Raw genomic sequence first — 57,671 nt, forward strand, 5'->3', positions numbered from 1 at the left:
AATGTAGTGCTGGGTATTCTGATTGCCTACTTGTCGAACTTCCTGTTGCAGGGCCTTGGCGACGATTCGTGGCGGTGGATGCTTGGTATTCAGGCCCTTCCCTCGCTTATTTTCCTGATTGCCGTATTGAATATTCCAGAAAGTCCACGCTGGTTGCTGCTCGTTAAGGGTAAAACTGCCGAGGCACTAGAGGTGTTGAACATGATTGATCCGGCCACCGCCGATCAAACACTGGTTGCTATTCAGCAAAGCAATTCTCACTCACAGGCATCGACCCGGTTGTTTTCGGGGCAATATAATACGCCCGTCATGCTGGCTGTTTTGTTTGCGGTTTTCAATCAGGTGTCGGGCATTAACGCTATTATTTATTACGCTCCCCGAATTTTTGAAATGACGGGCCTGGGCAAAAGTTCGGCTCTTCTCTCATCGGCGGGTATTGGGTTGGTAAACCTCATTTTTACCATGATCTCCATGAACCTCATTGACCGGTATGGCCGCCGTACGTTAATGAAAATTGGCTCGGTGGGGCTTATCCTTACGCTGGCGCTGGTGGCACGGGCATTTTATGTAGAAGATTTTAGCGGAATGACAGTACCACTCTTGCTGTTTGGTTATATTGCCTTCTTTGGCTTCTCGCAGGGAGCGGTTATCTGGGTATTTATTTCCGAAATTTTTCCGAATGAAGTTCGTTCCAGTGGTCAGGCGCTGGGGAGCTTTACACACTGGTTAATGGCTGCTATTATCACCTTCTCGTTTCCCTATTTTGCCGAACACTTTGGCGGGGGCAACACCTTCCTTTTCTTTACCATTATGATGGTATTGCAGTTACTCTTCGTTGTGCGACTCATGCCCGAAACAAAAGGCACCAGCCTGGAGCAAATTGAAAAAACATTTGTTGTCCACTAACTCTTTTCTGACCATGAACTCGATCATAACCTGTTTCGGAGAAACACTTTGGGATGTGTTACCCACCAGCAAACAGCCCGGCGGAGCACCCATGAACGTTGCAGCTGATCTACGTAATTTCGGCCTGGATGCCCGGATGATAACACGCGTTGGCAACGATGATCTTGGTCGCGAACTTCTCGACTTTATTGAACACAAAGGGCTTCCGCTCGATCTGGTTCAGACGGGACAAACGCACCTGACGGGCGTAGCTAAGGCCAATATCTCAGATACAAACGAGGTTACCTACAAGATTGTCCAACCGGTGGCCTGGGATTATATTCAGCTGGAGCCTAACCTGCTCGATGTTGTTAAACAAAGTGATTTCTTCGTGTATGGAAGCCTGGCTGCCCGTAGTCCTCAAACGCGCGAAACATTGCTGGCCCTGCTGGAAGTGGCTCCCAAAAAAGTTTTTGACGTAAACATTCGCGCTCCGCATTACGAACGGGCAACAGTTGAGGCACTTCTCCACCAGGCCGATATCGTGAAGTTAAATGAACATGAACTGGTGGAATTGTCGGGGTGGTATGGCGAAGAAAATGATCTACACCGGGCAATGCATCAGTTACGCGGTCATTTTAAACTCGAAAAATTAATCGTGACACTAGGTGAGCATGGCGCCGTACTGCTGGATAACGCCGGATTACATAGCCAACTGGGTTTCCCTGTTGAGGTAGCCGATACGATTGGTAGTGGCGATGCCTTTCTGGCGGCATTTCTTTACAAAACGCTGCAGGGTGAATCGCCGAAAAAGATACTGGAATTTGCCTGTGCTACGGGAGCCTTTGTGGCTACCCAACAGGGGGCAACACCAGCTTTTACTGAGGATACTATTGTGCGTCAAATCATTGGGATTGGTTAATTGGTGGAGTAATTGATTGGTTATTGGTGAAGTGGAGTTTTTAGTTTTTGTGTCATTAACCAATTAACTGATCAACCACTCCACCAATAATTAAAAATAATACAAGTAGAGTACCGGGCTCTTATCGGCCCTATTAGGTTGGTAATATAGTTTACTGTGGGGGGCGGCCATCCGTGGCTGACTCCCCACTGTACCTTCCCGATCTCATCATTTACAATCGATTCATTGTGCAAAAAATAGTCAGAATTATTGCCCTGCTGGCCTTGATAGCGTGTCATGCGCATGGTCAATCAACGAAAGCCGGCATCAAGCCGGAGTTGTATCGCCCCCTGTATCACTTCACACCTAAGGCCCATTGGATGAACGACCCCAATGGCATGGTGTACTACAAGGGGACCTATCATCTGTTTTTTCAATATTACCCAGATGCTACCGTCTGGGGACCTATGCACTGGGGACATGCTACCAGCAAAGATATGGTGCGCTGGCAGGAGCAACCCATTGCTTTATACCCTGATAGTTTAGGCTGGATTTTCTCGGGTAGTGCCGTTGTTGATGTTAACAACACCAGTGGTTTTGGTAAGAATGGGCAAACACCATTGGTCGCCATTTTTACGCACCACAATTCAACATTAGAAAAAGCAAAATCAGATAAGTTTCAATACCAAAGTCTGGCGTATAGCCTTGACGAAGGTAAAACCTGGACGAAATATGCCGGGAATCCGGTTCTGCAAAACCCCGGCATTACTGATTTTCGGGACCCTAAAGTGCGTTGGTTTGAACCGCAGAAAAAGTGGATTATGACCCTTGCCACTAAAGACCGTATCACGTTTTACTCCTCGCCAAACCTGAAGAACTGGACACGCGAAAGTGATTTTGGCAGTAACCTGGGGGCTCACGGGGGTGTGTGGGAGTGCCCTGATTTGTTCCCATTGACGTATAACGGGAGACAGGCATGGGTGTTACTCGTTAGTATTAATCCCGGTGGCCCCAACGGAGGCTCGGCTACTCAATACTTTGTGGGCGATTTTGATGGTAAAAACTTCAAGCCGTATTCTACTAAAACCAAATGGATGGATTATGGAACAGACAATTACGCGGGTGTAACATTTGCCAATACAGGCAACCGGACTATTCTGATGGGATGGATGAGCAACTGGCAGTATGCACGCGATGTGCCTACAGTTGCCTGGCGCAGTGCCACGACTGTACCACGCGAACTTGGCCTCGCAGAGGTCAATAAAGAACTGTTGCTCACATCCAAACCAATAAAAGAACTGGATGTTCTGGATGGTCAGGGCTTCTCGTTGAAAAACCTGCCCGTTAAAGGTCAGTATGATTTGACCGCCAAAACTAAAAATGAAACAGGCTTATTCAAGCTTGACCTGTCGACTCAAAATACGAATGATTTTTCAATCGTGCTGGCCAACGACAAGGGCAACGAATTGGTAGTCGGCTACGACAAAAGCGCAAACGTATTTTATATAGATCGCAGCCGTTCTGGAAAAACTGACTTTGAGAAAGGATTTGCCGGTCGTCACACGGCTCCGCGATCGGCTGTAGCTACCAAAATTTCGCTCACACTTCTTGTTGATGCAGCCTCTGTCGAGTTATTCGCCGACAATGGACTTAGCGTCATGACCGATATATTTTTTCCGGAAAAGGATATGACCCGGCTGTCTGTTAAGTCGGCAAAAGGCGTAACTATTTCCAGTATGAACTACACAAAGATAACAGCCGGAAGTAAGGCCGGTCAGTAAAGAGTTTACCTATGATAAACGTGATGAGTACCGGTGCTGGCTTGTGTTGACATAAAGCCAGGTCGGATGTAAACAAAAACGGTGTCGAGAAATCTCGACACCGTTTTTGTTTTTAAATGCTTATATAAACAGGCTGAGGAACAACAACGATTTCCACCTGATCCAGTTCGTTTTGTTGGCGTAAGTCCTGCGCGATTTTAGTGATCTGATTGCCAAGTTTACCCTGGTCTTCTATACTGGACCGATTGTATATATTCTGTCGAACAGACTCCCAATAGAAAAGCTCTGTCTTAGCATCATAAATGCCAATTGGTGTGTGTTTTTCCAGAGTAAAGAGGTGTTCCAGAACCGAATCGGCTTCGTGGTGTGTCTTACAATGGATATGTTGATACTGCTCTGAAAGCAGATAGATTACAGAAAAACGATTCATGATCTGTTTTAGATTAAGTTACGGAAATGTTGTTTAAGGTTACTAAAGATTTTCTTTCTTTCTGTATATGTCGGTTTCATAAATTATCTGACCAATTTATAGTATTAATGAACGAAGGATAATTTTAGTAGTTTCGTTACTATTCATGTAACGACTTATATAGACTTAATTGTTTGACTGTACAAATAGGATTAAAGCAGTTTTTCTCCCTCTATTCTATCAATATTTATTGAAAGGTTATTTTTATAGTTGCTTTCGAAGAGACACAAATAAATAGAATACATAGTATTACCAACTTATGGGTAAGTATTCTTCAACTAGAGCGTATCTGTTAATTGCAAACATGTGCAGTCGTAATTATTTGCCTAAGTTACTATAATTATATTATATATATAAATAGTTTATGAATTGTTATTTTAGTTAACTATGCATTGAGCTATTTAGTAGACCACATATTCATTTAAATAAAATTAACACAGGTTATCGACGGAGAAGTATTGATAAATTGATTTAAAAGAAAGTATAAACATATATTTGAATAATTATTAATCTTTGGTTTTAAGGTCTTCTTAAAATACTATTTTTTGCCAACTGGTGGGAATCCCAGCCCATGTATCAAGTACTATGGCATGAAAATATACCAGATTATATGTACTCTTCTTTTATCGATTAGTATGCACTGGGCTGTCTTTGCGCAGCCTGATGCCGACTTTTATAAATCAACAGCCCGGCAACCCACCAGCGGAGTAGGGTTTAGAGTTGGGCTTAACTATTCAAAGCCAGCCGTTACGTCTGCAGTAGTAGTGGCCAGTCCTTCGACAGCAACTTCATATCTGGGTGGGGTTGAGCCTCAATTCGGGTATTATATTGGTGCGTACTTGTACCATGATTTGAGACCAAATCAGTTTACTTTTCGCTTGGATGCGACCGTGCAGGCACAAGTTGCCAGAGCAGCCTATAACGGCAAAACAGTAGCCAATCCCAGTTATTATTATCTTGGTATGACGCCACTTGTGGGGTTACACTTAACCAATAATTTAACGATTTATACGGGTCCTGAAGTAAATTTACAGGTAGCCAGACGAGGTTCCTGGGGCAAGGGGTATCCTCTGGAAGTAGGTGTAAATATGCGCTTTACGTACTCGTTTGGCCGATTTGGGGCTGAAGTAGGATACTTCAGAGGGTTCACCAAAATTGATCGCTTTGAACTATATAATCTACCCGGCGGTCCTGCCATCAATGATATTTACAATCAAAATATGCAGGCAGGGATATTGTATAAGCTGGGCCGATAAACAAGTGTAGTATGTTTCGATTTTTAGCAGGCATCGCTCTGTCACTAGTACCACAATTGGTACAAGCTCAGGAAACAGTTTATAGCTTGATACCTGACTCCACCCAGGCACGTGTTGCGCCTGTTTCGCGGGCCAGACAACTCGTTAAAGCAGGTATTGGCCTGCCCCTTTTCCGACAAAGTTCGGTTTCTCCTCCTTTTAAAACGCTGGGGCTCGATGTGACGCTGGAGCGTAAAATCGCCAGTGGCTTAGCCGTCGTTGTCGGTCTGGAAACTCAATATAGCTTTAGTCAATATGCCCAGCTCTACACTGTGGAGTTGCCTATAGGTCTACGCTATTATTTTTCGGTTGGGAAAAAGATGAAGCAACGCAATGACCCACACGGATTTTTCAGTTATTATGTGTCCCTGCAAACGCACAACGCCTTGTTTTCGAGCTTGTTTTATGACACACCTAATCCAAATGTTCAGCGGTATCATAGAGGTCAGATTTTGGATCACGACACCAATGTTGGCAAGTATGACGAGGCTTTCAATATGATGCAACATGCCTATTTCCAGATAGGCTCACAATTTAAATTGTCTGGAAATGCTTATCTGGATATAAACGCTGCCCTTCCAATTCGTAAACTGGTCTATACTAAATCAGACTACACGCTGGCAACTCCTGCGTACATCAACATCAAATACGGCATTGCCTGGCCAAAATAAAAGGCAAACTCGTAGCTACCGGCAAATCTGTAACCCTCAGTTAGCTGCTTTTCCTGACCAGCGGAAAATGTATGTAGAAATAATTTAGTGCAAGGTGATCACTTCATTACAGCCAGTTCTTTCCTGACCACCGGGGCTACCTTCGTACCGAACAGTTCAATGGCATGCAACACTTTGTGGTGTGGTAAATCGTGCCCGCCAATCAATTGAGCCAGATAACGGGTATTCTGGAACAACTCATGGAAATGCAGAATCTTGTCGATCATCTGTTGCGGACTACCCACCAGCAAAGGCCCATACTGGCGCATTGCCTCGAACTGCGCCCTGTCTAACGGAGCCCATCCCCGCTCCCGACCAACCCGATTCATCATAGCCTGGTAGGTCGGAAAAAGATCATCTGCTGCCTGTTGCGACTGGTCGGCCACAAAAAAATGGGAGTTGATCGCCAAGGGTAATTGACTGACATCGTGCCCGGCATCCTGAGCCGCCTGTCGATATAGATTAACGAAAGGGACAAACCGTTCAGGGCTTCCGCCAAGCAAGGCCAGTGTCATGGGAATATTCATTTTCCCCGCCCGAACCGCCGAGGCTGGTGTGCCGCCAACAGCCAGCCAGATGGGGATCTGAGGCTGTAATGGGCGAGGATACACACCTAAATTGGCTATGGAGGCCCGATGTTTTCCCTGCCAGCTTACCAGTTCCTGTTGGTTGATCTTAAGCAGCAAATCCAGCTTCTCGGTGAATAACTCATTATAATCGTCCAAGTCATAGCCAAACAACGGAAACGATTCGATGAAAGACCCACGGCCAGCCATAATTTCGGCCCGCCCATTGGAGATTAAGTCCAGAGAGGCAAAGTTTTGAAACACACGTACCGGATCAGCCGAACTAAGTACCGTTACGGAGCTGGACAACCGTATGTTTTTGGTCAGGGGGGCTGCTGCGGCCAGGATAATTTCGGGAGCAGAGACCACATAATCGGGCCTATGGTGCTCGCCAAGAGCATATACGTCCAGCCCCACCTCGTCGGCCAGTTTTATTTCTTCCAGCAGTTGCTGCACCCGCTTATGCGCATTGATAGCCTTCCCGGCTACGCCATCGGGCTGGACTTCGCCAAAGCTACTGATTCCTAATTCCATGCTTACTCGATGCTAAAGAATTGATGCTGATATTGAGTACTTTAAGCCTTTCCCACAAAAAAATAAAGCACACGGATGACACAGATTAAACGGATTTTCACAGAAAAAATCTGTAAACGGGAGGGTTTTTGTGGAAATCCATTCAATCTGTGTCATCCGTGTGCCATTTTTAGTCATTACTGGCTGAATCCAGTTTTTATAAGAAAGACCTCTCAGCCTACTATAATACCTAGAATTTTATTTTAATGGATCAGATACTTTGGGTTAAAACTTATAAATCTTCCGAAAAACTAATCACGTAGCGTCTTCGGTTTTATTAACTTTATGCCTAAGAAAGTTTAGAAGATAAGGTATTGACAAACGATTTAGTAACAATCGGCGAGTTATTCGAATTGCTTGCTAAAGCCACTCGTGATGCTGTTTGGCATTGGGATCTGGAAGCTAATACGGTATGGTGGAATGAAGGGTTTACGACGCTGTTTGGCTACGAAATTCTGACCAACGAAAGTGATCCTGCATCCTGGTATGACAACATCCACCCTGATGATAAAGAACGAACACTTGCCAGCATCCATACTGTTATAGATGGAGGTGGAAAAAACTGGTCGGCAGAGTACCGGTTTCGTCGGGCAGATGGCACCTTTGCTACCGTTTATGACCGGGGCTATATTTTACACCGGGAAAGCCAGGCTATCCGAATGGTTGGTGCCATGCAGGATGTAACCGAGCGGGTAGCTTTGCAGCAGGCACGGGATGAAAGCGAAGAGCGACTACGGTTTGCGCTGGAATCGGCCCAAATGGGTACCTGGGAATTTGATCCTGTCCAGAATGTTGCCCGATGGGATGAGCGAAGCGAAAAGTTGCTGGGCTGGGTTAAAGGCGATTTAAGTTATGAGGATTCATTAAAAAATATCCATCCCGATGATCGGGAACGGGTCAATGCGGCTGTGCAATGGGCGTTGAATCCAAAATCGGGCGGCAGGTATAACACAAGTTTCAGAACCATTGGAGCCGACGATGGAAAACTGCGTTGGGTGCGCTTTATTGGTCAGACATACTTTACGGAAGCGGGAGTGGCTTATCGTTTTTCCGGCGTAGCGCAGGAAATTACGGCTGAAGTAGTTGCTCGCGAGAAAGCAAGTTTAGCGGAGCAACAGGCTCGAATAGCCATTGAAGGCTCTGGCTCTGGCTCGTTTTCCATCGATATTGATTCCAACGAGATGCTGTACTCACCATCTCTTGCCCGAATCTTTACGGGCGACGAAACGCGCGGTGTAACCCGTGATGTATTTGTCGAGCACCTTCATCCCGACGATCGTTCTGCTCGGGAACAGGCCTATGTCAATGCCGCTACAACAAACACGATAAATTATGAAGCTCGCTTTATCTGGTCGGATAACTCGGTGCATTGGGTTAAAGTAATTGGGCAATACTTGTTCAATTCAGACGGTAAACCCACAACATTATCGGGGATTGCGCTGGATATTACCGAGCAGAAAGAACAGAAAAAGGCCCTCTCAGAGAGTGATGCTTTGTTTCGCAACATCACCAATGCATCAACGGCGGCTTTGTGGATTACCAACGAAGATTCGGCAGTTACCTATGTCAGTCAGAAATGGATTGAGTGGACCGGGGCCCCGCTCGAAAAGCACCTCGGAAACGGTTGGTTACACTATGTTACGGCTTCTGACAGACAACGGGCTTCTGAAAGTTTGCTAGCCGATTTTCGCGCGTTTCGCTATCATGAAAGCCAGTTCCGGGTGGAGCATATAAACGGTACCAAGCGCTGGGTGGTTTGTACGGGTACACCACAATATACTGCTGATGGTGAATTTTCCGGCTACGTTGGTGCTATTCTGGACATTAGTGACCGGGTTGAAGCAGAAGAGAGACTACGTACTAGTGAGGAGCGATTTCGGAATATGATCAACCAGGCTCCTGTGGCCATTGGTATTCTGAACGGTCGGAACATGCGAGTTGAAACGGCTAATCTCCCCATGCTGGAAATTTGGGGGAAAAGTGCGTCGATTATTGGGCTTCCATTGTTAAAAGCCCTTCCGGAAATAGAAGACCAGGGGTTTATGGAGCTACTTGAGCATGTCTATGACTCGGGCAACGCCCACTATGGATTTGAAACCCTGGCGCGGCTTCATCGAAAAGGAAAGCTGGAAGAAGCTTATTTTAACTTTGTCTATGCACCTGTACGTGACGATTCCGATACAATTAGTGGTGTTATTGTCGTGGCTACGGAAGTGAGCCAACAGGTAAAAGCTAAAATTGCCCTTCAGGAAAGCGAACAACGGTTTCGTAATCTGATTGAAGAGGCTCCCGTAGCTACAAGCCTGTTTGTGGGTCGTGACCTGATCATCGACATGCCAAACGAAGCTATTATCAAGTTTTGGGGTAAGGGCAATGGGGTTATTGGTAAACCGCTTCGCGAGGCTCTTCCCGAATTACAGGGGCAGTCATTTCTCGAAATTCTCGATGACATATATACGACGGGCAATGAATATAGTGCCCAGGAAGCCAGAGCCGATCTGGTTGTAGACGGGCAGTTGAGAACATTCTATTTTAACTTTACGTATAAGCCGCTACGAAATGCCGCCGGGGAGATATACGCCATTCTTGATATGGCAATTGATGTTACAGATCAGGTTGTAGCTCGCCGTGCTATCGAGGAAAGTGAATTGCGTTTCCGTACCCTGATGGAAGCTATTGCCCAGATGACCTGGACAAATACCCCCCAGGGTGATATGAATTTTTATAATCAACGCTGGTACAAGTATACCGGGCTTGATTTTGACCAAAGCAAAGGCTTCGGCTGGCAGGATGTTGTACATCCCGACGACCTCCCGATTACGCTGGAAGCCTATAAACGGTCACTCACAAGCGGCAGTGTTTTCGTAGTTGAAAATAGGTATCGTCGTGGGTCAGATGGGATGTATCGCTGGCATTTGAATCGAGCCATCCCTATTCGGGATGAAGCGGGTGAGATTACTTTATGGGTAGGTTCAGCCACCGATATTCATGAACAAAAACTACTGGCCGCGAACCTGGAAGAGCAGGTTTTGGCTCGTACCAAAGAGCTAGAGGCTTCAAACTATGACCTGCGTCGTTCAAATGAGAACCTGGAAAAGTTCGCGTATATCGCTAGCCACGATTTGCAGGAACCACTACGAAAAATACAGTCATTTGGCGATATTCTGAAAAGTCAGCATGCCAGTCAATTGGGTGAGGGTGTAAACTACCTGGAGCGGATGCAGATTGCAGCCGGGCGTATGTCATTGCTAATCAAAGATTTACTTGCATTCTCTCGTATTTCTACCCGGCAGGAAACAGCTGCTCCGGTAGCGTTGAATAACATCGTGAACGAAGTGCTGGACGATCTGGAAGTTGCTATACAACAGGCCGCCGGACAGGTTGTTGTCGAGGAATTACCTACCATTTTAGGCGATGAATCACAATTGCGGCAACTATTTCAAAACCTGCTAAGTAATGCGTTGAAATTTAAAAGGGAGGGAGTTACGCCATATATTCAGGTTCATAGCGAGCGTATTGCGGCTAACGATTTACCACCCTCTGTGCGGCCACCCCGTTCAGCAGCGGCTTATTACTGTATCCGTGTTATTGATAATGGCATTGGTTTCGACGAAAAATACATTGATCGTATTTTTCAGGTTTTCCAACGACTACATAGCCGCAATGAATATGCCGGGACGGGCATTGGACTGGCCGTTTGTGAGAAAGTAGTTGCCAATCACGGGGGAACCATAACGGCTGTTAGTCAGCCGGGACAGGGAGCTACATTTTTGATCTACTTCCCTGTGAATGAGTAGTATTTACTCAAGTAGGCAAAGGATTGGAGCATACCTTATAGATGGGTATCATTGGTAATCAAAAAGGATTATAACCACAGAGACGGTCCGCCGTTGCGGCACAGAGGTTAAATGGGGCTTTTTTTACCCTTCCAAACCTCTGTGCCGAAACGGCGGACCGTCTCTGTGGTTATAATCCTTTTGTTAAATGCCGAAAATGAATGACACTAACTGAATCATAGTTTGTAGCTAATAACTAGTCAACGTTAACTGGCCAGAAAATTAACAGCCTGTTTCAAGGTTCGCTCGTTATGGCTTTCGGGGTCCGTGTAGGAGCGTTCGCCAACTTCAATAGTAAGTTCTTTACCAACAAGTTGTTTCGTATCGAGGTCTTTACCTTCCTGAGCCGTTACACCCACCTGATCGAACAAGCTGATGATAGCGGGCATACCTGCTGGTGACTGATAAAATCGGTGCGATACATACCCTTCATCGTTCTCGAATCGGACAGCAAAAAAAGGAATACCTTTATACTCACTGGACCCTTCGTCGATATGAGTAATGGTAACCTGCTGCTGTCCATCAGGCAATAATGCCTTATCCTGTCCTTTTTCTACTGCGATTTTCATAGTGTTGAGATTGTGTTTTATTTATATTATAAACAGCTTGTTAATTGATTTGTTTATAAAAATAGTTTGTTTCGATGAAGAATAGCGGTGAAGATGAATGAAGTTCAGCGTACTATTTTGATTTTATATATTTTAGTTGTATTATATTGCTTGTGTTGCATCGCAGCTTTAGTGATATCCGGGTAAATTGAAAACAGGAATCACACATGTTGCAAGGCATTTTCTGGCGCTTGGATGCCGATGGATTCTTTCTAAATTAGCGTTGTTTAAACGGATACAGAAACTTTAGCGGTCTCGGGACGTTAACGAATTGAAGCGGTAAAATTTATGAAGTCAATTGTTGCACTACTACTGGCCGGTCTGATGTTGGGAAGCAGCTTGCTCCCCGGTTTCAGTATTGACCAATCGGCCAAGTGGGTCGAGCTGGTGCAGCATTACGACCAACACCGCCGGGCCGATACGCATCTGGGCTTCCTGGATTTTCTGGCTATGCATTACGGGGCCAATTCTGAGCATCAGAAACACCCCAATCACAGCCATCAGAACTTACCGACGAGCGGGCATGTCGTGCCTGTATTCTCACCCAACGTTGTTCGCCTTCATTTTTCCTCGGCTATCAGCACTATTTTGCTCAGCAAGGCCGATTTTTTCAGCAAGGCCGATCTGTATTCCTTTTTAGGGGTATTCTCCCTCATTAATCCGCCCCGACGGTAAGACTCCGGCTTTTGTAAGCCTCTTTGCGCCCGTTCGGCTGCATTATTCGCCCTGATTGGGCCAGTTTCTCTATTTCATATCTCCAGAAATAAACTGACGCTCAGGCGTTAGCGGTCCGTATTTCGTATGCATCTGTACGCCCGACAGATAGCTGCTATCTGACTATTATCCTATCTTATGTTAAACGCAATCATTCAATTCTCCATCCGCAACAAGCTGATTATCGGCCTGTTTTCTATAGCCCTGGTGCTTTGGGGCGGCTGGTCGGCTACGCAGCTACCTATTGATGCCGTTCCCGACATCACCAATAATCAGGTACAGGTCATTACCAGTAGCCCGTCATTGGCTGCCGAAGATATCGAACGTCTGGTGACGTTTCCCGTTGAAGTAAGCTTGTCAAATATTCCCGATCTGGTCGAAATTCGCTCGTTTTCACGCTTTGGATTGTCAATTGTTACGGTGGTTTTTACCGATGCTACCGACGTTTACTGGGCCAGACAACAAATTGCTGAGCGACTACAGAATGTAGTCAATCAGATTCCGCCGGGTGTGGGTGTGCCGGTAATGGCACCCGTAACAACGGGACTGGGCGAGATTTTCCAATATACAGTTGCTCCAAAGAAAGGTTATGAATCGAAATACTCATTAACTGATCTGCGCACGATTCAGGATTGGACCATTCGGCGCGGGCTGTTGGGTACGCCCGGTGTGGCCGATGTGAGCGGTTTCGGGGGGCTGATGAAACAGTACGAAATTGCGGTTGACCCCGACCGGCTGCGTAGTCTCGGGATCACTATTACCGAAATTTTTACGGCCTTACAGCAGAACAACCAGAATACGGGCGGTGCGTACATCGACAAAAAACCGAATGCTTACTTTATCCGCTCCGATGGCCTGATCAGTTCGACCAACGACATAGCCGACATCGTCATTCATTTGAATGCACAAGGATTACCCGTACGGGTTCGCGATGTGGCCGGGGTGACAATGGGCTCGGCGGTTCGTTACGGGGCTGTTACCCGAAATGGCACAGGCGAAACCGTTGGTGCCGTTGTGATGATGATCAAAGGCGAAAATTCGTCGGCAGTGATCAAGCGAGTCAAAACCAAAATTGCCGAGATTCAGAAAACTCTGCCCGAGGGCGTTCAGATTGTGCCGTTTCTGGACCGCACAAAAATGGTGGATAGTGCCATTGGTACTGTTGAACGCAATTTGCTGGAGGGTGCCGCCATTGTCATTTTTGTGCTTGTTTTGCTGCTGGGAAATTTCAGGGCTGGTTTTGTCGTGGCCTCGGTAATTCCACTGGCGTTGCTGTTTGCCATTTCGATGATGAATCTGTTTGGCGTATCGGGCAATCTCATGAGTCTGGGGGCTATTGACTTCGGCCTCATTGTGGATGGGGCCGTTATTATTGTTGAAGCAACCCTGCACCACATTACTCTTCGAAACAAGGATAAGACCCTCACGCAGGATGAAATGGATGACGAGGTGTTCCTCTCGGCGGCTCGGATACGCTCTTCGGCGGCTTTTGGGGAGATCATTATCCTGATTGTGTACCTGCCAATTCTGGCATTGTCGGGCATTGAAGGCAAGATGTTCCGGCCAATGGCGCTGACAGTGGCTTTCGCTATTCTGGGCGCGTTTATTCTGTCGATTACCTATGTGCCCATGATTTCGGCCCTGATGCTGGACAAGAAAATCGTTCATAAAGAAACGTTTTCGGATAAGATCATGAAACGCCTGTATCGCTTTTATGAGCCAGTGCTCTTACGCGCCTTAAAGCATCGGCTACTGATTTTGCTGAGTGCAGTAGCTATGTTAGGGCTGGCGGTTTTTCTTTTCAGCCGGATGGGGGGTGAATTTATTCCGCAACTGGATGAGGGCGATTTTGCCGTTGACACCCGAACGCTAACCGGTAGCTCCCTGTCTGAAACGGTCGATGCGACTCTGAAAGCCGAACGGATTTTGCTCAACCAATTCCCCGAAGTGGAACAGGTAGTGGCCAAAATTGGCTCCGGCGAGATACCAACCGACCCGATGGCCATCGAAGCCGCCGATCAGATGGTTATTTTGAAGCCTAAAGATGAATGGACATCGGCAACCACGCGCGACGAACTGGCCGAAAAAATGGCCAAAGCCCTGTCGGTTATTCCGGGCGTGACCTTTGGTTTTCAGCAGCCGGTGCAAATGCGGTTTAACGAGTTGATGACAGGAGCGCGTCAGGATGTGGCGCTGAAAATATATGGCGACGACCTAACGCAACTGACAAAACTGGCCGCCGAAGTGGGACGGCTGATTCCCACCATCAGCGGAGCGCAGGATTTATATGTGGAACAGGTTGGGGGATTGTCGCAGATTCTGATCAAACTCGACCGGGCGCAGATTGCCAAATTCGGCTTAAACGTGTCTGATGTGAACCGGATTATCAATACAGCATTTGCGGGCCAGTCGGCGGGGCTGGTTTTCGAAGGTGAAAAACGGTTTGATCTGGTTGTTCGACTTGCCGCCGACAAACGGCAGAGTGTGGATGATATTCGGAATATGTACATCGCCACGCCAGCCGGACCAATGGGTCCAGCCGGTCAGATTCCGCTCAGTCAGGTAGCCACAGTCACGATGGAGCAGGCACCCAATCAAATTCAGCGCGACAACACGCACCGGCGCATTACGCTGGGGTTCAACGTGCGCGGTCGTGATGTAGAAAGTATAGTGGCTGAATTACAGCAAAAGGTGGGGCAGAAAATCAAGTTTCCACCCGGCTATTACATTACCTACGGAGGGCAATTTCAAAATCTGGTCGATGCCAAAAAACGCCTGACTATTGCCGTTCCAATTGCCCTGGCCCTGATTTTCGCGTTACTCTTTTTTACGTTCAACTCAATTCGGCAGAGCTTACTGATTTTCATGGCCATTCCGATGGCGGCCATTGGCGGGGTCTTTGCCTTGCTTCTGCGCGATATGCCTTTCAGTATCTCGGCGGGTGTGGGTTTCATCGCTTTGTTTGGTGTTTCGGTACTCAACGGCATTGTCCTGATCGCCGAATTCAACCGACTTCGTCACGAGGAAGGGCTTACCGACATGGTTGAAATTATACGACAGGGGGCTGAGGTTCGATTACGTCCCGTAATCATGACTGCACTGGTGGCTTCCTTTGGGTTTATTCCGATGGCTATCTCTAATTCGGCAGGGGCGGAGGTGCAGAAACCACTGGCCACTGTGGTTATCGGCGGCTTGCTTACAGCTACACTGCTCACACTCATTGTATTACCTATTCTGTATTCGCTGATGGAAAAGAAAGCGGTTGAAAAAGAAGCGAAAGCTGCCACTAAGAAATCGCCAGTTGTTACGACAATTGTCCTGTTAACTCTTCTGGCAATAGGTGTTAAGTCGCAGGCGCAAGGTGTGCAGATGCAAACCATCACCCTCGATCAGGCACTTCAACAGGCTGGTAGCCGAAACACACAGCTACAGATTGCGGGTCTGGGGGTAAACCAGCAACAAGCGTTGCGCAGAACGGCTTATGATGCCGGTCGACTATCGGCAACGGCCATGCTGGGTCAATACAATAGTCGCCGGTTTGATAATAACCTGACCGTTACGCAATCCATTCCGAATCCAACACTGATGCGCCGACTGGCCAGTTTGAATGACGAGACGGTAGCCGGTCGGGAAGCGGGCGTGCTGGTGACGCGCAATGATGTACAGTATCAGGTTAAGTCGGCCTATTACGATCTGACTTACCTTTACCAGAAAAGCCAACTTTTTCGGCAGCAGGATACCGTTCTGACCGAATTCGTTCAGGCGGCCAATCTCCGCTTCAAAACCGGCGAAACAGGCAGTCTGGAGAAAGCGACCGCCGAAAGCCAACTGGCCGACCAGCGGGTACGATTGGCGCAGAATGAGGCCAGTCGGGTGGGGGCCCGTACCCGGTTACAGACGCTACTCAACAGCCAAACGCCTATAGACGCATCCGATCAGGCACCGGTGAAGTTGTCGCTTCAGGTTCCTACGGATACGGCCAGCCTCAGACAAAATCCGCTTTTGCGTCAGTTAACCCAGCAAATCAGGGTGGCTCAGCAAACCCGACTGGTTGAACAGGCTCGGTTAAAACCCGATTTTCTGGTCGGGCTGTTTTCGCAAACGCTTGTTGGTAATCAATTGATTGACGGGCAGGAGTTATATTTTGGGCCGGGCTACCGGTTCAATGGGGGGCAGGTTGGTATTTCGTTGCCCTTGCTGGGACAGGCGCAAAAAGCCCGGATAAATGCCGCCCGTATTGGTGAGCAAATCGCCCAGACTGAGTTGCAGCAGCAGCAATTTGCCCTAAGTCAGCAGGTAACGCAGGCAGTGCAGCAATATGAAGCCTATCGCAATGCGCTCACCTATTATGAACAGAACGGCCTAAATCAGGCCAGTCTGATTCAAAACAACGCCCGACGTGCGTTTAGCAGTGGCGATATTGGCTATGTGGAGTTCTCACTGGCGCTTCAGCAAGCCCTTACCATCCGGTCAAACTACCTTGATCTGCTTAACCAATACAACCAATCAGTTCTTTACATCAACTACCTGATGGGCAACTCCTAAGCCCATCGCCATTCATTCGCACTCCTATGAATTCTCCAATAGTAATACGTTATTCCGTTCGCGTTGCCGTTTTGTTCGTCAGCGTGGTAGTCAGTTTGTCGGCTTGTAAATCGGGCAACTCGCCGGAAGATGGCGGGCAAACCACGGCCGAGGCAAAATCGCCAACGACGACTAAAGATTCCAGTCAGAAAGAGACTCCCAACGGGCCGGTCGTGGTTTCGTTGAGTAAGGCTCAGTACGACATGGCCGCTATTCAGTTAGGGCAACCTAGCCTGAAACCGCTTAGTGCTACGCTAAAAGTTAACGGAGTTTTGGATGTACCCGCCCAGAATCTGGTGTCGGTATCAGTGCCTGTGGGGGGCTATGTCCGTCAAATTCAGCTTGAGCCGGGCATGCGGGTACGCAAAGGGCAAACGCTGGTCGTTCTCGAAAACCCTGAATATATCCAGCTCCAGCAGGATTATCTGGATACCAAAGCCAAACTGGAATTTGCCGACCTTGAGTTTGCCCGTCAGCAGGAATTAAGCCGGGATAATGTCAATGCGCTGAAGATATTCCAGCAGGTTCGGTCTAACCGGCAAAGCCTGCAGGCGCAACTGGCTGGCATGGCCCAGCGACTAACCATTTTGCACATCAACCCCGCCACATTGACTCCCGAACGCCTGACACGTACCATTACAGTGCCCTCGCCCGTGTCGGGATACATTACCGATGTGCCTACAAACAATGGTCGCTTTGTGAATCCGTCTGATGTGGTGGCGCAGATTACCAACGTTGATCACCTTCACGTTCGATTGAGCATATTTGAAAAAGACATAACCCGTATTCATACTGGTCAGGTAGTTCGCTTTGGCATGGGGGGCGACGTAACGCTGGAACATCAGGGCACGATTTTTCTGATCGGCAAATCCATTGCTGCCGATCGCACCATTTCGGTGCTGGCTCACCCGGAGGGCGATGCCACTCATTACATTCCGGGGGGCTATATAACCGGTCAGGTCGACATAAAAACGCAGCCATTGCCCGCTTTGCCCGAATCGGCCATTATTGGATATGGCGGTAAGTCATATGTGTACGTGCTTGAACGCAGGGATACAAAAACAGGCGAGTATCATTTTCGACAGGTGGAGGTGAAAACAGGTGTTCGTGAGAACGGTTATATCGCTGTCACGTTACCCAGTGATATTGACCCGCAAAAAACGCCAATCGTCATTAACGGCGGTTACGGGTTGCTGTCAAAATTGAATAATAGCGAAGAGGAGGAATAGGGAGATGCCGGACGTTTTTTTGACAGTATTAACAGGATGGGCAAGATTTTTGGTTAATAAAAACCCTGTCCATTTTGTCAAAAAAACGTCTGGACATTACTGAATTTTTGAGCATCACAGCGCAGCCAGTCACAGCGGTGAACGGTTGACAGCTCGAAAAAAATAATCACATCGGCACTACGTGCATAACGGTTCCCATTGAGCCTTTATGTATTTAGTGCCGATGTGGTTATTTTTTTTTGTTTGAATTAGTGATTGACTATCAGCGATTTGTGTTAAAGCGCTTTAGGAGAATAGCGTCCTGAAAAGATTTTTTTTAGCCCTCATGCAACCTCAATACAGCCTTCTTACATCTTCCTGTCAACTAACACAAAGAATACAACCACAAGAATAGACAACGTCAATTTTCCTAAACCCTTACTTTGATTACAGCCATGAAAACGGTCAAACACCTCCTCACCACAGCTCTTATCGCTGCTTCTGTCGCTTCATTTGCTCAAACGACTACGGTTACCATTACTACCGATTCAACTGTGTCAACGACTCGCCCTCGTAAAACAATTGAGCGTGTTACCTCCGATTTTAGTGTCTATGTCGGTCTGAACAATTTCGCCGGATCGCTGCCAACGGGCTACGATTTCAACCCGATCGGTTCGCGCTTTGTCGCCCTGTCCTGGCAGAAACGCATTCCGCTTCTGGTGAAAGGCGCTACTAAACTTCGGCTGGTGGCTGGTCCCGAAGTGGCCTGGAACAACTTTATGTTCGAGCGCTCTTCCGAAGCAGGACGTAACATGCTGGTCGAGCGTAACAACCAGCTCAGTATCGAACAGGCTGATGTTGACCTGCACAAATCGAAACTCGTAACGGCTCAACTCAATTTGCCCGTCATGGTCAATGTAGCGTTTCGGTCGGGCCTGACACTGGGCGTAGGTGCTTACGCTGGTATCCGGTTGGACAGTTATACGAAGGTGAGACCCGAAGGTGGCTCAACAGTACGCACGCATGGTTCCTACAACCTGAATCCTGTTCGCTGGGGCCTGACAACCGAACTGGGTTTCCGGGGCACCTCTAAGTTATTCTTTCGTTACGAACCCAGCAGCGCATTCCGCTCAGGTCAAGGTCCAGATGCAAGCGTGTGGGCAGTGGGGGTGAAACTATGACCGGGATTTTAACAAGATTTAAACGATTTTTCAAGATTACTGGCAAGATTTAAAATCTTGTAAGTCTTGTCGATCCGGCAGGAGTTCTACGAAGCCGCCCAGTGGTTCAGACATTGACCGGAGCAATCTGACAGCAAAGCGATAATCTTGAAAAATCTTTTGAATCTTGTTAAAATCCCGGTTCGGATATGCAACGGTTCCCCATTCTCTTGTGTCTTTCTCCTGAATTCCCTTCACAATTACTAATTCCCCGTTAAAATCCGCTTATCCTGCCGTTCAGACCGCTTGTGTAAGAACAGGTACTTTGTGATGCCCACTACCTACCTTTACATTGTACTTCTGAACGGAAGAACAGCAACCTCCTGAAAAGTCTATTATTATGAAAACTTTTTTATCCTTTTCTATTTTAATTCTACTTGCTCTATCTACTGCATTCGGACAAGTTCTGACACGGGGTACAGTAAATGGGCAAGTGGGCTCTGTGGCAGGCAAACCACTTGAGTTTACAACGATGATGCTTTTGAAAGCCAATGATTCCACCCTGGTGAAAGGAGCCATTAGCGATGTAGACGGAAAATATACATTTGAAAACGTAGGTGCCGGAAACTACTTGATAGCCGCGCAACAAATAGGATATCGCAAAACGTATAGTGCCCCGTTCGCTGTCGATGAGACTCATCCGGCGGTTTTCATGCCAGCGATTACGATGAGTGACGAAACCAAAAATCTGACCGAAGTGAAGGTGATAGCAACCAAGCCTTTCATCGAGCAACAGGTAGATAGGACCGTCATGAATGTTGAAAATAGCATTGTATCCAGCGGAAACACGGCGCTGGAAGTGCTGGAAAAAGCCCCCGGCGTAACCATCGACCGCCAGAATGACCAGATTCAGCTGAAGGGTAAAGCAGGTGTTATCGTTTATATTGACGGTAAACAGACTTATCTCTCGCAGCAGGAAGTGTCGAACCTGCTCAAAAATACACCCAGCGACAATATTGCGACGATTGAGATCATCACTAATCCAGGCTCCAAATATGACGCGGCCGGTAACTCGGGGATCATCAATATTAAGATGAAGAAGAATAAGAATTTTGGTACCAATGGCACGTTCATTATCGGTACAGGGTATGGCTGGGTGAAGAGCCTGACAGGTGCCCGCGACGACCTGCCGAAATTCAATACCTCACTAAATCTCAATCACCGGGAAGGTAAACTTAATGTGTTTGGTAACTACAGCTACGTGAATCGGCAAAGTGCCCAGAGCAACGAAATCAACCGGGCGATTCCATTCAATGGCAAGACGACGTACTTCGATCAGTACTCGTTCCGGCCCAACCAGTTTGCCGGGCATTCCTACAAAGGTGGTCTTGACTACTTTATCAACCAGAAAAGTACGATTGGCGTACTGGTCAACGGATTCTCGAACGACTGGCGGTCGGCAGGGCAGAACAACACGTTCATCAGCGACCAGAATCGGGTGCTGACCAGCAGACCAACAACCAAAACCGACGCTCGGGAATTTATGTCGAACCTGACGGGAAACATCAACTACAAGTACGATTTTGACGGAAAAGGGCACGAGTGGACGGTAGACGCCGACTATGTTCACTACGGTGGTAAAAACAGCAACAACCTGAGCACGATCTACTATAATCCAGACAATACCCTGAACCGCCCGAATCAGGATGTGCGCAACAACATGCCATCTACGATCAATATCATGGCGTTCAAAACGGATTATGTACGCCCATTGAAAAATGGCAGCAAGCTGGAAACGGGTCTGAAAAGCAGTTTTGTCAACGCCGACAACAACACGATTTACGATACACTTCAACAGGAAAACCGGACATGGTTGTTTGATGTCAGCCGCTCGAACCAGTTCAAATACACCGAGAATATTAACGCGGCCTACATTAATTACGCGGGTAAGTTCGGTAAGTTGAAAGTGCAAACGGGCCTTCGGGCAGAGCATACACACTCAACGGGAACATCGGTAACGCTGAACCAAACGGTCGACCGTAACTACCTGAATCTATTTCCAACGGTTTTCCTGTCCCGTCAGCTTGATACAAATAGTGTGCTGAACCTGTCGTATAGCCGCCGGATCGACCGTCCTGATTACCAGAACCTGAATCCATTCGTATTCTATCTGGACCCGTACACGTATCAAAAGGGAAACCCGTTTCTTCGGCCACAGTACACCAATTCGGTTGAGCTGACCCACGTTTATAAAGGTGCTATTTCAACAACGCTTGGGTTCAGCCGCACAACGGACTTTATCAATCAGGAAACACCCCGGCAAATTGCGGCCCAGAATATTACCTATGTAACGCCCGAAAACCTGGGTCACATGGACAATCTGAGCCTGAACGTCAGCTTTCCGGTGCCCATCACGAAATGGTGGCGGATGCAGAACAACATAAATTCGTATTATCAGAACTACCAGACGGTATACTCAGAAACCCCGTATCAGGTGAAACTGGTGGCTTTCAATCTATACTCGTCCAACAATTTCACCCTGAGTAAAACCCTGTCGGCTGAGGTATCGGGCTGGTACAACTCGGCTTCACAATACGGTTTCTACCGGGCGCGTCCCATGGGGGCCTTCAGCGTAGGGGTGCAGAAAAAAGTAATGGATGGTAAAGGCAACATTAAACTGAATGTAAATGACCCCTTCTGGCTGAACCATTTCAGTGGTCGGGCTGCTGTTCAGGATATTGATTTTCGGGTTGCATCGCGCTGGGAGAGCCGTCGGATTATGCTGACGTTCACCTATCGCTTCGGAAATCAGAACGTAAAAGGTGCTCGCGATCGTAATTCAGCCACATCTGCCGAACAAAACCGGGTGAAAGGCGGGAATTAGAAAGATGTATATTTTGTGCCAAATAGCCTCTGGCTGTTTAAGTTGAAGACTAGTAGATAGCCAACTGATTAGCCGAAAGTCGGCTCAAACAGCCAGAGGCTGTTTGGTACAAAAAGCTTATAAATAACGGACTTAGTTTAGGTTAAGAAAATGGGAAAGCCGCCCTCGGATTGAGGGGCGGCTTTTTTGTGCCCTAACTTTTTGACCTGTCTGGCACATCAAAGGGCTCAATTCATCATTTGGGGCGTCTCAAATCTTTTTTGGGGCGAAGCCATGGGTATAACCCGCCACCTTTGAATCGTCAATCTCAACCGATTCAATAGTATGGCACGCTTCTTTACACTTCTTTTCCTGATACTGACGATCGGCTCGACAATCGCTCAATCGCTGACGGGTTTTGTACTTGAGTCAGCCAATCGACCGGCTTCATTTGCCGCAGTCAAACTTCTCCGGGCTGGCGACTCCACGCTCGTAACAGGGGCCATTACGAACGAAGCCGGTCAGTACACGTTTACGAATATCGCCGAGGGTCGTTACTACGTGAAGGCATCTCTTGTGGGGATGACCAGTATAAAAAGCCAGGTAATTGCTATTCGTGTTGGTCAGTCGGTAGCGATGGAACCGCTTACACTCGCGATTGTTGACCAGCAACTGACTGGCGTAGAGGTGCGAGCGAAACGGGCACTTGTTGAGCAGCAGGTTGACAAAACAGTGCTGAACGTAGCTGCCGATGCCACGGCTCAGGGCAAAACCGCCTATGAACTATTGCAGCAGGCTCCCGGTGTTGTCATTGACCCGAATGACAACATTCGGATGGCTGGTAAGCAGGGTGTCAATGTATTTATCGACGGCAAGCCAACCAATCTGTCAGCCGCCGATCTGGCTAACCTGCTCCGGGCCACACCCGCAGCCAGCATCGACAAAGTAGACCTGATCACAAACCCCTCAGCCCGCTTCGATGCGCAGGGTGGAGCCGGTATAATTAACCTCCGGTTCCGGCGCGACAAAAGGCTGGGCGTAAATGGCAACGCATCCGCTGGATATGGCCAGAGCGATCATCATCGTGCCAATGCTGCCCTCGACTTGAACTACCGGGCCAAACGCGTTAATCTATTCGGCAATGTGGCGGTAAGTGACAACTTTCAGATCACCAACGTACGGTTGGATAGACGAACGGGTGGTTCGCAATTCCTCCAGCGTGGCTACGATTCCGACGGCACCAGGGCGATTGTTTATAAGGCCGGAATCGACTACGCCATTAGCAATCAGCGCTCCGCAGTTCAGCAAACTATTGGCTTTATCGTATCGGGTAATACAGCTGCCAACCGGTTCGGTACGTTCACCACTACGAATCTTGTAGATAGTCAGAACAGACTGGATTCGAGCATCGCGAACCAGGCAACAAACGGCACAACGGCCCAGCCTGCCCGCAACAATCGGACTAATGCCGCTCTGAATTACCGCTATACGGATACATTGGGACTGGAACTGGCGCTGGATGCGGACTTAACCCACTTTTCTACTACCTCGCCCAACCGGATCACGAGTGCCTATAGCGATGGAACCGGCCAGCCGCTGTTTAGTCGGCAGCGACGGTTCGACGCCAGTACAACCATTACCATACTTACTTTGAAAGGAGATTTTGTGAAGGAATGGAAAGCGCGTCACCTGAAACTCGAAACGGGGCTTAAACACACGGATGTATCTACTAATAATGACCTGCTTGCGTTCATTGGCACAGAGCCTGAGCGCCCCGATATAGCTCGCACGAATCGGTTTACCTATCGGGAAATTGTAAACGCCGGGTACATATCGCTGAACCGGACAATGGGTAAGTGGTCGGTTCAGGGTGGTTTACGGGCCGAACATACCTCCGTAAAGGGTCGATCTACAGATTTGCTCCAGCAAACGATTCAGCGTCCTGATACCGCCTACCTGAACCTGTTTCCAACAGCCTTTGTGCAGTATAGGGCTACCGATAACAGCCAGTTTGGTGTCAATTATGGCCGTCGCATCGGGCGACCTAACTATCAGGATATGAACCCGTTCATCTATCAGATTGACCCGTATACCAGTCAGCGGGGTAACCCATATCTGCGGCCTACATACACCCACACCCTCGAAGCCAGCTACACCTATAAGTGGGCGTCGACGCTTAAGCTGGCCTACAGCCGTACCCAGGGATTTACGACCGATGTAATCAGGCAGGAGGGACTTACCGCCTACCAGACGGTTGCCAACGTAGGCCGGGTCGATGCCCTGAATGTATCCGTTAGTTCGCCTTACCAATTTACAAAATGGTGGAATACCTATGTGTATGCCGGGGCCACCTGGAACCGGTTTACGGGGAATCTGTCGCCATCAGAATCCTTCGATCAACGGGCGTTTGCTTTCGAAGCTTATATGCAGCACTCGTTTACTCTATCGAAACGCTGGTCGGCACAGGCGTCGGGATTCTGGAGTGCGCCAACAACGCAAACGATCTACCGGGTGGGTGGCCTGGGTGCGGTAAACCTGAGTGTACAGAAGAAAATAATGCAGGAGCGCGGCAAACTTACACTCGGGGTCGATGATCTTCTGAATACCATGCGCTGGAGGCAATCGGCTGATTTTCAGACACAGCAATTTAACATCGACCGTAAATGGGAAAGCCGCCGAATTACGATCCGGTTTACCTATCAATTTGGCAGCCGTGATATTAAGGCCGCTCGTGAACGTGAAGCTAATAGCGATGCCAGCCGCATTAAAGTGAAAGGAAATTTATAACCAGATCATAAATATAGTGTCATGAAAATCATCCCCTTAGTTCTATCGCTGTTGCTCGTAATGAGCCTTTCTTCGGCTAGCTTCGCTCAACAAACGGCTACTGCTGCCGTTGCCCGTGTGGCTTTTACACTTCGAAATAATCTTGGCTATCACCGGATGTTTCGGGCAGAAGGGCCGGGTATGGCATACGGGTTTACCATGAACCGTAATGAATCGACGCCCAAAAATTGGCCCGTCGGCAGCAAGTTGTATTACAGCAAAGACGGCGAGACGACCGAAGAACTGATTCTGTCTGTAACCGCTGATGATGCGGGCAAAACACTGCTGACAGACCCCAAAACGACGGGCCATTCGCCGGTCAACACTGTGACGGTACGCTTTCGGAATAACAGCTTGCTACCCCATAAAGTAATGATTATCACGTATCGGCCCGACGAAACGGGCAACGGCACGCAAGGCATCATGTTAATGTCTTATAGTAGTACGTCACAATCCCTGCCAGTAGGAACTAAAGTGTACTTTGCTGATAATAAGCAGGTCGATGTAGTAATGAGTGGAAAGCGAATCGACGACGAAAAGCCTTTTTTGACTGTTCGAAAGGCCGATGCCGGAAAGACGTTTGATATTTTTCAGTAGAGAAACAGGCTGTATCTTGCTCCTAAATACACTGACTAATGACGTTTGACTTCAATCTCTACTCATCCCCCTTATTATTTGGTTTTGTACAGGGCTGGATCTATGCCGCTCTGTTATGGATACGGGCCCGGCGCGAAGAGCGACTGTCTGACTGGTTGCTAGGCTGGGTACTCGTGGGCTTGAGTTTGAATATTTGGGAGTATATGCTGGGATTTGGAGGTATTGAAATCCTCTGGCGTGAACTGGAGTTTTTTCCCCGGACGCTGGGGTATCTTTTTCCCGCTTTATGCTATTTCTATCTCAAAAGTCAGGTTAACGCCGACTTTCGGTTTACGCGACAGGAGGCCTGGCATGCCCTTCCGTTTCTTATTCAGGTTACCTACCACATCGGTATTTTCTCGATGGGGCACGAATTCGTAGAACGCTGGAAAACGACGGTGCAGTACCCGTATCATCTGGATGATCTGGAGTTTATAGTGGGTATTGGGTTAGATGTATATTACCTGATTTTGTCTTTGCGGCTATACCGACACTATCGGGCCTGGATCAAGACGCAATTTTCCGAAACCGAAACCATAAGTTTTCTCTGGTTTCGAAACTTCCTGATTACCCTTACGGCCACCATGCTGTTCAGCCTGTTCATGACGTTCCTGAGTCTACTAATAGGCCTTGATTTCTGGCAAAACTGGTGGGACGAACTGGCGGGTGTAGCCCTGATTTATTACGTAAGTATCCACGGCTACGCACAGGCACAACCCGGTCGGCGATTAACGTTTGAGCCTGTCCCAGTGGAGCAAGTCTTGATTGCCGAACCCTTTTCAGACCCAGTACGGGTACTAGAAAGAGAGTCTGTGCAGATCAATGGTCGTGTTGAAGGGCAATCGACAAAATCACTAACCGGACTGCCAACGGATCTGGTACCGTGGCGTGATACGTTACTTACCTACATGGACAATGAACGTCCTTACCTGGACCCTGACTTATCGCTTATTGATCTGGCTCGGCGACTCAAAACCAACGCGTCAATTCTGTCGCCGGTCATCAATGCCGGAACGGGAAAAAACTTCAATGATTTTGTGAATCAGTACCGTGTCGATGCTTTTAAACGACAGGTTCTCGATCCCGCCAATAGTCACTTGAGCTTGCTGGGTATTGCCCTTGATTGCGGCTTTAACTCAAAAGCTACCTTCAACCGGGCCTTCAAGAAACTGACCAGCCAATCGCCAAGGGAGTTTGTCGAGTCTAGGGACCAATGAGTTGTAGTTGGTTTATGAGGTGAATGACGTATTTAGCTAGAGCATGTTTGGGACAAGCTCCAGCTTGGCCATTTGAACTTCATTTGATCACGGCCAAGCTGGAGCTTGGCCCAAACAACCAGACTACTCTTTCACATACTTGTTCAGCGGGCAGGTTTTCAATTGTTTCAAGCCCTCGATCACAGAGCCCGCATTAACTTTTGCCCCGGCTGCATTCGTGTGCGTATGATCTTTCACGAAGTAAGTAGCCTGTAGCAGTGTCGAGTCACCAACAACATCATATTTGCGGGCAACCAGTTCATTCAGGTCAATAAAGTAAGCTCCATTTTTACCTCCCGATTCGGTTTTAGCCACCTCGGCGGCCCATTTGCCGTAATCGTCGGTACCGCGAATTACTTTGCTGTCTTTCCATTGATTGCGCGGCACCAAGGACAATACAATGGGTGTGGCTCCTTTTGCTTTCGTATCGGTTACATATTTGCGAATGTACCAGCCGTAGCTGTGAACTACCTCGTGTTTTTTCGTGATCAGGTTGTCAATTTCCTGGGTCTCATCGCCAATACCTTTGATTGTTCCGCGAGCGCGTAGGGTGTCATTAATAGGGCCTGCATCGTTATGACCAAACTGCATCATCACGAAATCGCCCGGTTTCAGGACCGTCCTGATTTTCTCCCAGCGCCCTTCTGACAAAAACGTACGGCTGCTACGACCGCCAATCGCGTGATTCTCGATATGGATGCGAGTTGTGTCGAAATAGGCATCCATGAAGTGGCCCCAACCCCACATGCCGCCATCGCCTTTGTCGGTGGAGTTCTTCACGGTCGAGTCACCAATCAGGTAAAGGGTTGGACGTTGGGGGAGGTTAAGGGCAACCAAAAGAACAGCCATAATGGCAATCAGTGCGGTGGGTATGGTATTTCTCATAAATTGATTTGGCTGCATTCCCGTCAAAAAAATGAATTTTAACGCTGTTGATCTGTTAACCCGATAGTTTCGGTTAAGTTTGTAAATCGGCTATTTGACGTAGCAGTCTGATAAAATCTACATTGAATAGCTTCTTTTCGTTCGACTAAACTTGTTCCGATCTACTATGCAGTCTGATCTTGCCTCCCCCGAAAAAGCCTTTGCCGAAACCGGCCTTTCTCTACCACCCGCCCCACAACCGATGGGCGTTTACAAGCCGTATCTTATTGATGGAAAGTACCTGTACATATCGGGTCATGGCCCTGTGCAGGATGATAAAAGCCTGATTAAAGGCCGTGTGGGAGCCGATCTGGACATTGAGCAGGCTAAGCTGGCTGCTCGGCAGGTGGGCCTAACAATCCTATCGACCATCCGAACAAACCTGGGTAGCCTCGACCGGGTGAAGCGTGTTATTAAAGTATTGGGCATGGTAGGCTGTACCCCCGATTTTGAGCAACACCCCTACGTGATCAACGGTTGCAGCGAACTTTTTTCGGCCGTTTGGGGGCCCGATAATGGCGTTGGCGTTCGGTCGGCGGTGGGGATGGGCTCCCTGCCCGGCAACATCCCGGTTGAAATAGAAGCCTTATTTGAGCTGGTTTAACTGATGGAGCAAGCACCCTGGTATACGATTAATGACATTGCCCAACTCGATACACCTGCATTGGTGATCTATACGGATCGGGTAAAACAGAATATTGCTTTCCTGATCAAGGCAGTCGACAAACTGAGTCGACTACGGCCACACGTAAAAACGAATAAGTCGCGGGAAGCCTGCCAGTTGATGCTGGATGCCGGTATCACCAAATTCAAGTGCGCCACTATTGCCGAGGCCGAAATGCTGGCAATGCTCGGTGCTCCCGATGTGCTGCTGGCCTACCAGCCAAACGAGGCTAAAATGCATCGACTGGTAAGCCTGATGAAGACCTACCCGGAAACGAAATTTTCCTGTCTGGTCGATAACAGCACAACAGCCAATCAACTGTCGGCAGTGGCCGTACTGGCTGATCTGGTCGTACCGGTGTACATTGACTTAAATGTGGGCATGAACCGGACGGGTGTTGCGCCCGGTGGGGCTGTACTGACGCTATATGCAGAACTGGATACATTGCCGGGTGTTCAGCCGGTGGGGCTGCATGCCTACGATGGACACCTGCGTGATCCGGATATCACGGTTCGAACCGCTCAATGCGATGCGGCTTTCTGGCCCGTTCAACTGCTGCACGATACGCTCGTGTCGCACGGATTTGCCTCGCCGGTTTTAGTGGTAGGAGGGAGTCCAACGTTCCCGATTCATGCCAAACGACCAACTGTAGAGTGTAGTCCCGGTACGTTTATATATTGGGATAAAGGCTATCAGAGCATCCTGACCGAGCAACCGTTTTTAACGGCCGCTCTGGTAGTTTCGCGGGTAATCTCCCTGCCCGATTCGACAAAAATTTGTCTGGACCTGGGTCATAAATCAGTGGCCGCCGAAGGCGAATTGGTTCAGCGGGTTACCTTCCTGAATGCACCGGAGTTAAAAGCCATTGGCCAAAGTGAGGAGCATCTGGTTGTCGAAGCGGGCGAAGGACATGCGTATAAAGTTGGCGATATTTTGTACGGATTACCCAACCACATTTGCCCAACTGTAGCCTTGTATGAACGGGCTTATGCGATCGAAAATGGTAATGTGACAGGAGAGTGGCTAACCGTTAGCCGTGATCGGATGATTTTGGTGTGAGTCAACTCGTTGACTTTAATTTTCTGAAGGAGGGATTATGGGGATTGTTAATGAGTAAGACCTTGTAGTCAGATAAATAGTATCGGCATTTTTTTGTCATGGCTCCGGCCACCCGGCCCGACGGCAGGAGGGATCTTCGATAAGCCGGAAAGCTTCTTTTCTACCGAAGATCCCTCCTGCCGTCGGGCCAGGTGGCCGGAGCCATGACAAAAAAATGCCTTACTTTTTGAGATAAGTTTCGTGACTTATAACAGCATCATACCGCTTGTTGCCCCTCAACGGCCAGCAAGTATACCGTCATCGACTCACCAACGGTGGCAATCCAGTTATCATATTCAATGATAGCTTGTAAACGGAGATCTTCGCTAATATACCCGGCATTTACCAATTGCGGGCCACGCAACTCGGCGACTTCAGCCCATAATCGGCTGGCAACGGCAAAATTCGGGTTGCTTCGGTGGGCAATTTCAAACTGTTCTTCTACCTGTACCAACTCAAAGCCAATATGGTGCATCATCACCTGTAGGTGATCGGCGATGGCGTTGTCGAAGCCTGCGTCCTGACGCCATTTCAGAAAAGCGTCGTAAAAGGTTCGCATAGTTTCGGGCGGCTCAGGTGTCCAGATTATTTTCTCGTGATTGAAATCAAGGATAGCCAGGTAGCCACCCGGTTTTACGAAACGCTTCATGTTTTGTAAGGCGGCTTCGGGATTAGCCAGCCATTGCAGCGTTCGGGCGCAGGTAACCAGATCGAAGCGTTCGTCTGTGTCGAATGAATAGACATCGGCTTGTTCAAAAGCGAGTCCTGCGGTGTTTCCTGCCTGCTGGTTGGCCTGTTCAATTAAACTCTCGTTTGGATCAATGCCCAGCACACGGCCTGTGGGGCCTGTTTTGTCGGCAATACTGCGTGTAATAGCCCCGGTGCCGCAACCAAAATCGAGTACTGATAGGCCCGGTCGCAAATACTTGATCAGGTTGCGATTCGCGTTCTCGACGGTTCGTCGTTCCAACACGGGATTGTAACCTTTGGGCATTTTTGCCCGCTCAGTACTTTGTTGATCAGCCATAAAAGAAATTAAAATAGGTCGCGTCCTCAGAGTGATGACACGACCTAAGAATGATGAAAAAAGTATATTAACCACAGAGGTACAGAGAGCACAGAGGACTGCCGAAGTGAAATTCTCTGTGCTCACTGGGCCTCTGTGGTTAATAAATTATTATTTACTTTTTCGTTGAAAACTGATAGATAGTCGTGCTTTTGTACGTTTGACCGGGTTTTAACTCCGTTGTTGGGAAAGCCGGGTGGTTCGGCGAATCGGGATAATGTTCGGTTTCCAGACAGATAGCGTACCGTTTTTTATACGGAAATCCTTCGCGCCCTGTTACTGAACCGTCCAGAAAATTGCCGGTATAAAACTGTATGGCGGGTTCGGTTGTGCGAACTTCCATAACCCGGCCCGACGTAGGTTCATAGACTGTAGCGGCCAGTTTCAGCGAATCACCGGAGCCGTTCAGCACCCAGCCATGATCATATCCACCGCCGTATTTGATCTGGGTGTCTGTCGAGTCGTTGATGCGTAAACCAACAACCGTTGGCTTAAGAAAGTCAAACGGGGTGCCTGCAACTGGTTTCAGTTCGCCCGTTGGGATCAGCGTTTTGTCGACTGCGATAAGTTTATCGGCGTTGAGCGTTACAACATGGTCGAGAACGTCACGCTTGGCACCGCCTGTCAGGTTGAAGTAAGTGTGATTGGTCAGGTTCACAACGGTCGCTTTGTCGGTCGTGGCTTTATAATCAATCTTGAGCGCGTTGTCTTTTTGCAACGTATACGTTACTTCTACCGACAGATTGCCGGGGTAGCCTTCTTCGCCATCTTTAGCCGTGTAGGCTAGTTTGAGGGCAGGTTCGTCACCATCAACGGGGGTAGCTGTCCAGAGAACTTTGTCGAAGCCGACTTTGCCGCCGTGCAGGTGGTTGCCCATGTTGTTAATAAACAGGTTATAGGTTTTGCCTTCGAGCGTAAATTTTCCTTTGGCAATGCGGTTGCCATACCGGCCAATCAAGGCCCCGAAATAGGGATTGTTTTTTACGTAATTCGACAATGAATCCTGCCCGAGTGTTACATCGGCAAATTTGCCGTCTTTATCGGGCGTTTCCAATGCTACGATGATACCACCATAGTTGGTGATTTTGGCGGTCATGCCCGATGCATTTCGCAGGGTAAACAGGTCGGCCGTTTGTCCATCGGGAAGTGTGCCGTAAGTGGTTTTTTCGATACCCGGCTTTTGCTCGCCAGATGAATCGTTTTCTTTCTTTGAGGAACAGGAGGTCATAGTTAAGCAACCAGTTAACAGAGCCAGCGATAAGAGTTGAGGCAAAAACTTCATGAACAATTGAGGGTTAAGGTTTTGACACAGAGATTCACAGAGTCAAACGGAGATACACAGAGAATTTTTTGTGTTCACTCTGGTGTGAGCTCTATTTATAAAGGGTAATGAGTCATATTCATACTTTTTTCAATACAACCAGACAAATGAATGAACCGGGGAATAACATCACATAGTAAATTGTTGTTTTCTTTTAATCAATGGTCGTGTAAATGAAAACTGTTTATGAAACCAAAGGTGAAACATTTATTTCATTCAGTTTTATTATTCACCAACTTGATGATTGGGTGTGTCCCACCTTCTATTCCGAATTACGACATCGGGACAGGTAAACTGATTTTCAAGGACACTTGCCAAGGGCAGACTGTATACTTGATGGATATTGCAATTCTGAATGCCTATAAGAGTGGATATAGCTATTCAGATACATTGACCGTTGGTGATACGACCTATTTTCATGTGGTTAGACTAGACGCAAGGCAGTTTGATATTTTGTCCAAAAAGAGTGTTTATGACAAAATAAATATTGAGTTTGACCGGGGTATACGAAATACGCTTCCCAAATGTAATGGCTTTCCAGTTGGTAGTGTTGAAACGGTCAATGTGTTTTCCATTCGATCTGTCGATTACTAGTAAGCGCAAAAAATATTCGTTATAATAACACTAACAGCCCTGCCCGTAGTAAGCGTTTTTGCCGTGTTTGCGCTCGTAATGTTTCAGCCGTAGGGTGTCTTTGATGCGGGGCGTGTTTGGGTTTATTTGGAGCGTTAGGTAGGCCATTCGAGCTAGTTCCTCCAGCACGGCGGAGTTATAAACGGCTTTTTCTGCCGATTTTCCCCAGGTAAATGGGCCGTGATTCTGCAAAAGAACCATCTCCATTTCGCTGTTTGCCAACCCCTTTTCGGCGAAGCAGTTGAAAATCTGATGGCCCGTTTCGTGCTCGTAATCACCTTGTATCATCTCGTCGGTCAACGCCGGAGCGCAGGGAATATCCTTGTGTGTATGGTCGGCGTGGGTTGTTCCGAAAATGGGAATGTCCATACCCGCCTGTGCCCAGGCCACCGCATGGGTGCTGTGGGTGTGCGCGATACCGCCAATGTTCTCCCAGGTTTTGTAGAGCAACGCATGGGTTTTGGTATCCGACGATGGGCGCAACTTGCCTTCGACCACAAGCCCGTCGTAGTCACAAATTACGATGTCATCAACCGCTAGTTTTTCGTAAGGCACCCCGCTGGGTTTGATGGCAAATACCGCCCGGTCACGGTCGACCGCGCTCACATTGCCGAAGGTAAACAGCACCAGCCCCAGTTTGGGAAGCTGCATATTTGCCTCGTAACATTCTTCTTTTAGGGATGTGTACATGATTAATGTTGAATGAGAGAATGACAGAATGAGTGAATACTAGAACAACTCACAGTCATTCTAGTATTCATTCATTCTATCATTCAAAATTAAAGTTCCAATACTACTACCGATACGGGTGGCAGGCTTACTGTCAGGTTGTCGCCGGTTAGTTTGGCACCTGTGAAAGCTACCGGTTTGATTTTAGTCAGATTCTCAAACGTGTTGTGGTCGTGCACATTGGCAGAGGTCAGGATGCGCCCTGTTACACCAGCGGCTTTTAGTCCTTTCAAATCCACCAAAATTTCCTGTGGTTTTGTTGGGTCGATGTTGACCAGCGATACGTGAACCTTACCCGCTTTATCACGGGAAGCCGATACAGATACGGCAGGTAACTTCTCCTTCTCGAACGTGAAATCTTCCGACTTGACACTAACCGGCAACATTGTTGCGTCCTGATGTACATTGTACATTTCCAGTACGTGATAGGTGGGTGTCAGTAGAATTTTATCGCCTTTGGTCAGGATAACGGCTTGCAGTACATTGATCGCCTGGGCCAGATTCGCCATACGCACGCGTTCAGCATGTTTGTGGAAAATGTTGAGCGTTGAACCAGCCAGCACTGCATCACGCATGGTATTTTGCTGATACAAAAAGCCCGGATTCGTACCCGGCTCGACATTGTACCAACCGCCCCACTCATCCACGATCAGCGCAATTTTTTTCTCCGGGTCATACTTGTCCATAATGGCCGAATGCTTCTCGATCAGTTCGTCCATCAACAGCGCTTGCTGCATCGTTTTGAAGTACTCCTGATCGGAAAACTGCGTGGCTGAGGATTTTTTGCCTTCGCCCCACGACAGCACGGAGTAGTGGTGCATGGCCAACCCTTCCATCATAGTCGATGGAATATTTTTCATGAGCGTTTCCGTCCAGGTATAATCGTTGTCGCTGGCTCCCGACGCAATTCGGAAAATCTTCTCTTTGCCCACGATGGGGTTCATGAAGGTACTGTACTGACGGTATAGATTGGCGTAGAAATCCGGTTTCATATTGCCCCCGCAACCCCAAGCTTCGTTGGCTACGCCCCAATAACGTACATTCCAGGGCGCCTGACGGCCATTCTGCTGGCGCAGTGCCGACATAGGGCTGTTTTTTGCACCCATTCTGACAATTCCTGTACGGTGCCGCTACCCACATTGCCCGCCAGATAAGGCTCTGTACCCAGCAGTTCGCACATGTTCAGGAAGTCGTGGGAACCGAAACTATTGTCTTCCGTAACGCCACCCCACCAGGTATTGACGATTTTGGGCCGTTTTGATTTTGGTCCGATACCATCTTTCCAGTGGTAAGTGTCGGCAAAGCAGCCGCCCGGCCAGCGAAGGTTCGGTATTTTAAGCTTTTTCAGGGCGCTCACAACATCGAGCCGAACCCCGTTTTTGTTCGGGATTTTGGTGTTGCCCTCGCCCACATAAAAGCCGTCATAAATACTACGGCCCAGGTGTTCGGCGAAGTGGCCATAAATATGGCGGCTGATGATGGTTTTGCCTTCATCACCATTGATCGTCACCTTATTCTGCGCCGACGCTAGGAGCGTGAGGGAGGCAAACGCAAGGGTTAGGATTGGTTTTTTCATTTGGTTAAGAAAAAGTGAAACAGTTAACGGGTGTGATAGGGAGATAGCGCGAGCGTCATCGTTCGTGCTGACTATTACCCGGCCTCTGGCCGATTTTCGGTTACTTTATTCCGGCCAGAGGCCGGGTAATAGTCAGCACGAACGATGACGTTCGCGCTATCAGACGCACGCTCATTTGTAATATACCTCACTCCAGCGCAGTTCGTTTTTTAGTTGACGCAGATTGGTGTTTTTGTCAATCACAACCAGTTCGACACCGAACATATCTGCGAAATCTTCGATATGATCCGTTGTCAGGTTTTGGCTGTACACCGTGTGGTGAGCACCCCCGGCCAGAATCCAGGCGGCACACCCGGTTTGCATATCGGGCAGCGGTTTCCAGATGGCACGGGCAACGGGAAGTTTCGGGAGGGCTTCCGGTACGGCCACGGCTTCGACCTCGTTGACGAGCATACGGAACCGGTTGCCCATGTCGATTAGCGACACGTTAATGGCTGGTCCGGCGGGGGCATTGAACACCAGACGAACCGGATCGGCTTTGCCACCAATGCCCAACGGATGGATCTCGCAGGTTGGTTTATCGACGGCGATGGACGGGCAAATTTCGAGCATGTGCGAGCCTAGCACCAGTGGGTTCGCCGGGTCGAAATGGTAGGTGTAATCTTCCATGAACGAGTTGCCGCCTTTCAGGCCAGCCGCCATTACTTTCAGGGTGCGCACCATTGCCGAGGTTTTCCAGTCGCCCTCGCCACCAAAACCGTAGCCTTCGGCCATCAGACGCTGAGAAGCGATACCCGGCAGTTGCGTCATGCCGTGCAGGTCTTCGAATGTATCGGTGTAGGCCGTGAAGTTGCCATCTTGCAGGAAAGCCCGCATGCCGATTTCGATTTTGGCTGCATCCCGAAGCGAGCTGTGTTGCGCTCCGCCCCGAAGCAACGACTCCATAAGCGTGTAGGTGTCGGCATATTCGGTGACCAACTGGTCGATCTCGGCATCGGTCACCTGATTGATAACCGCTACCAGATCGCCAATGCCATGGGTATTAACCGACATGCCAAACGTCATTTCGGCCGCTACTTTGTCGCCATCCGTCACGGCTACCTGGCGCATGTTATCGCCAAACCGAACCACCTTCATCGTCTTCAGCTCATAGGCCGCTACCGAAACCCGGCCCCAGTCGGCAATTTTTGCCAGCACGTCGGGCTGTTCCCAGTAGCCTACTACGATTTTGCGATTCAACCGCATCCGCGACATAATAAACCCAAACTCCCGGTCGCCGTGAGCCGACTGGTTGAGGTTCATGAAATCCATGTCGATTGTGCCCCAGGGAATGTCCCGATTGAACTGGGTATGCAGATGAAGCAGTGGCTTTTTGAGGATCGTTAACCCCCGAATCCACATTTTAGCGGGCGAGAAGGTATGCATCCAGGTGATGATACCCACACAGTTTGGGGCAACATTCGCTTCCTGACAAATCGCATAAATCTCATCCGGCGTTTTGACAACGGGCTTAAATACAACCCGCACAGGAATAACCGTCGACTGGTCGAACGATTGCGCGATGATTTGCGAATGGTCGGCTACCTGCCGAAGCGTTTCTTCGCCGTATAAATGCTGGCTTCCCGTGACGAACCAGATTTCAAATTGTTTCAGATTAAGCATTTTGTAAAATGTATTTTTATGTATCGTCAGTTTCTTGAAACTGACGTGTGCGCACCCGTTTTGGCGTGTATTGCCCCACCTTTGAACTGAGGAGAGGGCTAAAATTGGCCTGGTGATTCAGAACCATTTGCAACTCATCTGGAAACAAACAGCCAGAGGCTGTTTGGTACTTACTTATTCTCTACAAACGCGCCCAACGCCAGATACTTCTGGTAGAGCGTTTCATAGGTGGCAACGTGTTCGGCTCGGGGGTGATACTCAGCGTCGAAGCCGGAACCCATTGCCTGTTGTGCGGCTTCCATTGTGGGGTGAACACCAGCCGCAACAGCCGCGCACATAGCCGCACCCAGCGCACAAGCCTGGTCGGCGCTGGCTACCTGAATGGGTTTGTTGAGCACATTGGCGAGGGTCTGCATTACAAAGGGCGACTTTTTGGCAACGCCCCCAATGGCAATGACCTTTTTGATCGGGACGCCCTCTTCGATAAACCGGTCAACAATACTACGGGAACCGAAAGCAGTTGCCTCTACAAGTGCTTTGAACACTTTAGGGGCATCGGTGCCGAGATTCAGCCCTGATATGGCCGCTTTTAGTGTATGGTTGGCATCGGGTGTTCGGCGTCCGTTGATCCAGTCCAGAGCAATCAAATCACTTGTCGTAACGGGCAGTTGGGCCGCCTGTTCTGATAAATGGGGTATAAGTTTTTGCGCCAACGTATCGGCGGCTTCATCGCCCAGCAGCTCACGAACGGGGCCTGTAATCAGGCGGGAAAACCAGGCATAAACATCCCCGAAAGCTGATTGGCCCGCTTCCAGACCGAGCATGCCCGGCGCAACAGAACCGTCTACCTGTCCGCAAATGCCTCGAATAAGCCGATGTCCGATTTCTTCATTGGGAGCCATCAAAATGTCGCAGGTGGATGTGCCAATGATGCGGACGAAGGCGTAGGGTTCAATTTCGGCACCGATAGCACCCATGTGTGCATCGAATGCGCCTACACCCACGACCACGTTGGTTGATAGCCCTAATTTCTCCACCCACTCTGCCGAGAGATTCCCCATTGGCAGGTCGGATGTGTAGGTATCCGTAAATAAGCGTTCCCGTAAGCCATTCAATAGGGGGTCAAGTTTTGTAAGAAATTCGTTGGATGGGAGTCCGTCGAATTCGCTGTGCCAGAGGGCTTTATGTCCAGCCGCACACCGTGACCGACGTAGGGTAAGCGGGTTGGTATTTCCGGTAAGAACCGCCGACATCCAGTCGCAGTGTTCAACCCACGAAAAGGCATGTTGACGAACAGCTTCGTCTACGCGAAGTGTTCGCAGCATCTTGGCCCAGAACCACTCCGACGAATAAATACCCCCAACATATTTGGTGTAATCGACATCCCAGTGGTGCGCCAGATTATTGATTTCTTCTGCTTCGGCGTTGGCGGTATGGTCTTTCCAGAGGATGAACATACCGTTGGGATTTTCGGCAAAGTCGGGCCGCAGTGCCAGTGGTAAGCCGGTTTCATCGACCGGGCCGGGTGTTGAGCCGGTCGTGTCAATCGAAATGCCAACGACTTGTTGGCGAACCTCATCAGTAGCTTGAGCTAACGCCCCTTTAATGGTAGCTTCCAGTCCTTCGAGGTAATCGAGCGGGTGTTGCCGGAATTGTGAACTCGCCGGGTCGCAGTAGAGGCCTTTTTTCCAGCGGGCGTATTCATGGACATGAGTGCCTGCCGTTTGTCCGGTTTGGGTATTGACAACCAGCGCCCGAACGGAGTCACTGCCAAAATCAACACCGATAACGTAGGAATTATTCATAGGAGAAAGTGGGTCGCAGGGAAGAATGATACAGAGCAGGTATGCATTCAGAGCAAAGAAAAAGACTGATTATTGAATAGTGTTTAGTTGACACAATACTACCACATTATTAGCTATTTCCATGAGAAAACGTAATTATTTTTCTAAACCTATAAGCCGGGCCGACGTTTCGGCCTTTAGACCGCTCCGGCTTATAGGTTTAGGACTACAAGTGAGATAAAGTTAGGCCAGCGTCAACTCAGGGAAAAAGCTAACATAGTCTGTAAGATACTGTTGGTATTTTTCGGCGTTCAGCCGGTAGAGCTGCCCTTTTTTCGTTACCGAGACCGTGTCTTTCTCGCCCGTACCAATCAACAGGTCTGTTGACAGGATTTTCCGGCTGAAATTACGACGGTCGAGTTGTTTGGTATAAATGGCTTCGTATACTTTTTGAAGCTGGGGAATAGTGAATTTTTCGGGCAGGAGTTCGAAACCAATGGCGTGCAAAGCAGCCTTGTACCGCAGGCGGTGTAGTGCCTGTTCGACCATTGTATTGTGGTCGAAAATCAGGTTAGGTTTCTCGCTCAGACTAATCCAGGAGGCATTATGTGTTCGTAAGGCGTTAACGTCCTGATCCTGAATATTGACCAGCGAATAATAGACGACCGATATCGTTCGCTCCACAGGGTCCCGATTTACAGAACCAAACGTCTGCAACTGTTCGAGATAGGTGTTGTTCAGGCCGGTAAGATCGTACAAAATACGCTGGGCGGCTGCTTCAAGATCCTCTTCTTCTCTAAGAAAACCACCCATCAATGACCATCGGCCCTGTTCTGGCTCAAAGTTTCGCTTGATTAACAAAAGCTTTAGCTCATCGCCATCATACCCGAAGATGATACAGTCTAAAGCAACCAGTATTCGATTTATATGTGTGTATTGACCCATCAGACGTTACGATATAGCTGAATCCTGACAATGGGCACGGATGACCCCTGTAAGAAAAATAGATTTGTAAACCGCTAAATAGCTATAAATATCCTTTTGCTCAAACCTACTTATAAACTTTCGTCACCGCCTTCCCGGATTGAACCCCATTCACACCAGTAAACTCACCAGACTCTCGACCATAACCGGCGAACCAATAAATAGAGGTGTACGCTGGTGTAAACTTGTCGGTTTGATATCCAGGGTTGACTGGTGCCCCGAGGTGGCTAAACACCCGGCCATTTCGGCCAGGAATGCCAACGGGAAAGCCTCATATAGTAAGCGTAATTTGCCATCGGGATTCTTCTTCGTTGCCGGATAGAGGTAAATGCCCCCTTTAAGCAGGTTTCGGTGGAAATCACCTACCAGTGAGCCGATGTAGCGAGCGGTATATTGCTTGTTCCGGCAATCGGTCAAATACTCCCGAATGCCCTCCTCGTAACCATTCCAGTTTCCGTCGTTGCAGGAATAAATCTGGCCATCGGCCGGGCTGTGAATGTCGGGGTGGGAGAGGATAAATTCACCTAACGAGGCATCGTACGTAAAGCCGTTTGCACTATGGCCGGTGGTATACACCAGGATGGTTGAGGAACCGTACAGAATATACCCAGCCGCCACCTGCCGACGGCCACCTTGCAGAAAGTCAGCTAATTGTGGCTCAGAACCGATTGGCGTTATACGGCGATAAATGGAAAAGATCGTGCCAATAGACACGTTCACGTCAATGTTCGATGAGCCATCCAGCGGGTCGATGGCTACCACATATTTGCCGTTATTGTTACCCGTATAAATAATGTCTTCGTCTTCCTCGGAGATAATAGCGCAGGCTTCTCCGCCATTTTTCAGCGCACGGCTGAACCGGATATTGGCAATCATATCCAGCTTTTGCTGGCTCTCTCCCTGCACATTCTGGACGCCCATGCCTCCGGTTAGGTCGATCAACCCAGCCCGATTTACTTCGCGGTGAATTATTTTTCCGGCCAGCGCAATGTCACGCAGCAATTGGGATAGTTCGCCGGTGGCGTAGGGGAACGCTGTTTGCCGGTGCATGATATACCGGTCGAGGGTAACGCCTACGGGTAAGGCCAGCGGGTGAGAGGCCGTGATTTCCATTGTATAGATAGTTTATGGTTAGAAGCATTAGTTATGAATAGGTTATATATATAGGTTACTAAATGAACTGAATTATGAGGGGGGCGGAGTTGTGGGGTTGTGGAGTTTACCACCGCCTTTTACCACCCCCATCCCCCTCCTAAAACAGGAGGGGGCTATGCCGAAGGATATTCCACTCCCGGTTCCACTTACAACAGAAGGGACTAGGACAGGCATGCCCCATTTCAAAGCCCCCTCCTGTTTTAGGAGGGGGTTGGGGGTGGTAAGATTCAACTTGTCCTACACCACTTCCTCTGTCTCAATCTGCCTTAACTTCACAGGCTGCATCGTCGGGGCGAGCAAGTGCATGACCAGCCAAGCCAGCATATAGGCCGAACCGCACATAAGGAAGATGATGCCATAGCCCGTTTGCAGATCACCCACCTTTTTATAGTTGTCTAAAATACGGCCAACGATTTCGGGAAAAATTATCCCGCCAACCGAACCGGCCATACTGCCAATACCAACTATTGAACTCACGGCCCGCTTAGGGAACATATCCGAAGCAGTGGTGAAGATATTCGCACTCCATGCCTGGTGGGCGGCTCCGGCCAGGCCAATCAGGGCAACTGTAGTCCATATATCAGGGCCATAGCGTACGGCAATCACCGGGATAACCAGCAGCGCAAAGATGAGCATGGATGTTTTGCGGGCTTTCCATACGCTCCATCCCCGACTGATAAGGGCCGACGACAGGTAACCTCCGCCAATACTGCCAATACTGACCAGTGTATACAATACTGCCAGATACAGGTTGGGTTTTTTCGTATCGAGGTGGAAGGTTGTCGAGAAATAGTCCTGTAACCAGAAGAGGAAAAACCACCAGATCGGGTCGGTGAGCATCTTGCCAAAAACGAAGGCCCAGGTTTGGCGAACACTCAGCAATTCGGCCCAGGATACGGGCTTGCCGTGGTCGGCAACGTCATCGGGTGTGGTTTCGTTGTCGCTGTGAATGTAGTCGAATTCAGCCTTCGACAGTTTGGCTTGTTTGGCGGGTATCTCGTAGGTGAAGTGCCAGACAACCAGCCAGATAAAGCCAATGGCACCCGTAACGATGAAGGCCATTTGCCAGCCATAAATACCCAGAATCCAGGGCACCAGAATGGGGGCGACAACGGCTCCAATGTTAGCCCCTGAGTTGAAAATCCCCGTTGCCAGGGCGCGTTCCTTTTTAGGGAACCACTCCGCCACGGTTTTAATAGCCGCCGGAAAATTACCTGCCTCGCCCAGTCCAAGGCCAATACGGGCGAAAATAAACCCAAGCGTACTGGTTGCCAGCGCATGGCCCATTGCGGCTATACTCCAGAAAATTATGGCAATGGTGTACCCCACTTTGGTACCTATCCGGTCAACGAAACGACCAAAAACAAGCAAACCAATGGCGTAGGCGGCCGAAAAAACCTGAATGATGCGGCTGTAATCCAACTCCGACCAGTTGAACTCTTTCTCAAGCGTTGGTTTCAACAAACCCACAACCTGGCGGTCGAGGTAGTTGATGGTGGTAGCGAAAAACAGCAGCGCCACGATTGTCCAGCGGTAATTACCCAGAGGCTTGTTCATGCTGGTTTTGGAATAAAGGTGGCGACAAGCTGAACCAGAGCGGCAACCCGGTCGCGAAGGGCTTCGGGCGATGAATTTTGTCCTGAAAACAGTTGCGAACCAATACCCACGGCCGTTACGCCCGCCCGGAACCAGGCCGACAAGCTGGCGATGGTGGGTTCAACGCCACCCGTTACCATCAATTTGAGGCCGGGCATTGGGCCTTTAATAGCCTTGATAAAGTCGGGACCGACAACATTGCCCGGAAAGACCTTTACTAGATCGGCACCCAGCAGCGTGGCCTGATAAATTTCGTTCAGAGACGAACCTGCAGGTACCCATGATACGCCCCGTGCCCGGCAAACGTCCCCGACTTCGGCTGTTGTAACAGGCTGTACAACAAAGTCAGCACCAGCATCCAGAAATTTTTCGGCATCGGCTCCTGTCAAAATGGTGCCGATACCCATTGCCATATCGGGGCAATTCGCACGAACATAGCGTACCAGATCCGTGAAAACAGATAGCGCCATGTCGCCCCGGTTTGTGAACTCAAACACCCGTAAACCGCCATCGTAACAAGCTTGCACAATGGCCTGTGCATGCGCAACATCGGGGTTGTAAAATACAGGGACTATTGGGTGGTTGATAACCAGATTAAGGATTTGATCAGGAGTGAATGCTGACATAAGGAATTTAGGGTGAGGGAACACAGATTTTTATGATCGTTATGGTTCAGCTATGACTTTTTTTGGAAGAAAGAGTTAAAATCATAATTACTCTTAAAAACCATAAAAATCTGCGTTCTATAGTGTTAAGGTAGAAAAACGGTTTGTAATCTCACTGATAGTCTGGTTCGTTGCGTCGCCCAATTCCTGCAATTTGCCAAAGGCAGCTTCAGCAGCAAAGTTGACGACATCCTGCGGTGCGTGCTGGTTATAAAGTCCATAAATAAGACCCGCCATGTAGCAGTCGCCACTACCCACCCGGTCAACCACAGCGTCGGTTAGCAACTCGGGTGAAACATATTGCTGTCCATCCATAAATAGCGTTGTGTAGTAGCGAAGGCCCGTTGTGGGCGTGTCGAACCGGAAGGTGTTGGCAACCACCTTAACGCGCGAAAACCGTTTCTGAAGGGCCTCGGACGTAGCGAGTGCGTGGGCAACATAATCGACCTGCTGTCCTTTGGCATGAATATCGGCATCGACCGGAATGTCCAGCAAGGCATTGGCCGCCCAGATATTGCCCATCACCACATCGCAGTAGGCCAGTAAGCCGGGCATAACATCGGTAGGGGCCATGCCGTATTGCCAAAGCCGCGCCCGGTGGTTAAGGTCTATCGAAATGGTAATGCCTTTCGCGGAGGCTACCGCCATCAACTCTTGGCAAGCCCCGGCAACCTCGGCACTGAGGGCCGGACTGATAGCACTGACGTGCAGCCAGCTCGTGTCCTGCAACACCAGATCCCAGTCAACTTTACCGGAAGCGAGTTCAGAAAACGAGGAATGAGCGCGGTCATAGATCACACCCGCATTTTTTAGGTCGGTGCCCTGCGGCAGGTAATAACTGCCCACACGTTGCCCAAACCGAACAATGCCGCTACCATCTATACCCTTACTGTCAACGTAGTTTATGATATCATCGGCCAGGGAATTAATTGGGAGAACAGTGCTGTATTTTACCGGAATGCCCCAGTTGGCAAGGGCCGTCGCCACATTTAGCTCGGCTCCACCCACAAAAACGGGCATAGATGCCTGCCGAATCCACTCGCCATTGGCAATGGGTGAAAATCGTAAAAGTAGTTCGCCGAAGCAGCAGATTTTGGTCATATACGTTAATGGGCGCTGTTGAGATCGTTGTAAAGAAGGCGGTCTCTGCCTTCGTTGAAATTAGAGGAAAGAGTACGTTTTTCCTGTTTTATACCCAATTGGTAAGTAGGTAAGCATTAATTCTGGCGTGGGGTTGAACACGCTAAACGATTGTACCAGTATCTAACTGAGTAGCCAGGGTTGCTAAAACGCCCGTTTCCAGTAATTGAGACAGGTTGCCGCTTACTGAATCGGCAAAACCGGGCAGTTTGCTCAAATCATGCCCCCACAATGTGGTGTTTGCCAATACAGTATGGGTTAATTCGGCAGGAGTGAGCGTTGCCCAGAGGTCTGCAAAATACGGTGCCTGTGCATCGTTGATTGGATATACTTCTCCATTTCGTTCGCCGTACCACGTATCGCCCTGCTGTTTTGTTCCCCGCATAAAGAGCAGATAAGCTGCAAATCCGAGTGAAAAATAGGCAGGTGTTACAGGCTGGTCCGTACCGAATTGCTGATAGTAGTGAAGCAATGTCTGCACATTACGCATCTGCATTTTAGCCGTATACTGCATGGTAATTCCCAACCAGCGGTGCTCGATAAACGAGTTACGAAAGCGATCCAATACCTGAGAACCAAAGCGTTCTGCATCGGCCGGATCAACGGCATATGGAATCCCCGGAATCAACTCGTCCAGCATTACCCGGCTGATAAAGGTTGATAGAACTTCATCTTCCATTGCTGCGCGAACGGTGTTGAAACCGCCTAAATAGGCCAGGCCGCAACTCAGGGTGTGGGTGCCGTTTAGCAACCGTAATTTCAACTCGCGGAACAAATCAATGTTGGGACGAATGAAAATGCAGTCGTCGGCCTGATGGAATGAGAGGATATTCTTAACCTGTTCATTTCCCTGAATCGCCCAAAGCCGGTAAACCTCCGAAATCGTTAATAACTCATCTTCGTAACCAAGTTGCCCGGTAAGCTCCTGTTGCGTTGCCGAGTCAGGGCGACCCGGTACAATGCGGTCTACTAGCGAATTACAGTAGGTATTTGCTGTTTCGAGCCAGTCGATAAACGCGCCGTCAAGCTCGTTCCGGTGGGCCAGTTCCAGTAAAATAGCTTCCAGTTTAGTGGCATTATCCGAAATGAGTTCGGTTGGAACAATCACCAGACCTTTATCTGATGCGCCGTTAAATGCCTGATAACGTGCGTACAATACCGCAAGGAGTTTGCCAGGAAAAGATTCGGGTGGCGACTGCCGAACGTCGTCCTGCACTAATTGAATGCCGACTTCAGTCGTGTTCGAGATAACAATCTGCAAATCAGGGCTGATGGCTACCCGTAAAATATCGTCCCACTGTTGTTTGGCCGACAAAACGCGGCTGATGGCCGAACAGACTACATTTTCCTCAACGGTCTGCCCGTCCTGAATACCGCGAATACAAAGTGTATAGAGGTTATCCTGCCGAGCAAAGGCATTCATATCACCCCCGTCGGTCGATTTTATGACCACGATTCGTCCGTTAAAAATACCCTGTCGGTTGGCTTTGTCGATCAGGTAATCGGGGAGACCGCGCAGTAAAACGCCCGTGCCAAATTGCAGGACTCGCTCAGGAAGCTGTTGCCAGTTTTCGACAGGTAGGCCAAGTGGAATGCCTGATTGAATGTACGGTAAGGATTGAGTTGACAAGGATTGCATTGTAGTTCAGGAATAGATCGACTGGCGATAGAATGGACGATTTGTTGTTCGGGAGTGTGCCGGCTGAGAAAACGGTAAATTATCTTTTTCGTAGAAAATACATTTTTGCTGCATCAGCCTTCTACTAATTTCCTTCCTTAACAATAAGTAGGTTCTTTGTAATAGAGAAGTGTTTGACCATATTTATTCATGCAAACGTTATCGGGAACGTTGCCATTTTTTCGGTTTGTCTATAAATGACCGGGCTGAGAGTAGTTGACACGCTAGTTACTCTTATAACAGAAGCGAATTGTCTGCATCACAATTTCTTGCACTTTACGAATATAGGCTTGGATACGATTACAATAAAAGATATCGCCCGTGCATTAAATATCTCAACCTCGACCGTGTCGCGGGCGTTGCGGGATAGCTATGAAATCAATCCCGAAACAAAACGACTGGTAACTGAATATGCTGAGCGGCTCAACTATCGACCGAATCCAATTGCACTCAGTCTGAAAGAAAATCGCAGTCGGGTTATCGGCGTTATCGTCCCTCAGATTGCTAATAATTTTTTCTCACAAGTTATCAATGGGATAGAGGCCATTGCCTATAACCGGGGATATCATGTTATCATTTTCCAGAGTCACGAGTCCTACGAGCGCGAAATGTTGACAGTACAGCAAGCCGTTGCCCGAAGGGCGGATGGGTTGCTGATTTCGCTGGCTAGCGGTACGCACGATGTAACGTACTTACGGGCGTTACAGGAGAAAAAACTTCCGATCGTTCTCTTTGACCGCATCTCGAAAGACCTTGACACATTGAGCGTTACCGCCGACAATTTTGGCGGGGCATTTGCCGCCACAGAACATTTAATAAAAGCTGGCCGACAACGGATTGTTCACCTCACCATGCCTGCCCATATTTCGGTAACGCAGGAACGATTGGCTGGTTACCGGGCTGCGCTGGAGCAATATGGATTGGTGTATGACGAGAATTTAGTTCGATACGGCCAGTTCGGGCCAGATGAAGTAGAGTCCATTGTTGATGAGTTATTGAAACTATCGCCCGATGCGTTCTTTGCCGCCGGTGACCGACTGGCTATTGGGTGTTTATCTGCCCTGAAAAAACGGAATGTAGCCATTCCTGAAACAGTTTCGCTGATTGGATTTACCAATATTACGGTGGCCGATTTACTAGCTCCGGCGATGACCACCGTCGAACAACCGTCACTTGAAATCGGGCAACTTGCTGCCGAGCAATTGATTAATCTGATTGAGGGCAAGAAAACAACGGCCCCGCCGACGTCACTCAAAATTCCAACCCAATTGATAGTGCGGGCCTCGTCGCAGTCGTAACCGTTGGGGAGAATACGCGAATTTTAGCCTTCCCGCTGAACTCAAACGGGAAGTTGCAGTGTTGCATATGGGAATATCGGAAATTATCGATATTGTGCGCTATGAATCAGGTAGACGTCTTCAAAGCCCTTTCCAATAAAACCCGGTTACAAATCCTGACCTGGCTCAAAGAGCCAGAAACGCACTTTCCTGTGCAGGATTTTGGCGAATTGAAGGGTGCTGGCGTGTGCGTAGGACAGATTCAGAGCAAATGCGGGCTCAATCAATCGACCGTTTCGGAATATTTATCACTTCTTCAACGAGTAGGATTGGTTACAGCTACCCGCATTGGTCAATGGACCTATTATAAACGAAATGATGAAGGAGTAGAGGCTCTGAAACAATTCATCCACCAAGACATTTAACCAATCAGCAGTAAATTTTTTATCAACTTATATCGGGACTTTCCGATTTTCCGATAAACGATTCATTAACAAAAGAAGCATAAACACGAGTAAAATTATCATGCAACAAAATCCATTATTTCAGCCATTTCAACTCAAATCACTGAATTTGAGAAATCGAATCGTGATGGCACCAATGACCCGTTCTTTCTCTCCGAATGGGATTCCCGGTACTGATGTCGCTGACTATTACAGTAAACGAGCTGCTGGTGAGGTAGGCCTGATTCTGTCTGAGGGCACCGTAATTGACCGTGTCGCTTCGTCCAATGATCCGAACATTCCCCATTTTTACGGGCAGAACGCTCTGAACGGGTGGCAGCATGTTATTTCGGATGTGCATGATGCAGGCGGGCAGATGGGACCCCAAATCTGGCACATGGGCGTGATGGACAACCATCCTTCGGGCTGGCTTCCCGCAAGCCCTTTTGAAGGACCATCCGGCCTGCTCAAACCCGACCTGACCAATGGTCAAACCATGACAGAATCGGATATAGCCGATACAATTGCTGCTTACGGGCAGGCGGCTGCCAATGCCAAACGTCTTGGTTTCGATACGGTAGAAATTCACGGCGCCCATAGCTACCTGATCGACCAGTTTTTCTGGGATGGAACCAACAAGCGTACGGATAAATATGGCGGCAAAACGCTGGCCGAGCGGAATCGCTTTGCGCTGGAAGTGGTGCAGGAAGTTAGACGGCAAGTGGGCGACGATTTTGCCGTTATTCTGCGGTTATCGCAGTGGAAAACGCAGGATTACACGTATAAACTAGCGAAGACTCCCCAGGAAATGGAAGCGTGGCTGTTGCCATTGGCCGATGCTGGTGTGGATATTTTTCACTGTTCGCAACGTCGTTTCTGGGATGCCGAATTTGACGGTTCCGACCTGAATTTCGCCGGATGGGCCAAAAAGATTACCGGGAAAGCGACTATTACGGTGGGTTCTATTGGCCTGAACGGTGAATTCCTGGCGGCTTTTCGGGGCGAAAGTTCACAACCCAGTTCGCTGGATGAGCTGCTTCGTCGGTTTGATCGGGGTGATTTTGATCTGGCAGCCGTTGGCAGACCTTTACTGGCCGATCCCGAATGGGTACAGAAAATCCATCAAAACCGGATGGATGAATTGAAAGGATTTTCCAAAGAAGCTTTGGCTGAACTGGTGTAAGAAAACCAGTATATATATGCAAAAACAATTGCGTGTCCGTGTCCTCACGGACCCGTTTTGCGTTTGCTTGTGTAGGCCAGCCGGGTGAATGATCCTTTATGACACGGAACAAGGGAGCTATACGATAAGTAAATACATCATTCTGAACAGAATAGGGCTGATTTGCTGTTTATTTGTGACACTATTTGTTGATTACCGTCCGAAGACCAACGTATAAGTCAACTATTTTATATATATTATTCATCAGTCGAATTCGTCTATTGCAACTGTTATCTATACTTATCGTTTCCCTTATCCTATCCGGGACTACTTTTTTGGACGGAACCCATCTTCATTCATCTGGAAGAAGACCGGATGTTAAGGTCAACCGTAAAGCCGACAAAAAAAAGAAAAAAGCAGGCCAGCTTTATCCCCCAAAGAAAAAGATAAATAGAATCCGGACCAGGGAAACGATCAGACCCAGGCACCATTCAACACCATTGACGAAACGCCGAACGGTGCATGCTGTCAAAAAGAGCCGTGTTGCTTTGCCAACAAAGATGGCTACCGCAAAGAAAAAGCTTATTCTGACAGAGACACTGGCCATAATGGGACCCCGATACGCCAAAATTCCGATTCTTGATGGGCAGCTCAGCGGTACGGTATACTATTTGGCGTCGGGACATGGCGGTCCCGATCCGGGGGCTATTGGCCTGTACGGCACCAAACGACTCCCCGAAGATGAATATGCCTACGATGTAACGATTCGACTAGCCCGAACACTCATTCAGCATGGAGCCACGGTTTATATGATCGTGCAGGATCGTAATGATGGTATTCGGGATGCCGCAGTATTACCCATTGACTATGACGAAGTTGCGTATCCGAATCTAACTATACCGCTGAATCAGACGAAACGGCTGAATCAAACGACAACAGCTGTTAATGGCCGGTTTGCCCGTCATAAAGGGAAATACCAGCGGTTCGTCACTATTCACGTCGATAGCCGCAGCAAAGGCGAAACGACTGATGTCTTTTTCTACCACCACCCCGAGAGCAGAGCGGGTTTGAACTTAGCCCGGCATATTCATAAAAAGTTTCAGGCCAATTATAAGCGCTATCAACCCTCCCGACCTTATTTGGGGCGGGTGAGCAGCCGTGGTAGTTTGTACGTGGTGAAGAACAGCCATCCGCCAACTGTTTTTATTGAACTTGGCAACATCCAGAATCAGCAGGATCAACGTCGGTTTTTGCTGGCCGAAAACCGTCAGGCTCTGGCTAACTGGATGTATCAGGGAATGCTGGCTGACTATCAGACCCGGTAATAATTACTCTTTTAGTGTCAGAACGCTGGCTACCGTTTTGTGCGCGTGTGAGGTGTCGGTATGTAGAAGTCGAATTCCTTTTGACCGGTCGCCCGAACTATGTAAGAACAAATCTGAATATCCTCAAATGCCATTTCGGGTAAACCTCGTATTAGGATAGCCGTTTCTGCTCTCCTACAAGTTACGTTCCGTATCTGAAACGACCGTAATAATGGGCAACTTATTGGACTCTACCAAAGTGACATTAAAAGTACGCGCTTACTCAAAGGGAGGCTGACTTTTTTTACGCAATCGTTGCCTGTAGTGATGCCGTCTGCCTAAATCCCATAAATCGTACTAGTAAGTCTGGAAAAATTTACAGGAAATACGGGCAGCTAACTTTATGAATACTAACTTTATGTACTTTTGACACAAAGGAAGTTAGCGTTAATGGCGCGAGGCTCCAGCCTCGTGTCTGTTATTTTCCGGCCTCAGGCCGGTTTACTTAACTTTATTAGAAACCGGCCTGAGGCCGGAAAATAACAGGCACGAGGCTGGAGCCTCGCGCCATCAAGCCAATCCCTAAACACATGAAAAACTCAACCAGTAAACACGCCATCTTTCTGGCCCTTTTCGCATCACTTCTTACCGCCGGAGCAATGGCCCAGATGCCTCAGCGGACACCCACGCCAAACGACACTTTGAAATCGCCAAAGGTAATGGACGACAAGCGGGTGGCTATTCAGATTTATGCGCCAAAAGCCAGCGAAGTAACAGTTGGGGGTGACTTCCTTTCGGGGGGCAAACCTGTTAGCCTGACCAAAAATGAGCAGGGTGTCTGGTCTGCGATCGTGGGGCCGCTTCGGCCGGATTATTATTCGTACACGCTCATGGTGGATGGTGTTCGAACAATGGACCCTAAAAATCCGGTCATCAAACAGGGCATCAGTAGTCTTGAAAACATGATGGCAGTACCCGGTGCCGAAACGGCTTTTGAAGACAATAAAGCCGTTCCGCATGGCGAAGTGCGCGAGGTATGGTATTCATCGGGTTCACTAAATATGATGCGCCGGATGCATGTGTATACGCCACCGGGTTATGAAAAAGGGAATACGAAGTATCCTGTCTTTTATCTATTACACGGGGCAGGTGACGACGATTCTGGCTGGAATACGATTGGTCGGGCCGGGTTCATTATCGACAATTTAATAGCTGCCGGACAGGCAAAACCTATGATTGTTGTAATGCCTAACGGTAGTATGCCCATGCCACCGACTGCTGGAATGAACGGACAAATGATGAATACCATGCGGTCGATGTTTGCCAATGATTTTCTTAATGACATTATGCCCACCGTGGAGAAAACGTACCGCACCCTGACGAATCGCGAAAATCGGGCGCTGGCGGGTTTGTCGATGGGCGGTTTCCAGACGCTGGATGTTTCATTGACCCGGCCCGAGTTATTCAATTATGTGGGTGTGTTTAGTTCAGGTTTCTTCGGTGCATCCATTGATGAGGCTGAAACCAAATATGCCAAAGCCTTGAATGACCCTGCATTCAACAAGAACAAAAAACTGTTCTGGGTGGGTATCGGGAAGGATGATTTCGTGATGGATGCCAACAAAAAAACACTGGCGCTTCTCGACAAACACCAGATTAAATACCAGTATAAAGAAACTACCGGTGGTCATACGTGGATCAACTGGCGGCAGTACCTCAATGAATATACGCCCCTTCTTTTCAAATAAACAACGCTGACTTGTCAAGCATGAAACCAACCCGATTTGTACTCTTACTTAGTCTTTTAAGTTTATCAGTTCTGTCTTTTGCTGCCAAAGTCGATTCGCTGGATATCCCCTCGGCGGTGATGCAGAAAAACCTGCGGGCGGCTGTGGTGCTGCCTAATTCCTATGCCAGAGGCAAGGCGACGTACCCTGTTCTGTACTTACTTCACGGTGGTGGTGGCAAGTTCAACGACTGGCTGAACAAAACGCCCGATAAGATGCTGCTGCATAATCTGGCCGATCAGTATAATATCATCATTGTTACACCGGAGGGAGAAGCGTTAAGTGGGTATCTGGACAGTCCTGTTCAGAAAGACAACCTCTTTGAAACCTACATTACCAAAGAAGTTATCGAGAAGATTGACAACACCTACCGTACGGTTCGCGACCGCAAAGGGCGTGTTATTACGGGCTTGAGCATGGGCGGTCACGGGGCATTGTACCTCTCGGCACGGCACCCTGACCTATATTGTGCCGCTGGTAGCATGAGTGGAGCGTTAGATCTGTCTACTGCGCATTGGAAAATTACCCCCGATTTTGCCAAACAGATAGCCCCTGGTTTTACCCGTATCCTGGGCCCTGTTGGTGCTACTCCCGACCTGTATGCGGCCAACTCGGTCGTGAATATGTCCGATAAGCTGAAAGCCAATGGTTTACCATTAATCATCGACTGTGGCGTTGACGATTTCCTGATCGAACCCAATCGGGAACTGCACCGCCGTTTAGTTTACAACCAGACAGCCCACGATTATACGGAGCATCCGGGTGCCCATACCTGGGACTACTGGGAAAATTCGCTGCCTTCTCACATCCTGTTTTTTAGTAAAATCCTGAAGCAAAACGGGACTGTAGCACCTTAGTTTATTTCTCACATGAAACAACTCATATTTGCCTCTTTACTTTCACTGTCCTTCACTGTAAATAGTCAGTCGCTGGTTGTCAAAACAGCAAATGGACGTATTGAGGGAAGCACCAACAAAGCAGGCGATATTCGGATTTATAAAGGTGTTCCATTTGCAGCTCCACCCGTTGGCGATCTGCGCTGGAAAGCTCCTCAGCCAGTAAAAAACTGGGCCGATGTTCGTAATTGTCAGGCGTTTGGGCCAAGTCCAATGCAGAGTAAGCCCGCGCCCTTTATGTACTGGTCGTCGGAGTTTCTGATTCCCGAACAGCCTATCCGTGAAGATTGCCTCTACCTGAACGTATGGACAGGTGCAAAATCTGCTACCGAAAAAAGGCCGGTTATCGTCTTTATTCCCGGTGGCGGTTTTCGAAGCGGGGGAGGAGCCTGCCCGATTTATGATGGAGAAGCGATGGCCAAAAAAGGCATTGTGTTTGTCAATATCAATTATCGGCTCGGTGTGTTCGGCTTCCTCGCCCACCCCGAACTATCGCAGGAATCCGGTCATCATGCGTCGGGGAATTATGCCCTGCTCGATATGATTGCCGCTTTACAATGGGTGCAGAAGAATATAGCGGCTTTGGGTGGTGATCCCACAAACGTCACCATTGCCGGACAATCGGCGGGGGCGTTTGCCGTCAATTTTTTAACGGCCTCTCCGCTGGCTAAAGGACTGTTTCAAAAGGCTATAGCCGAGAGTGGTGGTAGTTTTGTGGCAAGCCCCATCCGCCCGAAACTAACACTACAGGCAGCCGAACAACAGGGTATTACGTTTGCGAAATCGCTCAGTACTACCTCATTGGCTGAACTCCGGTCGAAATCTGCCGACGATGTTCTGAAAGCAACGGGTGGACTAAGCGCCCCCATTGTTGATGGCTATGTTGTGCCTGAGTCGGTCATGGATATTTATACAAATGGTCGTCAAAGCGATGTTCCACTACTTGTTGGCTGGAATGGTGATGATAAACTTATGGGGCCTCCTGCTAAGGCCGACGCCTACCGGGAACAGGTTGAAAAGCGATTTGGTGATAAGGCTGATGCGTTTTTAGCGGTTTATCCTACTCAAACCGATGAAGAAGCCGCCCAATCGCAGGGGAACAGTAACCGGGATGAATCCTTTGGCATTCAGGATTATACATGGGCCAAAATGCAGACCAAAACCGGGAAGGCACCGGTCTATGTTTACAATTTCAACCGAAATTTACCCGCGTCCGATCCAAAATCGCAGTTTGGTGCGTTTCACTCCGGCGAGATTGTCTATGCCTATAACAACCTGCATACACTAAATCGCCCGTGGGAGCCAATTGACCAGCATATTGCCGATGTGATGTCGTCTTATTGGGCTAATTTTGCTAAAACGGGTAACCCAAACGGCAAGAACCTGCCGAACTGGCCAGTTTATACCCCATCGTCAGATCGCGTCATTGTGATAGATAAAATTATAGATAGCCATCCCTTGCCTACAAAGCCTCAGCTTGCTTTCTGGGAGGCCTATTATGGCATTCAGAATTAGATTATTCCCGAAAAAAGAGTACTAACCTAACGATGAAGAAGCAACACATTTGTATCGGTTTACTGAGTGTCCTCTCTGTATCCGTCACCTTCGGCCAGAACTGGACTGAAAAAAAAGTTGGTAGCTGGACAAAAGTTACGAACAAAGGTGGGCAGACGCTCGGCTATTCGGCAGCTTCGGGTGTGAAACTGTTGATTGACAAAGGGCTCGCATTCAAGGACCTGAACAAGAACGGCAAACTTGACAAATACGAAGACTGGCGTCTCCCGGCCGATGCGCGGGCCAAAGATCTGGCCTCGAAATTATCGGTCGAGCAGATTGCGGGTTTAATGCTTTACAGTAAACACCAACCTATTCCGGCGGCTGCCGGTGGACCATTTGCTGGTACCTATAACGGAAAAATATTTGCGCAGAGTGGCAGCAAGGTTTCTGATTTATCGGATCAGCAAAAGGAATTTTTAACAAAAGACAACCTGCGCCACGTGTTGATCACCTCTGTTCAAAGCCCCGAAGCGGCTGCCGAATGGAACAACAACGCACAGGGGCTGGTCGAAAGCCTTGGTCTGGGTATCCCTATCAATAGCAGCTCCGATCCGCGGCATGGAACCCGCGCCGATGCGGAGTTTAACGCCGGAGCGGGTGGCGCTATTTCCATGTGGCCGGGCTCGCTGGGTTTAGCGGCTACGTTTAACCCGGAGCTGGTTCAGAAATTCGGGCAGATAGCCGCTACAGAATACCGCTCGCTGGGTATTGCTACGGCCCTTTCTCCGCAGATTGATATCGCCACAGACCCCCGCTGGAACCGCGTTAGCGGAACTTTCGGCGAAGACCCAAAACTGGCTACTGACATGGCGCGGGCTTATATCGATGGCTTTCAGACCTCAACGGGAGCCAATGAAATAACCGGTGGCTGGGGCTACTCCAGTGTCAACGCCATGGTAAAACACTGGCCGGGTGGCGGATCGGGCGAGGGTGGTCGTGATGCACACTATGGTTATGGGAAATATGCGGTGTATCCGGGAAAAAATTTCCAGACACACTTTCTCCCATTTCTCGATGGTGCGTTCAAATTGAAAGGAAAAACAGGCTCGGCTTCGGCAGTGATGCCCTATTACACCATCTCATTCGATCAGGATAAAAAGTATGGCGAGAATGTGGGTAATAGCTACAACAAGTACATTATCAACGACTTACTACGAACAAAGTACAAGTATGAGGGCGTTGTTTGTACCGATTGGCTGATTACGGCTGATGAAACAGCGGTCGACGTGTTTCTGACGGGTAAATCATGGGGTGTTGAAAAACTGACCCTTGCAGAGCGGCACTACAAAATCCTGATGAATGGCGTTGATCAGTTTGGTGGCAATAATGAAGCCAAACCCGTTACCGATGCGTACCAGATGGGTGTTAAAGAACATGGCGAAACCTTCATGCGCGCTCGTTTCGAGCAGTCGGCGGTTCGGTTGCTGAAAAATATTTTCCGGGTTGGTCTGTTCGAAAATCCATATCTGGACCCGCAGGTGTCGCAGAAAGCAGTAGGTACGTCCGAGTTCATGAAAGCTGGTTATCAGGCGCAACTGGAATCGGTCGTGATGCTGAAAAACAAAGCCAAGGCATTACCCTTAACCAAAGGGAAGACGGTTTATATCCCGAAACGATTTGTACCGGCTGGTCGTAATTTTCTGGGTATGCAAACCCCCGAAAAGTTGGATTATCCCGTCAATCTGGCGATTGTCAAAAAATATTTTACCGTAACCGACAATCCGGATGAGGCCGATTATGCGCTGGTGTTCATTCAAAGTCCAAATTCGGGAGGAGGGTATGATTCAGAAGAGGCCAAAGCGGGCGGCACGGGTTATGTCCCGGTTAGTTTGCAGTATGGGAACTACACTGCGCAGGGTACTCGTGACCCAAGTATTGCCGGTGGCGACCCAATGGAGAAATTTACGAATCGAACGTACAATGGCAAAACCGCCAAAACTATAAACAACACCGATCTGACGATGGTAACGGAAACCTTCACTAAAATGAAAGGGAAACCCGTAATTGTATCGTTGCAAGTGTCGAACCCAACGGTTGTCCGCGAATTTGAAAAGGAGTCAAATGCTATTCTGGCTCATTTTGGCGTGCAGGACCAGGCATTGCTCGATATAGTAACCGGCTTGAATGAGCCATCGGCACTGTTGCCCATGCAATTTCCTGCAGACATGAAAACAGTAGAAGCACAGGCCGAAGACGTTCCCCGTGATATGGCACCCTATGTTGATTCGGCTGGAAATAGCTACGATTTTGGCTTTGGTTTGAATTGGAAAGGCGTTATTAATGATGCGCGAACGGCGGTTTATAAAAAATCTGTTTTAAGTAGCCGATAGTGAAATCTTTGTTAGAAATACATCAATATGGAGTCGTTAGTGTGTGTTACCCCACGAAAGTTTACGTACCAGCAAGCCGTAAAGCCAGTTCTTACACCCGGTCAGGCTATCCTGAAAATCCGGCGCATTGGTATTTGCGGGACAGACTTACACGCGTTTGAAGGCACACAGCCATTTTTCAATTACCCTCGTATTCTAGGCCATGAGTTAGCCGCCGATCTGGTCGAAGCGGATGGCGCCCCCGATTTCGTGCCCGGTGAGGCTGTTACCTTCATTCCCTACTTCAACTGTGGACACTGCATTGCCTGCCGGTCTGGCAAACCCAATTGCTGCTCTCAACTTAAGACCCTGGGTGTTCATATTGATGGCGGCATGGTCGAATACCTGTCTGTACCGTCTTATTCACTGGTTCATGGTAATGGGCTCAGTCACGACGAACTGGCGTTGGTAGAACCCCTTGCCATTGGTGCTCATGGCGTTCGACGGGCAGCTATCCAACCGGGCGAACATGTGCTGGTTGTGGGAGCAGGTCCTATTGGGTTGGGTACGATGGAGTTTGCCCGCATTGATGGGGGCATCGTTATTGCGCTGGATATCAACGAAGAAAGGCTCGATTTTTGTCGCAATCGGCTAGGTGTTCATTACACAATAAATGCTCAGTCGCCGGATGTTTTCGAGCGACTTGCGGCAATTACCAACGGCGATATGCCAACTGTGATCATTGATGCTACAGGAAGCCTGCGTGCCATCAACACCGCTTTTTCGTACATGGCCCACGGCGGCCGCTATGTACTGGTAGGTTTACAAAAGAGTGAAATCAGCGTTAGCCACCCCGAATTTCATAAGCGGGAGGCTACCCTGATGAGCAGCCGGAATGCCACGCGGGCTGACTTCGAGCATGTGATTGCCAGTATGAAAGCCGGGCTGGTTGAGCCAACAAACTACATTACGCACCGGGTCCGATTCGATCAAATAGAAGCTGATTTCGAAAGCTGGCTAAATCCCGATACGGGAGTTATCAAAGCAATGGCGTCTCTGGGCTAAGTTGTTAGTGTATAAATAAAAAGGATGGCCTGTTCTGGAACAGGCCATCCTTTTTATTTATACACTGATTATTTGTTTACATCAAATTCAGACTCATCATACCTGAAAAAAACTGTAGGCAACCATCTTTAACGCGTGAAAAGTCATTCATTAATTTGGCAGCATGTCGTTCAATCGTTGCCGACAGTCCAAACCGGGTGCTGACACAAGCCATATTTTCTGACTGATGCAGGCACTCGTTGCCTTCGCAAATCATATCCCGGCGTAGTTGTTTGATATCAGATTGCAGGTGATTTAAGGCTCGATAGTAATCGACGGCATCGTA

Annotated in this window: 42 protein-coding genes and 1 pseudogene (2 of these 43 only partly in view); 26 read left to right on the top strand and 17 right to left on the bottom strand. The window is 48.7% G+C overall.

Annotation, left to right across the window (positions count from 1 at the left end; all coding sequences use genetic code 11):
• The 3 genes from CWM47_RS06635 to CWM47_RS06645 form a co-directional block, all read left to right on the top strand.
• On the top strand, positions 1–906 hold the 3' portion of the coding sequence (locus CWM47_RS06635) for a sugar porter family MFS transporter (RefSeq protein WP_100987239.1). Its footprint begins 420 nt before the window's first position; only the last 906 of its 1,326 coding nucleotides appear in the window; its start codon lies beyond the left edge, outside the window; its stop codon occupies positions 904–906.
• 13 nt (positions 907–919) lie between these two features.
• Positions 920–1,807, top strand: coding sequence for a carbohydrate kinase family protein (locus tag CWM47_RS06640; RefSeq protein WP_100987240.1), 888 nt, complete (start codon positions 920–922; stop codon positions 1,805–1,807).
• A gap of 227 nt (positions 1,808–2,034) precedes the next feature.
• Positions 2,035–3,567 (top strand): glycoside hydrolase family 32 protein, encoded by a 1,533-nt coding sequence (locus tag CWM47_RS06645; protein WP_100993763.1) that lies wholly within the window; start codon positions 2,035–2,037, stop codon positions 3,565–3,567.
• 112 nt (positions 3,568–3,679) lie between these two features.
• Here CWM47_RS06645 and CWM47_RS06650 read toward each other — a convergent pair whose 3' ends face one another.
• Complete coding sequence (locus CWM47_RS06650) at positions 3,680–3,997, bottom strand: hypothetical protein (protein WP_100987241.1); 318 nt, start codon at positions 3,995–3,997, stop codon at positions 3,680–3,682.
• 674 nt (positions 3,998–4,671) lie between these two features.
• Here CWM47_RS06650 and CWM47_RS06655 point away from each other — a divergent pair.
• Together CWM47_RS06655 and CWM47_RS06660 are read left to right on the top strand one after the other, a co-directional pair.
• Positions 4,672–5,292: a hypothetical protein gene (locus CWM47_RS06655; protein ID WP_100987242.1), complete on the top strand. Its 621-nt coding sequence runs from the start codon at positions 4,672–4,674 to the stop codon at positions 5,290–5,292.
• Positions 5,293–5,303: 11 nt separating this feature from the next.
• A complete protein-coding gene (locus CWM47_RS06660; RefSeq protein WP_100987243.1) occupies positions 5,304–6,002 on the top strand; it encodes a hypothetical protein in 699 nt (232 codons plus the stop codon).
• A 98-nt stretch (positions 6,003–6,100) separates the two neighbouring features.
• Here CWM47_RS06660 and CWM47_RS06665 read toward each other — a convergent pair whose 3' ends face one another.
• Positions 6,101–7,141: an Atu2307/SP_0267 family LLM class monooxygenase gene (locus CWM47_RS06665; RefSeq protein WP_100987244.1), complete on the bottom strand. Its 1,041-nt coding sequence runs from the start codon at positions 7,139–7,141 to the stop codon at positions 6,101–6,103.
• A 353-nt stretch (positions 7,142–7,494) separates the two neighbouring features.
• Here CWM47_RS06665 and CWM47_RS06670 point away from each other — a divergent pair, with 353 nt between their 5' ends.
• The gene (locus CWM47_RS06670) at positions 7,495–10,977 is read left to right on the top strand and encodes a PAS domain S-box protein (RefSeq protein ID WP_100987245.1); all 3,483 of its coding nucleotides are present in this window, start codon (positions 7,495–7,497) and stop codon (positions 10,975–10,977) included.
• A gap of 245 nt (positions 10,978–11,222) precedes the next feature.
• Here CWM47_RS06670 and CWM47_RS06675 read toward each other — a convergent pair whose 3' ends face one another.
• Positions 11,223–11,585 carry a hypothetical protein gene (locus CWM47_RS06675; RefSeq protein ID WP_100987246.1) on the bottom strand — a complete coding sequence of 121 codons (363 nt, stop codon included), beginning with the start codon at positions 11,583–11,585 and terminating at the stop codon, positions 11,223–11,225.
• A gap of 327 nt (positions 11,586–11,912) precedes the next feature.
• On the opposite strand from CWM47_RS06675, the gene CWM47_RS06680 reads away from it, so the two are divergent.
• The 8 genes from CWM47_RS06680 to CWM47_RS06720 all read left to right on the top strand — a co-directional run bounded on the left by CWM47_RS06680 (position 11,913) and on the right by CWM47_RS06720 (position 26,832).
• A complete protein-coding gene (locus CWM47_RS06680; protein ID WP_100987247.1) occupies positions 11,913–12,299 on the top strand; it encodes a hypothetical protein in 387 nt (128 codons plus the stop codon).
• 177 nt (positions 12,300–12,476) lie between these two features.
• The gene (locus CWM47_RS06685) at positions 12,477–16,883 is read left to right on the top strand and encodes a CusA/CzcA family heavy metal efflux RND transporter (RefSeq protein WP_100987248.1); all 4,407 of its coding nucleotides are present in this window, start codon (positions 12,477–12,479) and stop codon (positions 16,881–16,883) included.
• 26 nt (positions 16,884–16,909) lie between these two features.
• Positions 16,910–18,151, top strand: coding sequence for an efflux RND transporter periplasmic adaptor subunit (locus CWM47_RS06690; RefSeq protein WP_100987249.1), 1,242 nt, complete (start codon positions 16,910–16,912; stop codon positions 18,149–18,151).
• A 434-nt stretch (positions 18,152–18,585) separates the two neighbouring features.
• Positions 18,586–19,311, top strand: a complete 726-nt coding sequence (locus CWM47_RS06695) for an outer membrane beta-barrel protein (RefSeq protein WP_100987250.1) — start codon at positions 18,586–18,588, stop codon at positions 19,309–19,311.
• A 379-nt stretch (positions 19,312–19,690) separates the two neighbouring features.
• Positions 19,691–22,174 (top strand): outer membrane beta-barrel protein, encoded by a 2,484-nt coding sequence (locus CWM47_RS06705; protein WP_100987252.1) that lies wholly within the window; start codon positions 19,691–19,693, stop codon positions 22,172–22,174.
• Between the two features lie 324 nt (positions 22,175–22,498).
• Positions 22,499–24,940, top strand: a complete 2,442-nt coding sequence (locus tag CWM47_RS06710) for a TonB-dependent receptor domain-containing protein (protein WP_100987253.1) — start codon at positions 22,499–22,501, stop codon at positions 24,938–24,940.
• A gap of 21 nt (positions 24,941–24,961) precedes the next feature.
• Complete coding sequence (locus tag CWM47_RS06715; protein ID WP_100987254.1) at positions 24,962–25,576, top strand: hypothetical protein; 615 nt, start codon at positions 24,962–24,964, stop codon at positions 25,574–25,576.
• Positions 25,577–25,614: 38 nt separating this feature from the next.
• Positions 25,615–26,832 carry a helix-turn-helix domain-containing protein gene (locus tag CWM47_RS06720; protein WP_100987255.1) on the top strand — a complete coding sequence of 406 codons (1,218 nt, stop codon included), beginning with the start codon at positions 25,615–25,617 and terminating at the stop codon, positions 26,830–26,832.
• 123 nt (positions 26,833–26,955) lie between these two features.
• On the opposite strand, the gene CWM47_RS06725 is transcribed toward CWM47_RS06720, so the two are convergent.
• Positions 26,956–27,756 (bottom strand): rhamnogalacturonan acetylesterase, encoded by an 801-nt coding sequence (locus tag CWM47_RS06725; RefSeq protein WP_100993764.1) that lies wholly within the window; start codon positions 27,754–27,756, stop codon positions 26,956–26,958.
• A 166-nt stretch (positions 27,757–27,922) separates the two neighbouring features.
• On the opposite strand from CWM47_RS06725, the gene CWM47_RS06730 reads away from it, so the two are divergent.
• Together CWM47_RS06730 and CWM47_RS06735 are read left to right on the top strand one after the other, a co-directional pair.
• Entirely contained in the window at positions 27,923–28,399 is a 477-nt protein-coding gene (locus CWM47_RS06730; RefSeq protein WP_100987256.1) for a RidA family protein, read from the top strand.
• A gap of 3 nt (positions 28,400–28,402) precedes the next feature.
• Complete coding sequence (locus CWM47_RS06735) at positions 28,403–29,518, top strand: D-TA family PLP-dependent enzyme (protein WP_100987257.1); 1,116 nt, start codon at positions 28,403–28,405, stop codon at positions 29,516–29,518.
• Between the two features lie 256 nt (positions 29,519–29,774).
• Here CWM47_RS06735 and CWM47_RS06740 read toward each other — a convergent pair whose 3' ends face one another.
• Positions 29,775–30,584, bottom strand: coding sequence for a methyltransferase domain-containing protein (locus CWM47_RS06740; RefSeq protein ID WP_100987258.1), 810 nt, complete (start codon positions 30,582–30,584; stop codon positions 29,775–29,777).
• 154 nt (positions 30,585–30,738) lie between these two features.
• Positions 30,739–31,905, bottom strand: coding sequence for an aldose epimerase family protein (locus CWM47_RS06745; protein ID WP_100987259.1), 1,167 nt, complete (start codon positions 31,903–31,905; stop codon positions 30,739–30,741).
• 375 nt (positions 31,906–32,280) lie between these two features.
• Here CWM47_RS06745 and CWM47_RS38045 point away from each other — a divergent pair, with 375 nt between their 5' ends.
• Positions 32,281–32,538, top strand: coding sequence for a hypothetical protein (locus CWM47_RS38045; RefSeq protein WP_157815915.1), 258 nt, complete (start codon positions 32,281–32,283; stop codon positions 32,536–32,538).
• A gap of 30 nt (positions 32,539–32,568) precedes the next feature.
• On the opposite strand, the gene CWM47_RS06755 is transcribed toward CWM47_RS38045, so the two are convergent.
• The 10 genes and pseudogenes from CWM47_RS06755 to CWM47_RS06800 all read right to left on the bottom strand — a co-directional run bounded on the left by CWM47_RS06755 (position 32,569) and on the right by CWM47_RS06800 (position 45,507).
• Entirely contained in the window at positions 32,569–33,267 is a 699-nt protein-coding gene (locus tag CWM47_RS06755; RefSeq protein WP_100987261.1) for an L-ribulose-5-phosphate 4-epimerase, read from the bottom strand.
• An 89-nt stretch (positions 33,268–33,356) separates the two neighbouring features.
• Positions 33,357–34,882, bottom strand: a pseudogene (locus CWM47_RS06760) (alpha-N-arabinofuranosidase).
• Positions 34,883–35,053: 171 nt separating this feature from the next.
• Positions 35,054–36,544 carry an L-arabinose isomerase gene (gene araA, locus CWM47_RS06765; protein WP_100987262.1) on the bottom strand — a complete coding sequence of 497 codons (1,491 nt, stop codon included), beginning with the start codon at positions 36,542–36,544 and terminating at the stop codon, positions 35,054–35,056.
• Between the two features lie 170 nt (positions 36,545–36,714).
• Positions 36,715–38,349: a ribulokinase gene (locus CWM47_RS06770; RefSeq protein ID WP_100987263.1), complete on the bottom strand. Its 1,635-nt coding sequence runs from the start codon at positions 38,347–38,349 to the stop codon at positions 36,715–36,717.
• Positions 38,350–38,571: 222 nt separating this feature from the next.
• Positions 38,572–39,273, bottom strand: coding sequence for an NUDIX hydrolase (locus CWM47_RS06775; protein WP_100987264.1), 702 nt, complete (start codon positions 39,271–39,273; stop codon positions 38,572–38,574).
• A gap of 150 nt (positions 39,274–39,423) precedes the next feature.
• A complete protein-coding gene (gene fbp, locus CWM47_RS06780) occupies positions 39,424–40,425 on the bottom strand; it encodes a class 1 fructose-bisphosphatase (RefSeq protein WP_100987265.1) in 1,002 nt (333 codons plus the stop codon).
• 279 nt (positions 40,426–40,704) lie between these two features.
• Positions 40,705–42,024, bottom strand: a complete 1,320-nt coding sequence (locus CWM47_RS06785) for an MFS transporter (RefSeq protein WP_100987266.1) — start codon at positions 42,022–42,024, stop codon at positions 40,705–40,707.
• On the bottom strand, positions 42,021–42,689 hold the full coding sequence (locus CWM47_RS06790; protein WP_100987267.1) for a beta/alpha barrel domain-containing protein: 669 nt from the start codon (positions 42,687–42,689) through the stop codon (positions 42,021–42,023). Before CWM47_RS06790 ends, CWM47_RS06785 begins: the two co-directional genes overlap by 4 nt.
• A gap of 117 nt (positions 42,690–42,806) precedes the next feature.
• On the bottom strand, positions 42,807–43,829 hold the full coding sequence (locus CWM47_RS06795; protein ID WP_100987268.1) for a sugar kinase: 1,023 nt from the start codon (positions 43,827–43,829) through the stop codon (positions 42,807–42,809).
• Between the two features lie 142 nt (positions 43,830–43,971).
• A complete protein-coding gene (locus CWM47_RS06800; RefSeq protein ID WP_100987269.1) occupies positions 43,972–45,507 on the bottom strand; it encodes a tagaturonate reductase in 1,536 nt (511 codons plus the stop codon).
• Between the two features lie 329 nt (positions 45,508–45,836).
• Here CWM47_RS06800 and CWM47_RS06805 point away from each other — a divergent pair, with 329 nt between their 5' ends.
• From CWM47_RS06805 to CWM47_RS06845, 9 genes are all read left to right on the top strand, one after another.
• Positions 45,837–46,844: a LacI family DNA-binding transcriptional regulator gene (locus tag CWM47_RS06805; RefSeq protein WP_100987270.1), complete on the top strand. Its 1,008-nt coding sequence runs from the start codon at positions 45,837–45,839 to the stop codon at positions 46,842–46,844.
• Positions 46,845–46,945: 101 nt separating this feature from the next.
• A complete protein-coding gene (locus CWM47_RS06810) occupies positions 46,946–47,248 on the top strand; it encodes an ArsR/SmtB family transcription factor (RefSeq protein WP_100987271.1) in 303 nt (100 codons plus the stop codon).
• A 100-nt stretch (positions 47,249–47,348) separates the two neighbouring features.
• Entirely contained in the window at positions 47,349–48,449 is a 1,101-nt protein-coding gene (locus tag CWM47_RS06815) for an NADH:flavin oxidoreductase (RefSeq protein ID WP_100987272.1), read from the top strand.
• A 479-nt stretch (positions 48,450–48,928) separates the two neighbouring features.
• Positions 48,929–49,753 carry an N-acetylmuramoyl-L-alanine amidase family protein gene (locus CWM47_RS06820; protein ID WP_317046722.1) on the top strand — a complete coding sequence of 275 codons (825 nt, stop codon included), beginning with the start codon at positions 48,929–48,931 and terminating at the stop codon, positions 49,751–49,753.
• A 569-nt stretch (positions 49,754–50,322) separates the two neighbouring features.
• Positions 50,323–51,480, top strand: a complete 1,158-nt coding sequence (locus tag CWM47_RS06825; RefSeq protein ID WP_100987274.1) for an esterase — start codon at positions 50,323–50,325, stop codon at positions 51,478–51,480.
• Positions 51,481–51,500: 20 nt separating this feature from the next.
• Complete coding sequence (locus CWM47_RS06830) at positions 51,501–52,376, top strand: alpha/beta hydrolase (protein WP_100987275.1); 876 nt, start codon at positions 51,501–51,503, stop codon at positions 52,374–52,376.
• Between the two features lie 12 nt (positions 52,377–52,388).
• The gene (locus CWM47_RS06835; protein ID WP_100987276.1) at positions 52,389–53,930 is read left to right on the top strand and encodes a carboxylesterase/lipase family protein; all 1,542 of its coding nucleotides are present in this window, start codon (positions 52,389–52,391) and stop codon (positions 53,928–53,930) included.
• Between the two features lie 32 nt (positions 53,931–53,962).
• Positions 53,963–56,302, top strand: coding sequence for a glycoside hydrolase family 3 protein (locus CWM47_RS06840; protein WP_100987277.1), 2,340 nt, complete (start codon positions 53,963–53,965; stop codon positions 56,300–56,302).
• Positions 56,303–56,329: 27 nt separating this feature from the next.
• A complete protein-coding gene (locus CWM47_RS06845) occupies positions 56,330–57,346 on the top strand; it encodes a zinc-binding alcohol dehydrogenase family protein (protein WP_100987278.1) in 1,017 nt (338 codons plus the stop codon).
• A 76-nt stretch (positions 57,347–57,422) separates the two neighbouring features.
• Here CWM47_RS06845 and CWM47_RS06850 read toward each other — a convergent pair whose 3' ends face one another.
• A protein-coding gene (locus tag CWM47_RS06850; protein WP_100987279.1) for a hypothetical protein crosses the window boundary here: on the bottom strand, positions 57,423–57,671 show its 3' portion. It continues 171 nt past the right edge of the window; only the last 249 of its 420 coding nucleotides appear in the window; the start codon falls outside the window, past its right edge; its stop codon occupies positions 57,423–57,425.

This window comes from Spirosoma pollinicola (assembly GCF_002831565.1).
GTDB lineage: Bacteria > Bacteroidota > Bacteroidia > Cytophagales > Spirosomataceae > Spirosoma > Spirosoma pollinicola.

Coding starts and splice junctions, on each gene's coding strand:
- CWM47_RS06640 (WP_100987240.1), top strand. CDS start 920: ATGAACTCGATCATAACCTGTTTCGGAGAAACACTTTGGGATGTGTTA.
- CWM47_RS06650 (WP_100987241.1), bottom strand. CDS start 3,997: ATGAATCGTTTTTCTGTAATCTATCTGCTTTCAGAGCAGTATCAACAT.
- CWM47_RS06655 (WP_100987242.1), top strand. CDS start 4,672: ATGCACTGGGCTGTCTTTGCGCAGCCTGATGCCGACTTTTATAAATCA.
- CWM47_RS06660 (WP_100987243.1), top strand. CDS start 5,304: ATGTTTCGATTTTTAGCAGGCATCGCTCTGTCACTAGTACCACAATTG.
- CWM47_RS06665 (WP_100987244.1), bottom strand. CDS start 7,141: ATGGAATTAGGAATCAGTAGCTTTGGCGAAGTCCAGCCCGATGGCGTA.
- CWM47_RS06675 (WP_100987246.1), bottom strand. CDS start 11,585: ATGAAAATCGCAGTAGAAAAAGGACAGGATAAGGCATTATTGCCTGAT.
- CWM47_RS06680 (WP_100987247.1), top strand. CDS start 11,913: ATGAAGTCAATTGTTGCACTACTACTGGCCGGTCTGATGTTGGGAAGC.
- CWM47_RS06685 (WP_100987248.1), top strand. CDS start 12,477: ATGTTAAACGCAATCATTCAATTCTCCATCCGCAACAAGCTGATTATC.
- CWM47_RS06690 (WP_100987249.1), top strand. CDS start 16,910: ATGAATTCTCCAATAGTAATACGTTATTCCGTTCGCGTTGCCGTTTTG.
- CWM47_RS06695 (WP_100987250.1), top strand. CDS start 18,586: ATGAAAACGGTCAAACACCTCCTCACCACAGCTCTTATCGCTGCTTCT.
- CWM47_RS06705 (WP_100987252.1), top strand. CDS start 19,691: ATGAAAACTTTTTTATCCTTTTCTATTTTAATTCTACTTGCTCTATCT.
- CWM47_RS06710 (WP_100987253.1), top strand. CDS start 22,499: ATGGCACGCTTCTTTACACTTCTTTTCCTGATACTGACGATCGGCTCG.
- CWM47_RS06715 (WP_100987254.1), top strand. CDS start 24,962: ATGAAAATCATCCCCTTAGTTCTATCGCTGTTGCTCGTAATGAGCCTT.
- CWM47_RS06720 (WP_100987255.1), top strand. CDS start 25,615: ATGACGTTTGACTTCAATCTCTACTCATCCCCCTTATTATTTGGTTTT.
- CWM47_RS06725 (WP_100993764.1), bottom strand. CDS start 27,756: ATGAGAAATACCATACCCACCGCACTGATTGCCATTATGGCTGTTCTT.
- CWM47_RS06730 (WP_100987256.1), top strand. CDS start 27,923: ATGCAGTCTGATCTTGCCTCCCCCGAAAAAGCCTTTGCCGAAACCGGC.
- CWM47_RS06735 (WP_100987257.1), top strand. CDS start 28,403: ATGGAGCAAGCACCCTGGTATACGATTAATGACATTGCCCAACTCGAT.
- CWM47_RS06740 (WP_100987258.1), bottom strand. CDS start 30,584: ATGGCTGATCAACAAAGTACTGAGCGGGCAAAAATGCCCAAAGGTTAC.
- CWM47_RS06745 (WP_100987259.1), bottom strand. CDS start 31,905: ATGAAGTTTTTGCCTCAACTCTTATCGCTGGCTCTGTTAACTGGTTGC.
- CWM47_RS38045 (WP_157815915.1), top strand. CDS start 32,281: ATGGATATTGCAATTCTGAATGCCTATAAGAGTGGATATAGCTATTCA.
- CWM47_RS06755 (WP_100987261.1), bottom strand. CDS start 33,267: ATGTACACATCCCTAAAAGAAGAATGTTACGAGGCAAATATGCAGCTT.
- araA (WP_100987262.1), bottom strand. CDS start 36,544: ATGCTTAATCTGAAACAATTTGAAATCTGGTTCGTCACGGGAAGCCAG.
- CWM47_RS06770 (WP_100987263.1), bottom strand. CDS start 38,349: ATGAATAATTCCTACGTTATCGGTGTTGATTTTGGCAGTGACTCCGTT.
- CWM47_RS06775 (WP_100987264.1), bottom strand. CDS start 39,273: ATGGGTCAATACACACATATAAATCGAATACTGGTTGCTTTAGACTGT.
- fbp (WP_100987265.1), bottom strand. CDS start 40,425: ATGGAAATCACGGCCTCTCACCCGCTGGCCTTACCCGTAGGCGTTACC.
- CWM47_RS06785 (WP_100987266.1), bottom strand. CDS start 42,024: ATGAACAAGCCTCTGGGTAATTACCGCTGGACAATCGTGGCGCTGCTG.
- CWM47_RS06790 (WP_100987267.1), bottom strand. CDS start 42,689: ATGTCAGCATTCACTCCTGATCAAATCCTTAATCTGGTTATCAACCAC.
- CWM47_RS06795 (WP_100987268.1), bottom strand. CDS start 43,829: ATGACCAAAATCTGCTGCTTCGGCGAACTACTTTTACGATTTTCACCC.
- CWM47_RS06800 (WP_100987269.1), bottom strand. CDS start 45,507: ATGCAATCCTTGTCAACTCAATCCTTACCGTACATTCAATCAGGCATT.
- CWM47_RS06810 (WP_100987271.1), top strand. CDS start 46,946: ATGAATCAGGTAGACGTCTTCAAAGCCCTTTCCAATAAAACCCGGTTA.
- CWM47_RS06815 (WP_100987272.1), top strand. CDS start 47,349: ATGCAACAAAATCCATTATTTCAGCCATTTCAACTCAAATCACTGAAT.
- CWM47_RS06825 (WP_100987274.1), top strand. CDS start 50,323: ATGAAAAACTCAACCAGTAAACACGCCATCTTTCTGGCCCTTTTCGCA.
- CWM47_RS06830 (WP_100987275.1), top strand. CDS start 51,501: ATGAAACCAACCCGATTTGTACTCTTACTTAGTCTTTTAAGTTTATCA.
- CWM47_RS06835 (WP_100987276.1), top strand. CDS start 52,389: ATGAAACAACTCATATTTGCCTCTTTACTTTCACTGTCCTTCACTGTA.
- CWM47_RS06840 (WP_100987277.1), top strand. CDS start 53,963: ATGAAGAAGCAACACATTTGTATCGGTTTACTGAGTGTCCTCTCTGTA.
- CWM47_RS06845 (WP_100987278.1), top strand. CDS start 56,330: ATGGAGTCGTTAGTGTGTGTTACCCCACGAAAGTTTACGTACCAGCAA.